Here is a 57,179-nt window from a genome sequence, read left to right as displayed (position 1 = left end):
TCCAAACCACCATTGAGGAGATGGAAAGCAGCCTGGAGGAACTCAAAAGCACCAACGAGGAGCTGCAAAGCACCAACGAGGAAGCCATGACCAACAAGGAGGAAATGCAGAGCCTAAACGAGGAGCTGATGACCCTGAACACCCAGTACCTCAGCAAAACCGAGGAGTTGAGACAGGCCGCCAACGACATGAAAAACCTGCTCGATGCCAACCAGCGCGTGCTGGCTTTCAGCGGGGCGTTTGCCAAGTTTTTCGGTTTTGACCCGGCCCGCATCAAGGGCTCGCCCCTGCACGAGCTCGACGGTGGGGCCTGGCAGCAGCCCGCCCTGGCGCAGCGCCTGGAAGAAGCCCTGCGCCACCCCGACGAGCTGTTCGAAGACTTCCAGTTCACGGCTACTTTCCCAAGTGCCGGAGCCCGCTCGCTGCTGCTTTATGGCCGGGCCATCACCAGCCACGGCACCCAAACCGGCTGGCTATTGCTGGGCATGCAGGAAATTGGGCAGGAGCAGCTGACGAGCGCCGTTGGCTAAGGCCATACTCCTGTAGGCGGCACTTGCCTGCCCGTTGGAGCCTGCTTATCTTCACCGGGTTGTATCCTTCTATCCACGTTCCGCAATGTCTCAGTCCGCTGCCCTGGTCCCAGGCCCCAACAACCCGCACGCGACCCTGCTCGCCCTGCGTGCCCGGGCCGAACAGTATCGGCACCTCGTAACCCAGCACCCGTCTCCCGAGATACCGGTCGATACGCAGCGCCTGGTGCAGGAGCTGCAGGTGCACCAGATAGAGTTGGAAATGCAAAACGAGGAGCTGCTACTGGCCCAGGCCGAAGCGGAGACTGCCCGTGCCCGCTACCTCGACCTCTACGATTTTGCCCCGGTAGGCTACTTCACCCTCTCGCCGGCTGGCCAGATTGAACAGCTTAACCTGCACGCCAGCCAGATGCTGGGCACCGAGCGATTGCGGCTGGTGCAGCGGCGTTTCGCTCTATTTGTAGCCCCAGCCCAGCGCTTAGAATTTGAGCAGTTTCTTGCCCGGGTGCTTCGCACCGATGCCACGCAAAGCTGCGAGCTGCCATTGCTGCGCGACGACGGCACGCCCTTTCACGGGCAGTTGGAAGGCCTGCGCGTAGCCACCCCAGCCGGCCTGCAGTGCCGGCTGGCAGTGCTCGATATCAGCGCCCGGCAGCAGGAGGTGCTGGCCGCCATTCTCACCACCCAGGAAACCGAGCGCAAGCGCATTGCCGAAGCCCTGCACAATGGCCTGGGCCAGCTGCTCTACGCCACCAAGCTCAGCCTGGAAGGCCGCAGTGGCACGCCGGTCTCGGTTCGCGAATCGCTCAAGCTGCTGGAAGAGGCTATCAGGGCCACCCGTACTATTTCCTTCGAGCTCACGCCGGGTATTCTCGAAGATTTTGGCTTGCGCACCGCGCTGGAGGAACTAGCCAAGCGCATTGCTCCGGCCTGTCTGCCCGTGCGCCTGCACCTCACCGGGCTGGAGCAGCGCCTGGCTCCGTCGGTCGAAATTGCGGTGTACCGTGTTGTGCAAGAGTTGCTCAATAACGTGATGAAGCACGCCCGGGCCACTGAAGTGGTGGTGCACCTGGTGCGCGAAAGCCACCGCCTCGAAGTGAGCGTGGAAGACGATGGCTGCGGCTTTGAGCCCGCCGCGCAGGCCCAGCAGCCGCTGGCGGGCATCGGGCTGGCGGGCGTGCGTAACCGCGTGGCCCTGCTCGGGGGCGAGCTGTCGGTGGTGTCGCGCCTGGGCCGGGGCACCATCATTAGTTTCGGGCTTGCCGTGTAGTGGGGTTCAGCGGGTTGCCGGCGTGGGTTTTGCGCCCGGTGGGTCGGTGTTTCTTATCTTTAAAACGCGCTAACTAAGCCAGTGCCTTTCAACCAGGGAGCTATGAAGATGAGAGCTGCTTTTGCCGGTCTGGGCTTCGTGGTGTTGAGCGTGGCTGGTTGCACCCCCGGTGCTGACCCCATTGCCCCCGCTACGGACCCCGAGGGCCCGGTGGTGCCCCCCAAAGCGTATGCATTAGCGCTGCCCACCCTGTTTCCCACCGCGCCGGCCCAGCCCGCCGATAATCCCCTCACCGAGCCGGGCGTGGCCCTGGGCCGGCAGCTGTTCTACGAAACGGCGCTGTCGGGGAACAGCACCATTTCCTGCGCCTCCTGCCACCAGCAGGCACGGGCCTTTACCGATGGCCTGGCCCGGTCTCAGGGCGTGAGCCAGGCCCGCACGCCCCGCAGTTCCATGTCGCTGGCCAATCTGCTCTGGGAGCCGCGCCTGACTTGGGACGGAGCCGCGACCACGCTGGAGAACCAGGCCCGTATTCCCATCGAAAACCCGGTTGAAATGCACCAGTCGCTCGCGGCTGGCGTGGCCCGCCTGCAGCGGGTGGCGGCCTACCCGCCGCTGTTTCGGGCCGCGTTTGGCAGCAGCACCGTCACCGAGGCCAACGTGCTGAAAGCGCTGGCTCAATTTGAGCGCACCCTGATTTCGAGCAACTCGCCCTTCGACCGCTATCGGCGCGGCGACCGCACGGCCCTTTCCAGCTTCGAGCTGCAGGGCTTCATCCTGTTCACCACCCATCCCAATGGCACGCTGCGGGGCGGTAACTGCGGCGACTGCCACTCTGGCGAGCTGCAAACCAACCACACCTTCAGCAACAACGGCCTCGACGCCAACCCCGCCGACCTGGGCCTGGGCCTGCAAACCGGCCGCCCCACCGACAACGGCAAGTTCCGGGTGCCTTCGCTGCGCAACACCGCCCTCACAGCCCCTTACATGCACGATGGCCGCTTTGCCACTCTGGAGCAGGTGGTGGACCACTACAACGAGCACGTTGCCCTGAACAGCCCCAATATCGACCCGCTGCTGCTCAACACCACCAACGACCCGCGCCAGCAAAGCTTCACCCTCGACCTGACGGCCACTGAAAAGGCTCAGATTGTGGCCTTCATGCGCACGCTCACCGACCTCCCGTTTATCAACGACCCGCGCTTCGCGCGGCCTTAACCGGCGGCGAAAGCCCTGCCCGCTGCGCCCGCCACTGCCCGCTACGAGTGCCCCAGGAAGTGCGCCAACAGCCAGAGCGACAAGCCCGGCAACTGCTCAGCCTGTGGCATGAGCCTGGAGAAAAAGTCCTGGCCCCATCCCGAGTACCGGTGTGGACGGGGGCCGCCTGCCTGCCTGCGAAAGTCGTTTGACTACCAAATTCTGCAGCTTTGAGCGGTAATTCTGTGCGCGTGGCCGTGGGCATTGCTGCTAATTTTGTCCGGCCGCGCACTACTACGCGGCGGCTTGGTGGCGAGCGACCCGCTCGGACAATTGCTGCCCCTCAATTCATTTGCCTTATGTCAACGCTCAAATTCAAAACCACCATCAACTGCGCCAATTGCGTGCGGGCCGTAACTCCAACCCTGAATGAGGAAGTAGGGGCCAACAATTGGCAGGTCGATACTGCTTCAGTCGACAAAATATTGACGGTCAGTGCCGAATCGGCCAATGCCGGGCAAATAGTAAAAGTAGTGGAAGCGGCCGGATTCGAGATTCAGCTTCTGGCCGCGTAGTCGGCATCGGTAAAGACAGAAAAGGCCGTTTGGATGCAGCATTGCTGCGCCCAAACGGCCTTTTCTGTCTTTATCGATGCTACTCAATAATGAGCTTGCCGCTGGTGTACTGGTCGCCGATTTGCAGCTTGACCAAGTAAGCGCCGGCGGGCAGGCCGCCTAGTTTCACCTGCTGTGGGCCCGCTTGTGGAGTGGGCGGCAGGGCGTGCACCCGCTGCCCGAGGGCATTGTAGACGGCCAGCGAAACGGCCTGCTTGCCGCCGGGTACCGTGTAGGCCACAGTGGCCGTGGCCTGGGCCGGATTGGGGTAGAGGCCAAAGGCGAAGGCGCTGGGTGTGGCACTGCGCGCCGCCAGCACGCCGGCTCCCATTTCGTAAGCCAGGGCCTGGGTGCCGGTAATAGCGGCAAAGTCGGGGTCGGTGCCGAGGGTGGTGGTGCGGCCCGAGATAGCCGGAATGGTTTCAGAATAGAAGACGCCCGCGCCGTCGGTGTAGGCCGCGAACAAGTCGATTCGGCTGCCCGCCGCAACGCCGGGGCCGAAGGCGGCCAACGGAATCTCAATTTCGAGGCCGGCATTGGTTGTATTGGCGGTGAGATTTGCCGTGTTTAGGTAAGCGTATTTTGTGCCGGGTAGGGGAGTTGTGGCCGCAGCCACCACCGGTGCGCCAGCCTTGCTGCCCTGCCCAATGTAGGCATCGGTACCAGCAGTGATGGCGGTACCAGTCACGTACGATACGTTACTGAAGAATACGTCGGTGGTGGTCCCGGTAGTGGCACCCACCGACACGCGGAAGCCGTAGTCAACTACCATGTCCATCGTGGGCCGGTGCTTAAGGGGCGAGAGGCCGTCGCTGCCCCCGGGCAGGGCAGTGCCGGCGGGTGCGCCGGGGCGGGCCGGCGTGTTCAGGTAGAGAACCAGCGCTCGAAAACCACCCGTCGACGATTCGGCCGAGCCGACCAGCATCAGGTTCAGGGTAGTAGCCGTGCTGCCCACGTACAAGGCCTTGAGGCCACGATCGGCGTCGAGGTGGTTGCCAGTGTAAGCCGCGGCCAACTGATACTTGCCCGGGCCGGTACCAATTTCGGTTGTTCTGGCGACGCCATCCACCACGAATTGCGCGCTGACGGATAGCGACGGGGCCAGTAGGGTAGCCATCGCAGCAAGAGTAAGGAGCGGTTTCATACGTACCTGGGTTAAGTAGTGAAAATTTGTTAAAAAATATGATTGAATAAATATAATAATAATTTCGAAATGTTCTGTGTAGTTCTTGATTAAGATGCCTACTTGCTGTCCGGTTGCAGTCGTGTCCGGAAGTTGTTGCCAGAATAGGTGATACTTTCAAGTAGTAATGGCTGCTGGCTGTCTTTTGCCGGGGTTCTCCTTCTCCTACTTCGCTCATGCCACTTCCCCCTGTCGCCGCCATACTTGCTGATTTCCACCACCGGTTCGGCTACGAGCCGCTGCTGGTGCGGGCCCCGGGCCGCGTCAACCTCATCGGCGAGCACACCGACTACAACGGCGGCTTTGTGTTGCCGGCAGCTATTGATAAGGAAATTGTGTTTGCCGTGGGCCTGAACGGTGCCCGCCACCTGCGGTTGGTAGCCCACGACCTAAGCGAAACCCTGACGCTGCCCGATGCCGCCGACATCAGCCCCAGCGGCACGCACTGGGCCAATTACCTGCTGGGCGTGGCGGCGCAGTTTCAGCAGCGCGGGGTGGCAGTGCCGGGGTTCGACTGCGTGTTTGGGGGCACCGTGCCGGTGGGGGCGGGCATGTCGTCGTCGGCCGCCGTGGAGTGCGGCCTGGCCTTCGCCCTCAACCAGCTGCTCGGCACCGGCCTGGACAAGCTCACGCTGGCCCGTATGGCCCAGCAGGCCGAGCATACCTACGCCGGCGTAAAGTGCGGCATCATGGACCAGTTTGCCAGCCTGTTTGGGCGCGCCGGCCAGGTGGTGCGCCTCGACTGCCGCTCGCTCGACTACGCGTATTTTCCCTTCGATACCCAGGCCTGCCGCATCGTGCTCTGCAACTCGGGCGTGAAGCACAGCCTGGCCAGCACGGCCTACAACACCCGCCGCCAGGAGTGCGAGCAGGGCGTGGCCATGCTCCAGCGGCACAATCCCGCCATCCAAAGCCTGCGCGATGCCACGCTGGCCGACCTGGAGGCCCATCGCGCCGAGCTTAGCCCCACCGTGTACCGCCGGTGCGCCTACGTGGTGCAGGAAAATGCCCGGGTCGAAACCGCCTGCCGCTACCTCGAAACCGGCGACCTAACGGCCTTCGGGCAGGAGATGTACGCCTCGCACGCCGGCCTGCGCGACGATTACGAAGTGAGCTGCGCCGAGCTGGACGCGCTGGTAGCGGCCGCCCGCGGGCTGCCCGGCGTGTTTGGGGCCCGCATGATGGGGGGAGGCTTTGGGGGCTGCACCATCAATCTGGTGGCCCCGGCGCAGGTCGATGCGTTCATTGCCAGCGTGAGCGCGGCATATGAGCAGCAGTTTGGCCGGCGGCCCGAAACGTACCAGACGACCATTGTGGATGGGGTAGGGGTGGCGGCTGTCTGACCGGCGTAGTTTGCCAGGCTACTGCTGGCGGGGTTTGGTACGCCGCATTTCCTCGCGCCGCATGGGCATTTGGTCAACGGTGCCGAATAAGTCGGCTGGCGGGATTGGCTGGCTGCTTTTCTGCTTCACGCCACCATCCTTGCCAATGAGGACGACCGCGAATTGGGGTGGCTGAATGCCGAATTTCCGTGTTAAGAACTGCTTGTCGGCTTCGGTCAGCTGGTTGTAGAGTACGTCCAGTACCAGAAAATCGCGGGCGGCCAGTGCTGGCCCCGCCGCGGCCAGCAGGGTTTTTTGGTGCTTGAAATCAGCTTGTGCGGCAGTGGGGGCGGCCAGGAGCAACACGCGCTTTTGCCAGCGGCTGGCGCGCAGGGTTTGTTCCACGGACCGGACTTTGGGGGTTTGGGCGGTGAGGAACAGCAGGCCGCCGAACAGGGCAAAGGCGAAGAGAAACGGGCGTTTCATGAGATAATCAAGTAGCGTGGAGACCAAAGCGAAACTAGCCGCGAGCCGGCGCGTTGCGCCCTTAAACGTCATTATCGAACAATTGGAGCCAGCTGGTGCAATTTGGTCAGCAACAGAAGGCCACAGCTGCCGCTGATGCAACACGGGTACGCCCGTTTCGGCCGCCCATCCGCTCGCCCGTAAACCCCGTAATTTGCGTGCCCGCGCCACTTCCGCCGGCCATTGCTTCCGATGAACTCCCGCTTGCTTTCCGCTGCTTTCCTGCTTTCTCTTGGCCTGCTGCCTGCCTGCCAGACCACCAAGCCCGCCGCCACGGCCACGGCCGTGGTCCCCGATGTGACGAAGCCCATCTGGCAATCGGAGGCCTACACGCTCTACCCCGACCGCGTGGTGCAGGGCCCGCACGAGGCCCGCGCCCTCTCGGCTACCGAGCTGGTATCCAACTACGTGAGCCCGGTGAACGACCGCCAGAGTCCGCAGGTCGAGTTCAAATTCAGCCTCAACGGCAAGGATAATGAGATGGCAGCGGGCCTTAACCACCTGCTCTTGGTCGTGCCCCGGCCGGGCGGCGGGGCCGTGGAAACGCCGCCCATCGTGTTCGGGCAGCGCTATGTGGATAATACGCCTGCGGCGGCCGATACGTACCTGGCTCCGAACACGCCGGTCCGCATCCGGCTCGATATGCGCCCGGTGCTGGCAGCCTTCAAGAAACAGGGATTCTATACCACCTTCAAGGGTGATAAGCTGTACCAGCAGGATTTCAAGCACGTGTACATTGCCGGGGGCACGGCCCCGTTGAGCTGGGATTTCGATAACCTGACTAACAAGCCCGAGCTGGAAATGACCGATGCCAACGGCGACGGAATCTACGAAGTGCTGCTGACGCTGAACCAGCCGGCCGCCGCCAAAACCACCGCCGCGAGCTGGAAAAAGACTATCAACACCGATGATTTTCCGCAATACCGCTCCGACTACCCGCTGGCCGATGCGCTCTACAATCTGGCCCTGGAGGAAGCCCGCCGCGCCGTGGAGCCCGATAGTACCTTCCGCACCGGTAAGGAGTGGGCCGGCGTCTGGACCCGCGACGTGAGCTACAGCATTATCCTGGCGCAGGCCAGCTTGCAACCCAAAGTGGCCATGAATAGCCTCATGCGCAAGGTGAGTGCCGACGGCCGCATCATTCAGGACACCGGCACGGGCGGGGCCTACCCGTGCTCGACCGACCGCGTTATCTGGGCCGTGGCGGCCTGGGAAATCTACCAGGCCACCGGCGACGAAGCCTGGCTGCGCCGGGTGTACCCCATCATCCGGCAAAGCCTGGCCGACGACCAGCAGAACGCCCACGACCCAGCCACCGGCCTCATGCGCGGCGAGTCGTCGTTTCTGGACTGGCGCGAGCAGACCTACCCGCGCTGGATGCAGCCGGCCGACATCTATCAGAGCGAAAACCTGGGCACCAACGCCGTGCACTACCAAGCCAACATTGTGCTGGCCCAGATGGCCGCCAAACTCGGCGACCCCGGCACGGCGGCCCAGCACCAGCGCCAGGCCGCCACCATCAAGGACGGCCTCAATCAGCACCTGTGGCAGGAGGAGCAGGGCTACTATGGCCAGTACCTCTACGGCCGCACCGCCCTGTCGCTCTCGCCCAAGGCCGAGGCGCTGGGCGAGGCCCTGTGCGTGCTGTTTGGCGTGGCCGAGGGCGCGCGGGCGCAGCAAGTAGTGAGCCGCACGCCCACCACGCCCTACGGCATTTCGTGCATCTACCCGCAGATTCCGGGCATTCCGGCATACCACAACGATGCCGTTTGGCCATTCGTGCAGAGCTTTTGGGCACTGGCGGCCGCGCAGGCCGGTAACGAAGCCTCGCTCACCGAGAGCATGGCCGCCATCTACCGGCCGGCTGCGTTATTTCTCACCAACAAGGAAAACCTTGTAGCCCGCAACGGCGACTTCGCCGGCACCCAAATCAACTCCAGCAGCATGCTCTGGAGCCTGTCGGGCAGCTTGAGCCTGGTTTATAAAGTGCTGTTTGGGATGCAGTACCAAGGCGACCGGCTGGTGTTCCGGCCCTTCGTGCCGCAGGCTTTTCAGGGCCAGCGTAGCCTCAGCGGCTTCATGTACCGTAAGGCGGTGCTCGATGTGGAGATGAGCGGCTTCGGCAACCAAATTGCCAGCATCACGCTGGATGGCCAGCCGCTGGCCGAGGCCGCCATCCCGGCCAGCCTCAGCGGACGGCATAAGGTGAGCATCACGCTCACTAGCACCGTGCCCACTCCGGCTCCCATCAACCGCGTGCCCAATGACTTCGCGCCCGAAACGCCTACTGTCACTTTCGCCGCCCAGCGCCTCATCTGGAGCCCCATTGAAGGCGCTAAAACGTATAAGGTGCTGAAAAACGGCACCTCGCTCATCACCACGGCCACACCGGGCTTCGACGTGCCGGCCGGGCCTTTCGCCGCCTACCAGGTAGTGGCCGTGGACGAGGCCGGCCGGGAGTCTTTCGCTAGCGAGCCCTTCGAAACCAGTGCCGTTACCATGCAGCAGGTGCAGCTTGAAACCCTGGTTCCCAAAGCTACTCAGGCCTACAAAGGCTACTCCGGCAAGGGCTTCATCGAAATCACGCCCACGCTCAACAAGGCGCTCACTATCCCCGTCTGCGTGCCCGAAACCGGCCTCTACGCCGTCGATTTCCGCTACGCCAACGGCAACGGCCCCATCAACACCAACAACAAATGCGCCGTCCGTACCCTGCGGCGCGGCCCCGCGCTGCTGGGCACCGTGGTGCTGCCCCAGCGCGGCGTTGACGAATGGAGCAACTGGGGCTTCTCGAACCCGGTGCTGGTGCGCCTGGAGAAAGGTGCCAACGCCCTCACCCTCGCCTATGAGCCCGCCAACCAGAACATGAACGGCGAGGTGAACCACGCCATGCTGGATTACCTGCGGGTGAAGCGGGTGCAGTAGGGGCGGCGGGAGCTGCTATTTTGGAGCTGTATTCCGAAGTACTAGCGGTTGCGGAGTGAGATTCCGCCCGCTTGGCGGCCATCGTGCAACGATTAGGGACTATTAATCCTCTGCGGAAGCCTCGGAAACCAGAACTTAAGTTGGCTCACCTCAGGCTGTGACGTAGTTTTGAAAGTTCTCGCGGGCAATTACCTGCCACGCGAAACGGCGACTCACTGTCTATGGTCTTTCAACATCTACGCCTCCTTTCTCGGGTCTTGTTCGCAGTGTTTCCCCTGCTGTTGGCCGCTTCGTTTTCTGCTTTGGCACAGCCCGAAGCCTACAATTGGAAATTCGGTAACCGGGCCGGTATTCGTTTTTCAGCCGGTGCAGGGGCAGCAATTACGGTTTCGCCAAGCAGTATGTCGGCCTACGAAGGTTGTGCTACCATTTCCGATGCTAACGGGGTGTTGCAATGCTACACCAATGGCCTGCAGGTGTGGGACCGTACTGGCCTGCCCATGCCCAACGGCCAGCTACAAGGCAGCGACTTGTCGGCGACCCAGGCGGCCTTGCTGCTGCGGGAGCCGGGCCAGAACCGGTACTACCATCTGCTAAACGTAGGGGCCGATGCCACTCCCTCCTTCGGGGGAGTACAGCACTCCATCGTGGATATGAGTCTGCGCGGGGGCTTGGGCGATGTAGGCAGCACCAACTCGGTGGCCGTGACCATCCCCGGTGGAGGGCAGGTTACCGAAAAGCTCACGGCCGTGTTGCACGCCAATGGCCGCGACTATTGGGTGGTGGTGCATGGCTGGAACAACAACGCTTTTTACTGCTACTTGCTCAGCCCCGGCGGCTTGGCGGCCACTCCGGTTGTGTCGACGGTAGGGGCTGTGCATAGTGGCAGTGGGAATGGCGGCAGCAATGCCATTGGCTACCTGCGGGCTTCGCCCAACGGCCGGGTGCTGGCCGTCGCACGGGTGTCTTCGGGGGTTGAGCTGTTCAATTTCGACGCGGCGACTGGGCGGGTAAGTACGCCCCGCTCCGTTCCGCCCGTCACCAACTTTTATTACGGCCTGGAATTCTCCCCTGACAACAGCAAGCTCTACCTCACCAACGGTAACTTTGTCTATCAAGTCGATTTGGCCAATAATTTTGCCCATACTGAGCTACGGGTGCAGAATGGGGGAGCAATGGGCCTACAGCGCGGCCCCGACGACCAGATTTATCTGTCTATTCTGGGGGCCGGGTCGTTGGCTATCATCCAACGACCCAACGTGGCGGGCCTGGCCTGCAACCTGCAAGCCAATGCCTTCGCCTTGAATGGCGGCAGCGGGGAATTAGGTCTGCCCAATTTTCCGAATGCTTTTTCGGTCAATGCTGTACCGATTGTACCCGTCATCGGGCCAGTGGCTGCGAGTTGTGAGGGCGAGCTGCTGAGCGTGAGTTCGTCCACGGTCGCGCCCAACGGGAGCCTGTTCACCTGGAATTTTGGCGACCCCGCGTCGGGGGCGGCCAATACCGCCACCGGGCCAGCGGCCACCCATCGTTATCAAAGTGGCGGTACCTACACCATCACCCTAACCCTGACCACCCCAGCTGGCAGCACTGTCCTCGCCTCGCAGGTCGTGGTCGTTGGTTCGGGGCCCCGCTTCAGCCTGGGCACTCGTCAGCAGTTTCTGTGTCCTGGCACGGCGCTGGTGCTGAGTACTGCAACCCAGCCCGCAGGCACCACCTACCGCTGGCAAGACGGCTCGGGAGCAGCCACCTATACGGTGCGGGCACCCGGCCGGTACGTACTGCGCCTGACCTCGCCCCAGGGCTGCGCGCGCCGCGACTCAGTAGACGTGCTGGCTGCCATCCCGCCCGTGGTGCGCCTGGGCCGCGATACGGCGCTATGCGCCGGGGCCGCGCCCCTGCTGCTACAGCCCAACTTGCAGCCCGCTGGCAGCACCTATCGTTGGGCCGATGGCACCACCGCGCCCACTTACGCGGCGAGCCGCCCCGGCCTTTACTGGTTGGAAGTGCGCAACGCGGCTGGCTGCGTGGCCCGCGACACGTTGCTGGTGCGCGTAGGTAGTAGTGCCACTGGTTGTCAGGTCGTTGTCGTTCCCGATGTTGTCATCCCCAACATTATTACTCCCGATGGCAACTCCCAAAACGAGTTTTTTGTGCTGAAGGGCCTGAACGCTCCCGACTGGAACCTTACCATATACAACCGCTGGGGCCGCTTGGTGCTCCAGCAGGCGCGATACGACAACCACTGGAATGCCGCCGGTTTGGTTGCGGGTGTCTACTACTACTTACTGCGTAACCCCGCCACGGGCCAACAATACCGTGGGTGGGTTGAAGTAATACGCTAATATGTATATTGTTACATCAACTGGCGTGGGTTTGCAATGCGCTGCCTACTGGCTCCGCGTCTATCACGCGTGGGGCGAATGAGTCGCTCCCGGCACTGTTCAACGACCGAGCTGCAGGCTCGCAGCCAGGGGGCAGCGCATCGCAGATTCGCGCCAGCAGCGGTACCATAATTGCCAGCGTTTTGAACTTAGAAGCTCGAAAATATACCACTACGCCTTGGGGTTATACACTTGGTATTCAAAAGGTGGCGCTGGCTACGCCATCGTGTGCTGGCGTAGCCAGCGCCACGCCGTCTTGGGGGAATAAAACAGACGAAAATCGAATTGCGCGTCTATCTGCGATAGCACCTGCGCGTTGCCGTATGACACCGGCCTATCGGCATCGATTACGAAAGCGATGCCGCGCAAGCTTAAGCTCTTGGCCTTAAGTTCTGGAATCCATTCGTAGCCGAGCCAGGCCGCGGCCGCGGCGTCGCCCCAGTCGCCGCCGGTACCGCGGGTATCGTGCACGAGGCCGAGTGGCTGAAACTGCTCATGTAAGCATAAGCCGACTTTGGCTATCCGTATTAACTCTTCTCCAATGATATGGCCGTGCCAGCGTACATACAGAACTCGCTCGATGGAACAATGATAATATTCTGCCGCCACGACCCCGAAGGAGTCGTGAGCAGTATGAACAAGTTCAGTCAGATGGCGCAGCTTGGGGGCAGTTAAGGGCATTGATATCATCAATTTATTTGTCTCGTAAGGATAGGACTTACGCAAATGGCTCGAATCGTAGCCCCAGCGGGGTCGTACCCGGTATGGTCGTGCCGAGGCTCACAATAGTTGCCCATGCGTAAGTCCTGAATAATACAGGTTGAACGCATTAAAATTGAGTCAAGGGCCTCTATTCGCTCATAGGGCATTGTGACTTGCAAAAAAGTATCAGACACGAAATGAAAAGCGCCCTGATAAGCTGGAATTGACCTATAAAATTTATACGCGTTCAATATTCAAATAATATATACCAATGCAAATTACAATATTTTATCTTTATTTGCGAAGTTAATTTCATCGATAATCGATTGCGCTGGCATGAAACCTTGTCTTTTGCGTTTCCTAGCCAATTGCATGATTGAGAGACACCTGATGCTTAGCCCGCTATCAGCGCGCCAACAGGAATGAGGTTCGTTGCGCGTTGGAGAGTTGCAGCAACGTTGAAGTCGGTTTGTCGGCTTAGCAGCAGCATGCGACGAAGCATTGCTATTGGTTTGAGTTGGAAAAAGCACTGATGGTGTCGGAATGCTGCCATTCATTCCAGCGTGATACCGAACAACGAGTAGGGCCAAACGCGCCGATAATGCAACGCAATGGCGTCCGCTTTCACGGTCCATTCCCTCGGCGGAGAAGGAGTGGTTCGATGTTACGCCCGCCAAGCTTTTTGCTGCGCCCGGTTTCAATTTCATGGCCAATGTGTACTGCACAGCGTTGCAGCGTATGCCCTGGAACCTGTCTGCTGCTGAGCGCAGCAAGCTTTTGATGACTTTTGCCAAATCCTTTGGGGAAGTAGTCGCCAAATATCGGAATCTGATACCTTCGGCCGCGCAGTGCATCGCATGTCACTCTTGGCCACTGCAGCGGATATGCGCCACACTTAAAGCCCAACCGGGCTGACAACACAAATCTGCTGCTTATTTGGCTGCCAGCTTGAAGGAAACCATCGGCAACTCGCGCGGGTTGCCGTTCACTACCACCTGAAAATCGCCGGGCTCGGCCACAAAGTTGAGGTCGTTGTTATAAAACTTCAGGTCGTTGGGGCTCAGGCGAGAGGTGAGGGTTTTGCGCTCGCCTTTTTCAGCAGCACCTTTTGAAAGCCTGTGAATTTCCGGCAACCGCGTATCTTGGATGGCTCCGAATACCTGCTTTAGACCAACGCATGGCTTCAAGCTCTCCGCAATTCATTCCCGAGGAAGCCCCTTTCATTGATGAAACCAGCCATTGCGGTAAGTCACTATGTAACGCTTGAAGTTGACGCTGGTTCAGTAAACACCCGGCGCCACCGCCTGAGTGGGGCCGTCATTGCCACGGCCACTAAGCTGCTGCCGCTGGTTGAACTACTCGAATCCATTCAGCCACACGTGGTCAACGAATCAGTGTTTCGGACCCGCCATCGGAAAATCAACGCTCAAATCAGCCTCGCATATGCCCAGTTGAGGGCCGAACAGCCCAAACGGAAGGCGCTGCTACGCGTTTTCAGGACCATAAGCGAGTTGGTCGTCGAAGAAACCCACGATATCAGCAAAGACGAGCTAAAACAGGCGGCGAAGGAAATCGTGCTCGCCACTCTGAAAAACGCTCCGGCTCTGATAAGTGCTGCCCATCAGGCTCGGTTACTGTCCTGATTCGGTGAGCAGGCAATACGATGGTACCCATGAAGAACCGTGTGGTAGTTTCCTTATAATCTGACCGTCTTGGCCTTCTGATGTGCCACAACTGTTATTGCCACTCTGGAAGTAGCAGGCATCGTGGTCGCATGTTCAACTGCGCACAGGACCGACTATTGTTCGTAATCTTCTGTCTTACGAAATAAGACTTTACCATTAATGGCGAACAGACTTGCCAGTATTTATTCGTACTGTTTGCCGCGCAACACCAAAATAAGTCTCGTATAACTACTTGATAGACAAAGAAAAAGCCACCCTTTGGAGGTGGCTTTCTTGTAGTCCGTAGGGGAATCGAACCCCTGTTGGTAGAATGAAAATCTACTGTCCTAACCCCTAGACGAACGGACCGTTTTTTGTTTTGGTGATGCAAAGGTACGGCGTGAGGCTTTCTGTGCAAGGGTAAGGCCAAAAAAAAGTGCTGAACGATTCAAAGTGTGCTGTTTTTCAGTTGGAAAAATATTTTCGGCGACCTGTGAATGGGGTAGGGCAGGGCGTTGAATTGCCATAACCGAACCCGGAACGGCTGAAAAAAAGCGCAAAGCCTGCTTAAAAATATCCTCTTGGCTCCGAGCGATGGCTAACCCGCGCCCACCTGCTATCTTCGCCCCGCGTTTCAACCGGTTGCCAGTGTGGTAGCCAGTCACCTATTTTTCCTGTTTTGCAATGGCAAAAATCAAAGTCGCCATCAATGGCTTCGGCCGCATTGGCCGTCTCACTTTCAAGTCGCTGCTGGGCCGCGACAACGTGGAAATCGTCGCCATCAACGACTTGACCGACAACAAGACGTTGGCCCACTTGCTGAAGTATGACTCCGTACACGGCCGTTTCGATGGTACCGTGAGCTACGATGAGGAAAGCCTGACCGTGAACGGCCAGCGCATTGCCGCCCTCGCCGAGCGCGACCCTAAGCTGCTCCCTTGGGGCAAAATGGGCGTTGATATCGTACTTGAAAGCACCGGCCGCTTCGTGGACGAAGCCGGCGCTGGCCAGCACATCACCGCCGGGTGCAAGAAAGTGGTGATTTCGGCCCCCGCTACCGGTAACATCCCTACCGTGGTGCTGGGGGTGAACGAGGACATCCTCACCGGTTCCGAAACCATCATCAGCAACGCTAGCTGCACCACCAACTGCCTGGCCCCCATGGCTAAAGCCCTGGATGATGCTTTCGGTATTGAGAAAGGCTACATCACCACGGTGCACGCTTACACCTCGGACCAGAACCTGCAGGACGCGCCTCACAAGGACCTGCGTCGGGCTCGCGCCGCCGCCTACAGCATTATCCCCACCAGCACCGGTGCCGCCAAAGCTGTAGGCCTTGTGCTGCCTACGCTGAAAGGCAAGCTCGATGGCCTGGCCATGCGCGTGCCTATTCCAGATGGTTCGATGACCGACCTGACCGTGGTGCTGAAGAAGGAAGTCACCAAGGAGGAAATAAACGCCGTGATGAAGGCGGCTGCCGAAGGCCCCATGAAGGGTATTTTGGAATATTCCATCGACCCGCTGGTGAGCATCGACATCGTGGGCAACCCCCACAGCTGCATCTTCGACTCGGAACTGACTTCGGCCAACGGCACGCTGGCCAAAGTAATTGGCTGGTACGACAACGAAACCGGCTACTCAACCCGCACCGCTGATTTGATTCAGAAGCTGGGCGAGAAGATGAACGGCTAGTTTTCTAATGTGAAAATATGCGGATGTGGAAATATGCTGAATGAGCCTATTTTCGGCAACGCAACGAAAAGGCCTGCCTTATGGCAGGCCTTTTTTGGTGTCAATCAGCTGGTATCTAAAGAAATTATTCCCAGACCTTTCACATTATCCACATTAAAAGCGCGTTTTGCCAAAAACCTGTTTCATACTGAACCCCACCGCCGGCCCCAGCCGCCGCCACGATTTGCCGGCCCTGATTGGCCAGCACTTCGGAACGCACGAAGCTGACTATGAAATTCGGCTGACCGAGTGCGCCGGACACGCCGTGGAGCTGGCCCAGGTGGCGGCCGCTGAGGGCTTTGCCGTAGTGGTGGCCGTGGGCGGCGACGGCACCGTGAACGAAGTGGGCCGGGGCCTGCTGGGCACCGCTGCCGCCCTGGGCATTGTGCCGCAGGGCTCGGGCAACGGCCTGGCCCGCCACCTGAAAGTGCCGTTGGCGCTACCCGCCGCGCTGCAACGGCTGGCCGCGCCCACTTTTAGCCGCATGGATGTGGGGGTGATGAACGGGCACCCGTTTTTCTGCACGGCCGGGCTAGGGTTTGATGCGCACGTGAGCCAGCACTTCGCCCAGGCCGGCTCGCGGGGCCTGAGCACTTACCTGCGCGTGACCCTGCGCGAGTACCGCCGCTACCTGCCAGTGCCAGTGGAGGTAGACCTCAACGGCCAGCGGCGGCAAACCGACTGTTACGTGCTGGCCTTCGCCAATGCCTCGCAGTACGGCAACAACGCCTACATCGCGCCCTTGGCCGACCTGCGCGACGGCCTGCTCGATGTGTGCCTGATTGACAGCCTGCCCGTGGTTCGGGCAATTAAGGTGAGCCTGGGCATGGCCCTTGGCAACCTGCCGCAATCCAAGGCGGCGGAGTATTTTCGGGTATCCCAAAGCCGGGTGGTGGCCCAGGCTCCCCTTGGGTTTCACGTCGATGGCGACTATTTGGGACACGCCACCGAATTTGTGGTCGAACTGATGCCCCTGGCGTTGGCTGTAGCGGTTTAGATTTTTAGTTGTCAGTCAGTCAGTCATTGTCAGTTGCTGAGAATTTAGCGGCTGATGCAACACGGACCAACGACTGACAACGAGCAACTGATAACGAAGCAATATGAAACAGAATCGCACCGGGGTGGTCTATTCCACCAACCCCGATTTCACCTACCAGGACAACGAGCCCGGCGAGGCTGCCACGCTGCCGCCGCAACAGCAGCAGCTGCGTGTGCAACTCGTTAAAAAGCAGCGCGGTGGCAAGCAGGTAACGCTCGTGACCGGTTTTGTGGGTACCGATGCGGATTTGCAGGCTTTGGGCAAGCTGCTCAAAACCAAGTGCGGCGTGGGCGGCAGCGCCAAAGATGGCGAAGTAGTGGTACAGGGCGACTTTCGGGATAAAGTATTGGAAGTGCTGCTGAAGGCGGGCTACAAGGCCAAAAAAGCCGGCGGCTAATCAGCCTTCGGTTTTCCGTATTTCGCCCGCCCAACTGGCTCTTTCCGCGCTTATTTTTTTGCTCGTTATTCCATTTGTATCGGTCCTGCCCGAAGCCGCCTGCGACGTGACTTCCGCGCACGGCCAGGCCGAAAGCAGCGTCATTGAGGGCGTACTGTGGCTGAAGCTGGGCATCGAAACGGTGGGCGCGGTCATCATAGCGCTGGGTATTATCAGCGCGGGCTGGCTGCTGCTGAAGGCGTTGGCCAAGCGCCAAACGGCCGATTTTACGGCCATTCGGCTGACGCTGGCGCGGTACCTGGCCTTGGCGCTGGAGTTCCAGCTCGGGGCCGATATTCTTTCCACGGCCATTGCGCCGAGCTGGGAGCAGATTGGCAAGCTCGGGGCCATTGCCGTGATTCGGACGGCGCTTAACTATTTTCTCTCGCGCGAAATGCGCGAGGAGCGTCACGAAGTCAGCCCCGACCAGGGAATAACGGCCCGGGCCGACCGCTAGCGGGCTAGGCGGGCGCGGGCCCGCTCCACGTCTTCGGGTGTATCGATGCCAAAGGCGTCCAGTTCAGTTTCAGCGCAACGGATTTTGAAGCCGGCCTCCAGCCAGCGCAGCTGCTCCAGGCTTTCGGCTGCTTCGAGCGGCGACACGGGCAGCTGGGTGAGCTGCGCCAGAACTTGCGGCTGGTAGGCGTACAGACCCAGGTGGCGCAGGTAGCGGTGGTGGGCCAGCCACTCGGCCTCGGGGTACTGGCGCTGGTAGGGCAGGGGATGGCGGCTGAAGTAGAGGGCCTCGCCTTGTTGATTCAGTACCACTTTGGGCAGGTGTGGGCTGAATAATTCTTCAGTAGAAACCACCGGCTTCACCAGCGTGGCAATGTCGGGTGCGGTGGCTGGGTCGGCAAATAAATCTACCAGCGCGTTGATTTGCGCGGGGTGAATAAACGGCTCGTCGCCCTGAATATTCATGATGCAATGCACATCGGTCGGGCTGCCCAGCTGCTGGAAGGCTTCCCAGAGGCGGTCGGTACCACTGGGGTGGTCGGGGCGGGTGAGCACGGCCTCGCCCCCAAAATCCTGCACGTGGCGCATAATCCGCTCATCGTCAGTGGCCACTACCACGCGGGCCAGGTTGGCCTGGCGGGCCTGCATCACCACGCGCTGAATCATGCTCTGGCCGCCGAGGTCGACGAGGGGTTTGCCGGGCAGGCGGGTAGAAGCAAATCGGGCGGGAATCAAGCCAAGAACCATGAGCGAAGCGGAAAGTGAGGCGGCGGAAAGCGAAGTCGCCGCCAATAATGTGGCCCAAAGAACGGGCTTGGAGGAGAATGCGCGACACGAAAAACAGGTTGCCGGTGTTGGAATGCAACGCGGCTTTTCGGCCAATGAGCTTGCCGGAATAACAATAATCTGGCTTCGGCAATCACCATCAAACCAAATGCCCGCCGCTTTTTGTGTTATTTTGCCTGTGCTGGCTATTGAGCTGGCTCATTCGGGCGGAATGGTGTAGATTTTGCAAGGTTAAATTTATGACTGTAATTATTTCGCTGCTCACGCTATTGGCTTTGGGCGGACCTGGGCCGGGCAAAGCTGGCCATTCCAAAAGTGCCCCTACCGACTCAATTGGCATGGAAATGCGTGGCGGCCAACGCTTCGTGAAACACCGGGTTACTCCCGGCGAAACCCTGTCGGCCCTCTCGCGCCGCTACCGCGTCAGCCTTGACCAGCTGAACGCGTCCAATCCGCAGATTAAAAACGGCTTGGGTATTGGTCAGATTGTATTTGTGCCCCGACCCGCTGCCGGCAAGGCTACTGCCGCAGTACCCACCAAGGCTCCGGCTGGTGCCGCGGCCGCCGGGGCGGTGCCAGCCCGCTACACCGTGGCCCGCGGCGAAACGCTGTTTGGCATTGCCCGCCGTTTCCAGCTCACGCCCGACGATATTATTAAGCTCAATAAGCTGCCCGCCAGCGGCACCGTGCGCGTGGGCCAGCAGTTGCTGCTCGCGGCCCCCGAGGCCAGTGCTCCGGCTGCCAGCGTAACGCTAACTCCCAAACCTGCTCCTGTGCGCCCGATGGAGGTGGAAAATGTGCCTGCCCCGGCAGTGGCTAAAACGCCACCCGTTCCGGCCGATAAGCCCGCCCAAATTGCTACCGTAACGACGGCCGCGCCGGTTGAAAAAGAGCGGGAAGAACGCGAGGACCGGACCCCCAGCCGCGCCAGCGAAGTGCTGGCCCGCGTGGTGGAAACCGGCCTGGGCGCTTCCATCGATAAAAGCATTACCGACAAGTACCTGGCGCTGCACAAAACGGCTCCGGTGGGTACCATCATGCAGGTGCGCAATGCCATGAACGGCCAGTCGGTGTACGTGCGCGTCATCGGTAAATTGCCCGATACGGGCGAGAACAACAATATTCTGGTGCGCCTCTCGCCACGGGCCGTGCAAAAGTTGGGCACCGCCGATTCCCGCTTCCGCGTCGAGACGAACTACATTCCGTAGCAGGCCGGCTACCTACAAAAAGAAACGTCATGCCGAGCGCAGCCGAGGCATCTCGCGTGCTGCAGTAATTCTTTTTCACGATTGAATACTGCTCCTTGCGAGATGCCTCGGTTGCGCTCGGCATGGCGTTCTTCGTTTGCTGACCTCCTGCCAAAACACTACAACCCGCGTGAACATATCCCAGCTCCGCCGCCAGCTTGATGCCCAGTACGAGCGCTACAACCGCCCGGAATTCATTAAAAACGACCCCATTCAGATTCCGCACCGCTTCACCCGGAAGCAGGACGTGGAAATAGCGGCGCTATTTGCCGCGCTGCTGGCCTGGGGGCAGCGGCCCACTATTATTAACAAGTGCAATGAGCTGCTGCGCCGCATGGACGATGCGCCCCATCAGTTCATCACCCAGCATCAGGACGAGGATTTGAAGCGCCTGCTCGGTTTCTGCCACCGCACTTTCTGCGACACCGATTTGCTGTATTTCGTGCATTTCCTGCGCCATTGGTACGGGCAGCACGACTCGCTGGAAACCGCGTTTCTGGTGGGCCACACGCAGCGCGAGCGGCTGATAAACTTTCACAACCACTTCTTCAGCCTGCCCGATGCGCCGCCGCGCACCCGTAAGCACGTGGCCACGCCGGCCCGCAAATCGGCCTGCAAGCGCGTGAACATGTACCTGCGCTGGTTGGTGCGGCGGGACGATAACGGCGTCGATTTCGGCCTCTGGACTCGGCTTTCCCCCGCCGACCTCATCATGCCCATCGACCTGCACGTGGAGCGCCAGGCCCGCCCGCTGGGCCTACTCACCCGCAAGCTGGTCGACTGGCAGGCCGCCGAGGAGCTCACCGCCAACCTGCGCCTGCTGGACCCCGCCGACCCGGTGAAGTACGATTTCGCGTTGTTTGGAGCGGGCGTAAATAAGTAATTCGTGCGAGATGTCACTTCAGGTAAGACAATTCGCTTTGCAACTCAGCAACCGCTACAAGGTATTGCTGCTTCTGCTGCTCATCGGAGTGCCGGTGGTGGTAGGGTGCATTCAGGCCGGAGAATGGTTAGTTGTGCTGTTGGGAATCAGTAAACTGGGACGAATGGGACTGGGAATGGCTTTGTTTCTTGCAGGGTTAATCACTGTGTTTCTGATAGTGAAACACCTGAGCCGGGTGCCTACGGTGGTAACAGTTGGAACGGACCGGCTTATCATTCTGAACCAGAAAACTAATCAGCAACGGGAACTGCTTTTTACGAACATAATGGCTTATCGCGCTGTCGATTTCAATGGCATGGCTGACTTGCGCCTCAAGTTGACCGATAGCAGTAAGCTCACGCTACATGCCAACAGCTACTTGCACAGCGAGCAGGATTTCGATGGCATGGTGCGAACCTTCGAGCAGGCAGTAAGTAGACATCAGACTCGCAAAACGGCTTGTATACCTGTGGTAATACGCGAAAAAACGATGTTTGAGAAGCCATTGGCCACTTTTTTGCTCGTGCCCTTCATTGCCGTATTAGTCTGGCTGACATGGGACCAGCATGCGCATCACCGGCATACTTCAAGCAGCCTGTTTTCACTTTGGGGCATCTTTAGTGCCTATTTGGTAGCGTGGGTGGCTGGACGCGAGCGGCGTAATGGAAAAGAAGAATAAGGGCCTCCCGCCTGCGGCTGCTGAACGATTCACGGCATACTGTGCTGCTGCTATTGGCCGGATGTCCGTCAAAAAGTCGGTCCGGGGCGGAGGCCCACGCCATCGGTTCCATTACCGATTATACAGCCGTTTACCGCACTACGTACACCGCCACTTCGTCACCAGGGCCTTCTGGCGCTTCCAACACCAGGGCGGCGGCGGGCCCAATGGGCGCGACGGTGTACTCGCCGACGGTTTTGCTTTTGCGCAGGTTGGTGGCCACAAGCTGGCGGTCGACGAGCCGGCCGATGCTGCGGTGCAGGCTGATGGGCGACACCAGCAGGGCATCGAGCATGAGCTGGGGCTGGGCCGCGCCGGTGGTGTTGGCGTAGCCCACGAGGTAGCTGGGGCCGCTCCAAGAGATAATCTGACTGGTGAGGTAAGACTGGGGCTGGCGCGGAAGCTGGGGCAAGAGCTGCAGCGGCCGGGCCGCCAGGCGGGCATCGTAGCCGGACACCACAAACTGGTCGGTAGTCCAGTATTGCAGGGTCAAGTCCTGGGTTTCGGGCGAGTAGCGCACGTTGCTGATGATGCTGTTGCGGGGCCGGGCCGTGAGCTGGCCGGGTCGGAAGCCGGCCAAGGCTGCGTAGGGAGTGGCCACGGCTTGGCGGAAGGTACCATCGGGGGCGTAGCGCTGCACGAAGGTGCCCAGGCTGGGGCCGCCGGGGGCGCGCCCGTCGAATACCGTGGCGCTGTACTGGCCCACAAACTGGCAGTTGCCGGTGGCATCGTCCAGGTAGAAATCGGCATTGCCGCCCGTGGAGGTATCGTACAGGTCGGCGTTGCCGGCTGCTTCTATTGTGTGCGGCGCGTGGGCCTGGCCGTAGTGCGGGTAACTGACGCCGCCCTGCACCACCGTGCCGGCCGGCAGGTGGCGCTGAAGCGCGGTGCGGAAGCTGGCCCGCTCGCGGCCATCGAGGCCCAAACGCTTCACGTCGAACTCCACCGGCGTAGTGCGGGCCTCGGCTTTGGCGCTGCTGCCCTTCACGGCGCGGTAGAAATAGCACTGGCTGCCCTGCACGCCCCCAAATATCCAGTCACGGAAAAACTCGGAGCCGTGCCGCACCACGGGCGGCGCGGGCAGGGGCAGGACCGTGTGCACGAGCTTGCCGGTGCCCAAGTCGCAGCGGTCGAGGAAAAATCGCCCGGCTTGCGTACGCGGGTTTTCCTCTTTCGCCACGGCATACACCACGCCATCGGTAGCGAAGGCCGTGAGCACCGTGCGCGTGGCCGGGGACTTGGGCGCGGGCACGGCAAAGGTTTTGCTCCACAAGTGGCCCGTGGCATCGAGGGCCTGCACCAGCAGTGCGTGGTGGGGCAGGCCGTCGGCGGGTTCGAGAATGGTTTCCAGACTGTAGGCCGTGTTACCGGCGCTGGTGAGCAGCAGCGGCTCGATGGTGATGAGCTTGTGGCTGCCCAGGTCCAGGAAGCTCGTTTTGACCACTTTGGCGACTTGGGCCTTTTGAATGGTGGCTTGCCAGGCCGTTTGGCCGCTGGGCAGCAGTGCCACATTCGTCGCACTTCCTACAAGGCCCGTGCCGGGACTGGCGGCGCAACGATAACGGGCCTTATTGCCCAGCCCAAAAGTTGGGCGCGCCCCCGCGAATCATTCCCGCCCCGGCCGCTGTTTACCTTCGTATCCAATTACGACTACCGTTAAGCTCAATTACTTGCTGTTACCCCAACACTTCGAACAAAAAATTGGCTTCAGCACCCTGCGCGAGCAGCTCGAAGCCAACTGCCTTTCCGCCCTGGGCCGGCAGTACGTGGCCCGTATGGAGTTCCAGACCCGGCACGAGCCGCTGCTGAAACTGCTGCAACAGACCGACGAGTTTGCCTACTTGCTGCGCGCCGGGGCCGATTTCCCTGCCTCCCACTACCACGATACCCAGGCCCACCTTAAGCGCGCCGCCCTACCGGGGGCCTACCTCGATGTGATGGCTTTCTTCGAGTTGAAGATGAGCTTGCGGACCATCCGCCAGGCCTTGGCTTTCTTCTCCGATGCCGACCCTAGTTTGTATCCTTCGCTGCGGCTGCTGGGCATTGGTATCCAGGTCGACCGCAATCTGCTGGCTGCCATGGACAAAGTGGTGGACGACGAAGGCGCCGTGCGCGACGACGCCTCGCCGCTGCTGCGCCAGATTCGGCAGGAGCTGATTGCCCGCCAGGGCCAATTGCGCAAGCAGATTGCCGGCATCCTGCGCCAGGCCAAAGCCGAGGGCTGGATTCCTAGCGATGCCGAGCCCACTATCCGGGGCGGGCGGCTGGTGCTGCCGGTTATCGCCGAGCACAAGCGCAAGGTGAAGGGCCTGATTCACGACGAGTCGGCCTCGGGCCAGACCGTGTACATCGAACCGGAAGCCGTTTTTGAGCTCAATAACGACATCAAAGACCTTGATAATGCTTATCACCGCGAGCTGATTCGCATCCTCACGACCCTCACCGACCACCTGCGGCCCCACATTCCGGACCTGCGTAAGGCCTATGGCTATCTGGGCCTGATTGATTTTATCCGGGCCAAGGCGCGGCTGGCCGTCACGCTCGACTGCCGCCTGCCGCTGCTGCACAACAAGCCCGTGCTGAAGTGGGAAAAAGTGCGCCACCCGCTGCTACAGCTGGCGTTTGCCCAGCACAAGCGCGACAGTGGCGACCCCCGCGAAGTGGTGCCGCTGGACCTGGAATTGAACGCCGAGCAGCGCATCCTCGTCATTTCCGGCCCCAACGCGGGTGGCAAATCGGTGAGCCTGAAAACCGTGGGCCTCGTGCAGTTCATGCTGCAAATGGGCCTGCTGATACCGTGCGCCGACAATTCCGAAGCCGGCCTGTTCGAGGATATTTTTCTGGATATCGGCGACGAGCAGAGCCTGGAAAACGACCTGAGTACCTACTCCTCGCACTTGCTGGCCATGAAGCAGTTCATGCTGCTGGCCGGCAAGAAAAGCCTGGTCCTGATTGACGAATTCGGCACCGGCACCGAGCCCAGCCTGGGCGGGGCCATTGCCGAAGCCGTGCTCGACGAGTTGAACAAGACGCGGGTGTACGGCGTGATTACTACCCACTACACCAACCTGAAGAACTTCGCCGAGCGCACTCCGCACCTTGTGAACGGGGCCATGCGCTACGACCCCGAGAAGCTGCAGCCACTCTATCGGCTGGAAGTAGGCAAGCCGGGCTCGTCGTTCGCCATCGAAATTGCGCGCAAAATCGGCCTGCCCAGAGAGGTAGTGGAGCGCGCCACGCAGCTCGTGGGCAAGGACAAAATTCGCTACGACCAGCTTCTGGAGGGCCTCGAACGCGAGAAAACCGAGCTCGAAACCCGCACCGCCGAAGCGGCCAAGCAGGAGAAGCGCCTCAAGCGCGCCGCCCAGGAATACCAGGACCTCAAGCAACACCTCGAAGATACCCGCCTCGAAACCCTGCGCACCGCCAAGCAGCAAGCCAAGGCCCTGCTGGTGAATACCAACCAGCAAATCGAAGCCACCATCGGCGAAATTCGCCGGGGCAACGCCGAGAAGGAAACCAACAAAGCCGCCCGCGAAAAGCTCGAAACCTTCGTGCGCCAGGAACTCCAGATTGAGCCGCCCAAGCCCAAAGCAAGCCGTGAGCGCGCTGTGGCCGGGGCCCTACTGCCCGGCGATAAAGTGGCCCTCTTCGGTCAGGAAGGCCACGGCGAGCTGGTGAGCGTGAAGGGTAAAACCGCCGAAGTCATGTTTGGCGGCCTGAAAACCTTGGTGAAAATCGACCAGCTCGAAAAGCTGGGCCGGGCCGAAATCCGCGAGCGGGAGCAAGCCGCCAAGTCCAAGAAATCCAGGCTTAGCGGCGGTAGCTCCGGTGGCGGCAACGGCGTGAACATCACCGACCGCATGGCCGGCTTCAGCCCCACGCTCGACCTGCGCGGCGAACGCGCCGAAGACGCCCTCACCAAAACCATGAGCTTCGTGGACGACGCCGTGATGCTGGGCATGCCCGAAGTGAAATTCCTGCACGGCCGCGGCAACGGCGTACTCCGCCAAGTGGTGCGCGATTACCTGCGCCGCCAGCGCACCGTAGCCAGCGTGGCCGATGAGCACGCCGATAGGGGCGGGGACGGCGTGACCATTGCCGTGCTGAAGTAAGAAATGCGTACTGATTCCATTGAGGAAATAGGAATTGATGGGAATGGCCGGTTATTCGTCAAACCGTTGAATCTTCGTTTTCCTATGATTTGGCGTTCGGGTGCAGAAGTCCATTGGGATGCTAAATATTTATTCCTCTATTCGCCCAAGCCGAGAGAATGGTCTTATCTGGATTGGTACAAGCACATAATCGCAGTTGCTATGGAAGGAGATGGTGGATATTGTGAGCTTAGCATAACAGGGACCACATTATGGACTAACGTTCCTGCAGAATTACAACAACAAATTATGGAACTGTCGTGAGTACCGAGCAGAAATAACAGCGATTTGCCAAGTATTGGAAACAAAAGAAGGCGGCTCCCGATTCGGGAGCCGCCTTCTTTTGTAGTAATCCGGGGTGGGTAATTACTGCACCACCACGCGGCTAATCTGGGTCGACTCAGGCGTCGTCACCTGCACCAGGTACAGGCCCGATTTCAGCGCCGTCGCGTCGATGGCGAGGTCGTTGCCGGTTAGGGCCTGGGTTTGGGTCAGCACCACGCGGCCGGTGGCATCGCGCAGCACGATGGTAGCCGTGCGGGCGGTGGTGCTGGCCAGACGTACCTGGAAGCTGCCATGCGTCGGGTTGGGATACACCTGAAGCGTGCTGGCCTGAACGGTGCCGTTGCGGGTAGTCAGCACGAGGCGGCATGGCGTTACCCCCTGGTTCTGGCTGGCAATGCGGGCCGCATATTCCTGGTAATACTGGTTCGTGATGCGGGTATCGTGAATAACGAGGGTGTTTTCGTCGTTCTCGGTATCGGCCGAAGCCGTCCAGTTGTGCGAGCCCACGAACACCGTGGGGTCCGACTGCGCAGCGCCGGCGTCCACAATCAGGGTTTTGTGGTGCATGATGCCCGTCTTGTTGTCGAGCAGGTAGCGGGTGCCCATGCCCGCCCGGATGGTGCGGAACACGAAGCCGGCCACGCCGCTGGTGTCGTTGGTGAGGCCATCGGAGCAGGTGCCAATGCCGCGCTGCGTCACTTGGTCGGCAACGGCGCGGCCGATGTCGGCGCGGGTCACGAGCATCGAGAGCACGTGCAGGTCGAAGTCGGCGGTACGAATGGTTTCGATGAGGCGGCTATTCACGTTGTCGGTCGGCGAGAACCACGACTCCACCCGCTTACCACCAATGACGAGGTAATGCGGCGTGTTGTCGGTTTTGCGCGAGCCAAACAGGGAAGTGCCGGGCGTGATGGTGCTGCTGCCCCACATTTCCTCAAATTCCATGGTGTAAACGCGGGCCAGGCTTTGGTCCTGTACGGTCACCACGTTGTTGCGGTCGGTGCTGAGCTGCGCGCCCGTCCAGTTGGTCGAGCCCGTCCACACCATCGGCAGGTCGGGGTTCGTGCTGTTGGCATCAATCACCACAAATTTGTTGTGCATGATGCTGGTGGTATTGGTGGTGCCGCCGGCCGGGCGGAACACGCGTGGAATGGAAGCCGACAGGCTCGCGATGCTCACGTTGTTGTTGTCGTCCTCGTAAATCACGCGCACCTGCACGCCCCGGGCCTTCGCGGCGTTCACGGCGTTGAGGATGGTGGGGCTGTTCCAGTTGTAAATGGTGATGTCCAGCGTTTGCTGGGCCCGGCCAATGTAACGCGCCAGGGTATCGGCGATGCTGCCGGTTATGGCCTGCACGGCGTTGTTGCCGGGCAGGGCCAGGGTATTGTCCACCGTTTGGGTGAAGTAACTTCTCATCCGGCCCGACGAGAGCGACGCCGTAATCATCGGCACCACGCGCGACTCGGAGCGACCGGTAGCGTTGGTCGATACTGCCTGCACGTAGTACACCGTGGTGGGCTGCAGGCCCGTAATGGCCAAGCTGTGTTGGGTGCTCAGTGCCGCGCTGGTAAGGGTGGTGGTGCTGGCAGCGGGCAGGGTGGGCGAGGTCGAGTACAGAACCTGGGTATTGCCCGCGTTCTGGGTATTGAAGCTCACCGTGAAGCCCGTGGTGCTGATGTTGGCGGGCACGGGACTGTTGGTCAGGTTGGGCGTGCTGCCCTGAATAAAGTCGGCGTACTTGCGGTTGAGCAGCTGGAAGCCGCCCGTGGTGCCGGCCGTCGAGGAAGTGTACTGGCTCATGATGCCCACGGCGTCGAACGTGCCGGTGGGGCTGGGCTTGCCAATCAGGCCGTCGACTCCGTTGGAGTTGGTGGGCACGTAGGTAGCCAGCGTGGCGTTGTTGTTCAGCTTGTAGGTGGTGTTTGCTGAAAACGAAGCGACCGTGCCGCCGCCAACCGTGTTCACCGACGTGAGGCCGTTCATGCGCACCAGCTGGCTTTCGTACTGCTCGGCATAGGCCGCCGCCGCGTTTGCCGACGCGAAAACCACAGGGGCCGGCAGGGGCCGGTTGCCGGCCAGCACCGTGAGCGAGGTGATGGGGTCGATTTCCAGCAGGCCCCGGAATATTTTCAGCCCGCCCGTTACCAGGATGCTGTCGCCGGGAGCTAGTGCGCTCACTAGTGGCCCGTTAGTGCCGCCCGTGGTGTACACCGCGATGCCGGCCGTGCCGTCCTGAATGTAGCGTACGATGCTCACCGACGAACCCAGCTCGTTACCGTTCGTGACGATGCCACGCACCGTGACGGTGGGGCCGGCTGTGGAGTTGGTGGCAGGGGCCTGGGCCCGTGCCGCGGCAATGGTAATAGAAGTTTGGGCCTGCACAGCTTGCCACGAGGTAGCACACGCCAGCAAGCCCAGAAGAGTAAACTTCTTCATAAAATCAAAGGAGATAAAAAGAATACAAGAGTAAGTTAGGGGACCTGTTTCAACTCCGAAGATGCTGAATTTTAGCCGAACGCATCGAGGCGCTGCCAGCTGGCGACCTAATTACCGATGCTAGTTTTTAGTGCCCTTCCGTTGGCGTTTGCTGCTGCTGGTGATGAACGGCACGGCCGGAGCGGTTTCGGTGCCGGCCGCGTTGCGCGAGCTCACTTCCACGTAGTAAGTGGTGCCGGGAATCAGGTTGCTCAGCGTGATACTGTGCTTGGTAGTGAGGGCGGCATCGGTGCGGGTTTCTTTCAGCTCTTTGGAATTGAGGCCGTAGCGGACGCGGGTATCACCGGGGTTGAGGGTGGAGTAGAGCACGGTGAAGCCGGTACTGCTCACGTTCACGGGCACGGCTTCTTCGGTGAGGCGGGGCAGGCCGCTGCCCAGCACCAGGTCGGACGCCAGGCGGGGCAGCAGCTGGTAGCCACCCGTGCCGCTGGGTGCATACTGGCTCATGATGCCGCGCACATCAAAAGGTTCGGCAGTAGGAGGCGCCACATCGACCAGGCCCTCAGGGCCGGTGCTGGCCGCCACGATGCGCACCAGGGTGCCCGGCATGCCGTCGAGCAGGTAGTTGGCGTTGCCGGCCAGCGTAGCAGCGCGCGCGCCCGCCGGCGTCTGCAGGCGTTTCACGCCCGTTATTTCCAGCAAACGGCTTTCATTGGCCTCGACGAAAGCGGACGTGGCCTGTGCCACGGGCACCTGGACGGCCCGCATCCGCACGCCACTGGCCAGCTTGTGGAACGATGCCACGGGGTCCATTTCCAGCAGGCCGTTGTAGGTCTTGAGCTGGCCCGTTACCTGAATGCTGTCGCCGGCCCGCAGCTCGCTAAACCCGGCCAGCCTGGCGGCCTGAGCATAGAGGGCCAGGCCCGCGTCGGCATCCTGCACGTAGCGGATGTTGCCCATCTCGGCCCCGTTGAGTACCACGGCCCGAATTGTAACCGTGCTGCCGGGACCCAGGGCCCGGGCCGCTTTCACGGTGAGTACCGGCGGCACGGCTGGCCCGGTGGGGGGAGTAGCTTGGGCAGCTAGGGCAAAACCAGCAAACAGGCAGGCAATAAGAAGTGACTTAGTTATCATCGCGAATTGTAGAATAAGCAGACCGACAGTAAAATACTTTTGCAAAGTTCAGGACAAAAATGGGATTATCTGATACGCACGGTTCCTGGGAATGAATTATTGCCGAATCCTAACAATTCACAAAATGTTAACTTCCGGGTGAAGCTCGACGGCAAACTGTTGGCGAACGGCGGCAATTATTTCTTCGGCCAGGGCGCGCAACTCACTGCCGGTGGCCCCGCCGTGGTTGACGAGCACGAGGGCCTGGCGGTCGTGCACGCCGTGGGTGCCCGCGCCGGGGCCGCGGCGCAGGCCTTTCCAGCCGGCCTGCTCGATGAGCCAGCCGGCGGGCACCTTCACGCCGCCGGGCACGGGGTAGCCGGGCAGGTCGGGGTACTGGCTTTTGAGGTGGTCGAATCGGGCCTGGGAGATTTCGGGGTTTTTGAAAAAGGAGCCGGCGTTGCCAATCTGGGCCGGGTCGGGCAGCTTGGAGCGGCGGATGTGCACCACGGCGCGGCTCACGTCCTGCGCCGTGGGCTCGCCCATAATGCCCAGCTCGGCCAGCGTGTCGGTGATGGCTCCGTAGCGCACGTTGGGTCGGGCCTGGCGGTGCAGGCGCAGCACCACGGCCGTGACCACGAACTGGTTTTTGAGCGCGTTTTTGAACACGCTTTCGCGGTAGCCGAAGCCGCACGCATCGGCGGCGAACACGCGCAATGCGCCGGTGCTGATTTCGATGGCTTCCAAATGGTCGAAGGTGTCGCGCAGCTCGGCCCCGTAAGCGCCAATGTTCTGGAGCGGGGCCGCGCCCACCGTGCCGGGAATGAGCGAGAGGTTTTCGATACCGCTCAGGTCCTGGTCGAGGGCGTACTCCACCATGCCGTGCCAGCTTTCGCCGGCCCCGGCCCGCACCAGGGCGGTATTGGTGTCGCCGTCTTCCGACAGGATTTCCAGCCCGCAAATCTCATTCTTGAGCACCACGCCGCCGAAATTCTGGGTGAAGAGCAAGTTGGAGCCGCCGCCGAGAATGAGCTTGTCGGCGGCCTGCACCTGCGGCAGCTTCAGCAACTCCCGTAGCGCATCGGCCGAGGCGAAGCGGGCGAAGTAGCGGGCCTGCACATCGAGGCCAAAGGTGTTGTAGGGGCGGAGGGAGACGTTTTCTTCGAGTACCATGCCGCAAAGGTACTGGCGGCAGCACGGGCTGGGAAGGTGGTGCGGAGCCGGCGGCAAGTGGTAATCTACCGCACGCGGTAGCCGCTCAGCGCATAAAACAGCAAGTACACGTAGCACAGCGCCGGCACTACAAACGCCACCCGCAGCCCGCCGCCATTGGTAGCCAGCCAGCCCATGAGCGGCGGAATGAGCGCCCCGCCCACGATGGCCATAATCAGGTACGACGAGCCCTGCTTGGTGAACGGTCCCAGTCCGGTGATGGCCAGCGGGAAAATCACGGGCCACATGATGGAGTTCATCAAGCCGCAGAGCACGATGAGCCACAGCGCCGTTTCGCCGGTGCTCAGGATGCTGGCCCCCACCAGCGCCGCGCCGGCCGCGCACACCGCCACCAGCAGGGCGCGGTTGTGGAATTTGAGCAGCAGCGGAATGCCCACCACCCGGCCAATGAGCGAGCCGAACCAGTACGACGACACCAGCACCGCGCCCACCGCCTTGGTGAAGCCGGCCGTGGTATCAATGGCCGATGGCTCCTTGCCGAACAGCACCAGGGCGTAGTTGGTGGCCACGTTCAGCCCCTGCACCAGGCTTTGGGTGAAGGCCGAAAGCTGCCGAACCCCTTGCGACTCGCCGTAGCGAATGAGGAACGAGCCGAGCCCGACTTCCACGCCCACATACACGAAGATGGCCCCAATGCCCAGCACCAGATGCGGAAACGCCAGCGCCGACGTGCGCCCCGCTGCCATGGGACGGGCTTCCTCGGCGGCTTCTTCGGCAATACCTTCGATGTCGGGCAGCTTTACCAGGAAGAAAAACAGCGCCGCCAGCAGCATTAGAAACACCGCTAAGCCCACGTAGGGGCCTTTTACCAGCTGCGATTCTTCGGCCAGGCGTTCGGCCAGGGGCAGCGCGGCCAAGCGCGCCTTCAGCGCCACCGAGCCGCCGAACAGCACCAGCCCGCCCACCAGTGGCGAGAGCGCTCCGCCGAAATTGTTGGCCACGCCCACCACGCTCACCCGCGCCGCCGCGCCCCGCGCCGGCCCCAGAATGCTCACGTAAGGGTTGGCCGCCACTTGCAGCAGCGTAATGCCCGCGCCCAGTACGCTCAGCGCCAGCAGAAATAGCCCGAAGGCCCGCGAATCGGCCGCCGGGATGAAGAGCAGCGCCCCGCCCGCCATAATCAGCAGGCCCACTACGATACCGTGCTGGTAGCCCAGCTTTTTCAGCACCCAGCCGGCGGGCAGCGACATCAGAAAATACGCCCCAAAGAAGGCCGACTGTACCGCCGACGACTGCAAATCCGTGAGCTGACACACGTCTTTCAAATACGGCATGAGCACGTCGTTGAAGTTTGTGACCGCGCCGAAGAGGAAAAATAGGGTCGTCATCAGCACCATGGGGCCGGCGTAGGAGCGGGCCGGGGCAGTGCTGGTGGTCAGAGTTGCTAAGGGAGCAGTAGCCATACGGGGAGTTTTTGTGGCTTTAAAGGTACACAACTGTCATCCTGAGTACCGCCAGGGACCTTGCTATGCCGGAACGTTTGCAGGAATTCAATCAGCGAAAACGTGGTAAGGTCCTGCGCGGTGCTCAGGATGACAGCTTTTTTAGCCCGACCTTTGCCCTAATATGCACCTCACCGCCACCACCCAGTTCGGCCTGGAAGAACTGCTCGCCGACGAGTTATACCACCTTGGAGCCGACATCACGCACATCGGTTCGCGGGCCGTCGAATTCATCGGCGACCAGCGCCTGCTCTACGAAGTAGCCCTGTGGAGCCGCTTGTCCATGCGCCTGCTGCGGCCCTTCGCCGTGTTCCACGCCGCCGATGAAAAGGCTCTGTACCGCGAGGTGGGCCGCATCGATTGGCAGGATTTCATCGGGGCCGACCAAACTTTCGCCATCACTTCGGTGGTGAACCGCTCCACGTTCGAGCACTCGCTGTTCGTGTCGCAGCTCACCAAGGATGCCATTGTGGACCAGTTCCGGGCCCGCACCGGCGAGCGGCCCAGCGTGGATACCCGCACGCCGGATATCCGCCTGCACCTGCGCATGTCGGAGAACGAAGTCATCCTCAGCCTCGACGCGGCCGGCGACTCGCTGCACCGCCGCGGCTACCGCCAGCACACCAACGAAGCGCCCCTGAACGAGGTGCTGGCTGCGGGCCTAGTGCTGCTCTCCGGTTGGGATGCCAAAAAGCCGCTCATCGACCCGATGTGCGGTTCGGCCACCATCCTCACCGAGGCCGGCCTGATTAGCCAGCGCATCGCGCCCGGTTTGTTCCACCAAGGCAAGTTCGGCTTTGAAAACTGGTACGACTTCGACCCCGCGCTCTGGAACCAGGTGCGCGAAGAAGCCAAGGCCCAGCGCCTCGAAGAGCCGCAAGCCTACCTCGCCGGCTCCGACCTCGACCCCAAAACCATCGACATGGCCGCCGCCAACATCACCGCCGCCGGCCTGGAAGATTTTATTCGTCTGTCGGTGCGCGATGTGAAGGACGCCACGGCTCCGGCCAAAGAGGAGCCGGGCATTGTCATTACCAACCCGCCCTACGGCGAGCGAATAGGGGAGGAGACCGAAATGGCCGCCTTGTATAAGACGATTGGGGATGCGCTGAAGGCGAATTTCCAGGGGTATGACGCCTTTGTGTTGACTGGGAATCTGGAAGCAGCCAAGAGCATTGGGCTGAAGGCGGCTAGAAGGATGCCGCTTTTTAACGGGCCAATCGACTGCCGGCTGCTGAAGTATGAGCTGTACCGGGGGAGCCGGCGGGCACCGGGACCTCACCCCCCGGCCCCCTCTCCCGCGGAGAGGGGGAGCCACGGCGGCACGGAAGACAAAAGCGAAGATGGACAATAAAAGTAACCGTTAAGCTCCCCCTCTCCGCGGGAGAGGGGGCCGGGGGGTGAGGTGAATCAGCCGCGCCACCTACCTTGCCTGCATGGAAGCCCCGCACTCAGTTCCATCTGGCCCCGAGGACGTTGCCAACTTCGTGTTTACGACCGAAGTTCGTCCTTGGCGCAAGCACCTCAAAGAATACGCCCGCCAAAACCGCCGTCAGCCCACTGAAGCTGAACACCTACTCTGGCAAGCTTTGCGCAATACCAAGCAAGGTGCTAAGTTCCGCCGTCAGCACGCCATTGGCTCTTTTATCGTCGACTTCATCTGCGTTGCCGCTAAGCTAATTATCGAAGTCGACGGCGAAATTCACTGCTCTCCCGAGCAGGCCGAATACGACACTGGCCGTACCTTCACGCTAACGGAATTAGGCTACCGCGAACTGCGTTTCAGCAACCAGCAAGTGCTAACCAGCTTGGACAACGTCCTCGCTGAAATAGCCCAAAACCTGACAGAAAACCACCCAGAATCATCGTCTGGCACCCCCTCTCCACGGGAGAGGGGGCCGGGGGGTGAGGTTCCCCCGAACGATATGCCCGAACTAGCCACTGCCCCGCCTATCATGCAAGCCGCCCGCCAGGCCCTGAAACGGTATTACGGCTACGACAACTTTCGCCCCATGCAGGGCGACATCATTCAGCACATCCTCGCCGGCAACGACACCGTGGTGCTCATGCCCACGGGTGGCGGCAAGTCGGTCTGCTTCCAGATTCCGGCCGTGGTTTCGGAAGGCACCTGTATCGTGGTGTCGCCCCTCATCGCCCTGATGAAGGACCAGGTGGAAGCCCTCAAAGCCAACGGCATCGCCGCCGCTTACATCAACAGCAGCGTGGGCCAGAGCGAGGCCAACGACATTGCCCGCGCCGCCGTGGGCGGCTACCTTAAGCTGCTCTACGTGTCGCCGGAGAAGCTGCTGTCGGAGGGGTTTCTGCAGTTTCTGACGCGGGTCAACATCAGCCTGTTCGCCATTGATGAGGCGCACTGCATTTCGAGTTGGGGCCATGATTTCCGGCCCGAATACACCCAACTCGGCCAGCTGCGGACGCATTTTCCCAATACGCCCATTATCGCCCTCACGGCCACGGCCGACCGCCTCACGCAGCGCGACATCAAAACCCAGCTCAACCTGCACGAGCCCCGGGTGTTTTTGTCCAGCTTCGACCGGCCCAATATCAACCTGATTGTGCGGCCGGGCCAGGACCGGGTCGGGTCGGTCATCGAGTACATCATCCGCAATCCCGAAGACCCCGGCATCATCTACTGCCTCTCGCGCAAAACCTGCGAAACCATTTCCGGCAAGCTCATCGCCAAGGGCATCAAGGCGGCGCACTACCACGCCGGCCTCACGCCCTTGCAGCGCAGCAAGGCCCAGGAAGCCTTTTTGCAGGATGATATTCAGGTGATTGTGGCCACCATTGCCTTCGGTATGGGCATCGACAAGAGCAACGTGCGCTGGGTGATGCACTACAACCTGCCCAAAAATATCGAGGGCTACTACCAGGAAATTGGCCGCGCCGGGCGCGATGGCTCGCCGGCTACCGCCATTCTGTTCTACAGCTTCGCCGATGTGATGCAGATGCGCGAAATGGTGACCAAGGACGTGCCCGCCCGCCAGGCCCAGCTCAACACCGCCAAGTTGGAGCGCATGCAGCAGTTTGCGGAAGCCGCCAGCTGCCGCCGCAAAATTCTGCTCAACTACTTCTCCGAAAACCTGCCGCAGGACTGCGGCAACTGCGACATCTGCCGCAACCCGCCCACCACGTTCGACGGGACGCTAATTGCCCAGAAAGCCCTCTCGGCTGTGTTCCGCAGCCGCGAGCGGGTGGCCATCAACCTGCTGATTGATATCCTGCGCGGTATGCGCAACCAGGCCGTGCTGCAAGGCGGCTACGACCAGATAAAAACCTACGGCGCGGGCAACGACCTGCCTTACCTGGACTGGTACAGCTACATTCACCAGATGCTGAACGACGGCCTGTTCTACATCGCCTACGAGGAGGGCTACGCCCTGAAAATCACCGAGCGCGGCCACCAGGTCTTGAAAGGCCTGCTCAACCTGCCGCTCAAAAAATTCCAGCCCAGCGAGAAAGCCGAAAAGCCCACCCGCGCCGGCAAAAAAGCGACCATCGCCGCCACGATTGGCACGCCCGAAGCCCAGCTGTTCGACAAGCTCCGCAAGCTCCGCAAGCAGATTGCCGACGAGCAGGGCGTGCCGCCCTATGTAGTGTTTTCCGATGCCACGCTGCAGGAAATGGCGGCCGAGCGGCCCGTGAGCCGCGTGGGCATGCTGGGCATTTCGGGCGTGGGCATGAAGAAGTTTGAGACCTACGGCGAGGCCTTCATCCGCCTGATTCTGGAGCACGGCGGTGGCCAGTACGTGCCTTCCGACTCGGATAGCATGTTCAACGAGCCGCGCCCGCGCCTGACGGCGGCCGAGAAAGCCGACAAGCCCGTGAGTGACTCCGAAGATGCCACCATCCAGTTTCATCAGATGGGCCTCACCCCCGAGGATATTTCCGAGCGCCGCGGCCTGGCCCTGAGCACCGTGAAAACGCACCTCTACAACGCCTACGCCAAGGGCCGCGAGCTGCGCATCCACGACTTCGCGAGCGACGTGGAGTTGGCCGAAATCTTCACCGCCCGCGCCCAGCTCGGCGGCGAACCTACGCTGCGCGACCTGTTCGACCACCTACGGGAGAAGTACGACTACTTCCAGCTGCGCATGGCCGCGCTCTACCACAAGCGCTTGCGCGGGCAGTAAAAAATAATGCCTCTGAAACCACCGTATTCCGTGGGGTGAATTTCCGGCGGCGGTCCAGGTTCGGCTTGGTGTTGTTTCATTGACGTTGGTGGTCCGGCGGCGGCGACTTTTGTCTTTGTACACCGGTTCGGCCCAGTGTTGCACCGCCAATGTTGCGCCGGGCAACAACTTGCTCGTCGCTAAAGTGATGGGCAGAAAAATATTAGCTAAGTGAATTAGTAACTTCGCGCCTGCGTTGCTAACTTCACCAGCCGAATCTGTGTTGAAGCTAACGCTATTCCTGGCTGCTGTCTCCCCCGATGATTAATACGAACCTGAAATTTTGCCGGCGCGAGCTAGCCCTCACGCAGGCCCAGATGGCCGACAAGCTCGGTATCAAACGCTCCTTGGTGGGGGCCTACGAAGAAGGCCGCGCCGAACCCCGCCTCGCTACGCTCGTCAACATGGCCCGTCTGTTCGGCATCACGCTCGACCAGTTGGTAACCACTGACTTTAGCAAAAAGAAGAACACCAAAATCATTGGTTCGCTGCCCGCGCCCGACCCTAACGCGCCCGATACCGACGACAACCCCGAGCCGCCCACGCCCGCTGGCGGCAAGCTCCGCGTCCTGGCCTTCACTGTAGATAAAGACCAGAACGAGAACATTGAGCTGGTGCCCCAGAAAGCGGCAGCTGGCTACCTCAACGGCTACGCCGACCGCGAGTATCTGGAAGTATTGCCCAAGTTCCGGCTGCCCATGCTCTCGCAAACGGGCACCTACCGCGCCTTCGAAATTGCCGGCGATTCCATGCTGCCCATTGCCAGCGGCACGGTCATCGTGGGCCGCTACGTAGAGGAATGGACCAGTATCAAGGATGGCACGCCCTGCGTGGTGGTGAGCAGCCGCGACGGCATTGTGTTTAAGCGCGTATTCAACAAGCTGCGTTCGAACGCCATGTTGGTGTTGCACTCTGACAACCCCAACTTCTCGCCCTACGACGTGAAGGCCGACGACGTGCTGGAAATTTGGGAAGCCAAGAGCTACATCAGCAGCACGTTCCCCATTGCCGAACTCTCGTTGGAGCGCGTGGCCAGCCTCGTGCTCGATTTGCAGCAGCAGGTGGCCCTCCTGCGCAAAGCCTAGAGCAGTTCTCCGGTTGGTGTACGCGGTGGCGACGTAACATTTTGCGTCGCCACATCGCCCAACAACTCTACACCAAATTGAGCATTGCGCTAAGTGCCGTAAGGTGCTGGCTTTGCTCTGAATGGCGCGGTGCCGCTCGCGCAGTTGGTTTCTGCCTTCGGATTGTTGCGTGCAGCAGTTGACCAAAAAAGACCAGCCCGATTTACGGGCTGGTCTTTTTTGTCAGTGGTTGAACTGGTGTGTCAGGGGTGAGGGCCTGCTAAGGCAGCATTATTTTAATTGCCCGGCTGGGCGCCTGCTGCAGCCACTCCAACCGGACTACGTAGAGGCCCGGGGCCAGCGGCGGCAGCGGCAGTCGCTCGTCGCCCCTCAGGTCAGCTTGAAAGCGCAAGGCACCCCGTAGGTCGTAAAGCAGCAGTCGTTTGGCCCCGCAGCCGGGCCCCAACACCAATGCACGCCCGGCGGCATCGACCTGCACGGCGCAGGCCGATGCCGGTTCCGGCTGCGCCACGCCAGTGGGCAGGGCGCGGCAAGGTTGCCAGCCGTAGTACATGCGCAGGTACGTGCCCAGGGCCACCGCCAACGTGTCGGCAAAACGGCGGCGGTTGGTGGCGGAGTTGCGCAAGCCGGGCGCATGGGTTTCGGCCTGAATGGCATCGACGGGGCCAGCGTTGCGGTACGAGCCGTGCCGGAATGTGCTGTAGCCGCCGTTGAAATAAGGGTCGGCACTTTGCGGGGCCGGGTCTTGCTGGCTGGGCACGGCCGGGTACCCACGCGCAGCCAGTAGGGTGCCCAGCGCGCTGGGACCCCGCACCAAGCCGGGCAGAGCAGCTCGGCCGCTGGGCTGCGCGGTCACCAGTCCCCAAATGCTGGTGCTATCGGCCAAGGCCAATACCTGGGCATCGGGCCGGCGCAGTTCCGAAGCCGTAAGCAAATAGCCCAACTCAATACGGGCAATGGCGTGGCCGTGCCCGTGCAGTTCCAAAAAAAGTCCACGCCGGCCAACCACAGCGCCCACCTGTGCGGCAGCATCGTCCAGAAAACCGTGGTATTCGCGCCAGGCTTGGGTGGCCAAGGCGTTGCCGCAGCTGGCTTCGGGCAAAGGCCGGTTGGGGTCGAGCTTGACACGCGCCAAGTGACTGACAACCAAATGGGCCTGGCAAGCATAGCGTCGCGTAAAGGCGCTGTCCAGGGCGCGCACCAGGGCCTGGGTATTGGCGTCGGTTACGGAGGTGGCGTCCGGGCAGGTTCGGTCGGGCAGGGCGGCCGGGCGGAGGGCGCCGTCGTGGGGCGCGGCCAGCAGCAGCGGCGCGTTGCCCGCGCGGTATTCCACGTAATTATTTTGGCCAAAATAAGTCCGGCCCGCTACGTACTGGGCACGAGCCGCGGTGCTGGCTACTCCCAGCAGCGCGGCCATTCCCAGCGCGCAGCGCTGCAAAAGCCGAAGGGAAGGCAGCTGTGGAAACATGGAGAAGAAGCTGAGCCGCTAATAACGCGGACATTCAGGTGTTCAAATATAAGCCCATAGGCCTCCATCCGTTGCGCCGCCCAACTTACCCAAACCCCGGTGCGTATGCGGGGCACCTATTTACACCTTTGCTCCATGCTCAAGTATCTCTCCGCCGCCGACCGCCACCACGCTGCCCCCGCTGCGTGGCTAAGCAGCTATTTCTTGTTTTCATTCGCGGACTATTTCGACCGCGACAACATGCATTTCGGCCCGTTGCGCGTATTCAACGACGACAACGTAGCGGCGCAATCGGGCTTCCCGCAACACCCGCACTCCGAAATGGAAATTGTGACGCTGGTGCTGGAGGGTGAAATCACGCACCAGGACACGATGGGCAACAACACCACCATCAAAGCCGGCGAGGTGCAGCGCATGACTGCCGGGACTGGCCTGGCTCATTCCGAATTCAACCGTCAGGACAAGCCACTGCACCTGTATCAGTTGTGGTTTATCCCCAGCCAGCGCGGCCTGGCCCCCAGCTACGAGCAGAAGGATTTGGATTTCACGACTACTAATAAGAATGAGTTGGTGCCGCTCGTCACCGGCCAGAAAGTGCTGGAAGACGTGGTGTATATGAATTCCAACAGCACTGTGTACTGGTCTAACCTTGAGGAGGGCGAGGATATCGAATTCAAGACCTTCCCCATTCGCCTCACCTTCATCTACGTGAAAGAAGGCGTCATCTTCGTAAACGGTACCGAGCTGGGCCCCAATGACCAAGCCCGCATGACCGACGAGGACGTGGTGCAAATTCGGGCCGCAAAGGATTCGCAATTCATCCTGATTGACTTGCCCGCTACCGAAGCCAACTACTGATAAAACGACAGGCAATTACCTAAAGAAAGCCGGGAGATACTCCCGGCTTTCTTTAGGTAATTGCCTGTCGTTCAAGAGTACTATAGTTGTCCTAAAAATTGTAGGTTACACCGGCCGAAAAGCCCGTCGCCTTACCAATATTACGGCCGGCGACGTAGGTGCTGGCTCCCAGCGTAAGCCCGAAGCCATTGGCAATGGGACGGTAGGCGCTGGCCCCGATACGAATGAAATTGACGCGGGTAGAAGGGAAAAAACCATTGAAGCCAGCCTCCGAAATGTCGGTGCCGCCGTTTGATTCTTGAAATGAAGCGGAGCCTTCGAGGTAGGTTTTGGGACCGGCATAGCCCAATTTGGCTTCACCAACCAGGGCGTTCGGCACCAAGCCGGTGCGCAGGCTATAGCCCACCTGAGCGGTGGCAAATATCCCCGTGCTGGTCTTGAGATGCGCTACGCCCGCGGCCGAATACTTGGTAGCGCGGTTGCCGATGGCAATAATGTAGCCGTAGCCGGTATTGGTTTGGTAGTCGCTCAGGGGCGTGCTAACGCTCACAACGCCCAGCAAATCGAGGACGCTACTGCCAAGCTCTACCGAATAGCTTTTGAACTTGAGCAGCGCCGTGATGTCTTGCAGTCCCTGCCGGATATTAGCGTAGCCCTGGGTCGAGTACAGCGCGTTCAGGTCGTTGATGACGGTGCCCGGGGCCTTGCCTTTCGACTGAATGTAGGGCAGGCTTACGATGGCATCAATCTTATCGGAGAGGCCGTACGTAGCGTACAGGTTGAGGGAATTAACGCGAACTTCCTGAAAAATTGGGACGCCGTCAATTTTATCGGGGGCCAGGTACACGCTCTCGTAGCGCTCGGTAGTACCCGAAACCACTACTGACCCGTGTCCTTTGCCCGCCATGAACCCGCTGACCAGGGATTGGGCCCGCAGGGAATTCACGCTTCCAGCAAACAAGAGGGCACCTAAAAATAATGCAGTAAATTTTGGCATTGCGCGTGAATAGCTAAGGGATTGAATAGGGTGAAAAAACTGCGAAATGCGCGTTGAAAAGGGCCACATACAGTTTAATATTGTTGCAATCTACGCGAGACTTCCGAGTATTGGATTTACCTTAGTGCAATCCAGCGGCATTCAAAGTCCGTTTATAGTCAGGGGTTTGGAGTGAAAGCATTATTTACCTCGACCAATACAACCTTTTACACGATGAAAAAATATTGTCTCTTTAAAACCGGTGCATTGGCACTTAGCTTGTTGACGCTGGGCAGTTGCGCTAAGAATAAAGATGTCGACCCATCGATTACAAATATTGCGGTAACCAACCCCGATTTTCAGACGCTGGAGGACGCTGCAATCCGCGGCGATGTGGCGGTTACGCTGGGTAATAAAAATCCTAACGACCCGCAGGGCAACTACACCGTATTTGCGCCCACCAATTCGGCCTTTGCCCGCCTGGGGCTGAACTCAGCCCAGGACCTGACCGCGCTGCAACTGCCATTTTTGCGCAACACCCTTTTTTACCACGTGTTCAGCGGTACGCTGCCGGGTAGCGCGCTCACCATTGGTAGCGCTTCTGCAGGTGCGTTCAGGACGCCGGCCATCGCAGCCACTCCCACAACGCCGGCAGTACCATCGGTGACCCCTACGCGCCGCATCATCCGCCGGGCCGATGGCAGCCTATATGTGAATGGCTCCAAAATTCTGAGCACGGATGTGAAAGCCGCTAATGGCCTGATACATCCCATTGATAAAGTGCTGCTTGCTACCGGGGCCGATGTGCTCAATTCGGCGTTGGCGCTGCAAAGCGGCAGCGTGTTTGTGAAGCCAGAACTGACCTTCCTGGTTGAGGCCGTGGTGTACTGCAACCTGCAGGGAGCACTCACGGGCACGCCCGGCAGCCCAAGTCTCACCGTTTTTGCGCCCACCGACCAGGCATTTAAAAATCTGGGCACCATCTTGGGGGTGTCGCTCAATCAGCCCGCTGATATCCGGAAATTGCCCGTGGCCACGGTTACGGCCGTATTGCTCAACCACGTGGTACTGGGTGGGGCACAGGGCGGAAAGTTCACCTCGGAGCTGCCCGAAAATACGACCATCGCAGCCGCTGGTGGCCCGGTCATTATCGGGGCTTTCAACAACGGCGTACTGACGGTGAAAGGTACTAGTAATGCTGCTCCCGCCAACATGGTAATTCCCGATGTGCAATGCACGAACGGAGTGGTACACGTTATCGACCGGGTACTGCTCCCGTAGCTTGTACCAGTAATTCGGCAAAGTGCAGCAAGCTGGCCGATGCCGAAACGATTTTATACAACAGGTTATTGGCTGGCAGCTGGTTTCCAACGATACATGATAGCAGGTAGTCAAAAGATGTTGACAAGAATAATCCGCGCAGCCGGACTGTGGGCATGCCTGCTTCCAGGGTGGGCCCTGGGCCAAACTACGATGCCCGCCGCGGAGGGTGCGAAACCCACTGTAGCCGCTAGTGCTTCGCCCTCGTTGGTGGGGCGCTGGCAGGGTCCATTGCCAATTCCAGGTGGTAGCGTACCGGTTGAAATCAGTATTATCCAGCCGGGGGCCAACAAGCTTGTTGCGACCTTGGACCTGCCCGCCAAGCGCCTGAGCCGCGTGCCGGCGTCGCTAACGTTCCGGGGCGACACCCTGATATTCTATGCCGTGACGGTGGAATGCCGGTTCGTGTGCGTGCAAAGCCCCGATGGGCGGGAACTGCGCGGAACCTGGACGCAACCGGGGCTGCGGGTGCCGCTCACGCTGGCCCGGTTCGTGCCCGGCGCGTTGTTGGCTACGAGCGGCAGCAAGGCCATGGCAGTGAAGACCACTACCTACCACACCGAAGAAGTGACCCTGACCAGCCAGCTCGGCAAAACCAAACTGGCCGGAACCTTGAGCATTCCGGATGGTCCCGGGCCATTTCCCGCCGCTGTGCTCTTATCGGATATGGGCAGCCACGACCGCGACGCCCGCCAGGGCGACTACCGCTTGTTTGCCACGATGGCAGCGGCCCTGGCCCGCCAGGGCATCGCCGTGCTGCGGCTCGACGACCGGGGCGTGGGGCAGTCAGAAGGCGTAGGCAGCCAGACTACTACGGCCGAACTGGTGCGCGATGCGCGGGCGGGGCTCGAATATTTGCGCCTGCGTCCCAGCATCGATGCGGCGCAGACGGGCCTGATTGGGCACGGCGAGGGAGGCAATGTAGCCCTGTTGGCCGCCGCCCAGCCCGAGCCCCCCGGCTTTGTAGTGACCTTGGCCGCCTCCGGATTAGTGGGGCTCGACCTATTGGCCAGCCAGCCCGAACCCGTGGCCAACCCCGCCGATACTGCCTCAGCTGGCGTGGCGCGGCGCCAGCTGTGGGCTGAGGTACTCAACAAAGCCCAAAAGCTTCGCACCAGCGGCTCCAATGCCGCCCAGGTAGAAACCTTCGTAGCTCAGCAGCGCCTCAAAGCCAAGAACGAGGAACGGAAACGGGTAGAAGTCATGCTTAAGTTTCGGCGCACCATGTTTGAGATTGTGCGTCAAACGGCCAGCGACGACCAGGCGCAGGCCATTGTGGTGAACATGCTACGCCAACGCTACCCCAACCAGGACCCCGCCCTGGCCCGCGCGCGCGCCGCCCAGCTCATCATGCCCTGGTACCGATATTACCTAAAGTTTGACCCGAAGCTTAGCTTGGGCGAAGTGCAGTGCCCAGTGCTGCTGCTCAATGGCACCAACGATGCCGAAGTGAATGCCTCTGACAACCTGACGGCACTCGAAAAAGGCCTGAAAAGTAATAAACGCGTGACCGTGCGTCGATTGCCTGGGGTCAACCACTTGTTTCAGACTCCCATAAGTGAGCAGCTGGTTGGGTCTGGTGGCACCCCCGATTTGCTGGTGTCGACTTCGATGCTGGATACCGTGCGAGACTGGATACTGCAGCAGGACAGTAAACCGGCTGGCCGTTAAGTACTCGTGTAGAAATGAATGCATTTAATTGACCGTCATGCTGATTGACCGATAAGCTCAGCTTGACCGCCTTTTATTGTGCGCTTACTTAATTTGTGACTACCTGATTCTGGCTGACGGGGCGCGCTGCACAATCCTAATTACCTGAGTACTTAAGATTCATTAGACTTGTTCCTCAATAAGAAATCGGTGGTTTTCCAAGTCGTATTTGGCGCCAGAAACGGGGGCTGCTCAAAGAATCCAAGGATACACGCTTGGCCAAACCAAAAAGACCATTCAGGCATCATAATCGGCTAAAATATTTGACCATTTCTTATTCAGGAACAAGTCTATTACCTAATCTGACAGCTGTAAATCAGATTGCGTCGTCTAAGTGACGCATAAGTAACCGGATAAAGAAGAACGTCATTCCGAGCTTGCCGAGGAATCTCGCTCGCGCCAGTGGGCGGCGCGGATGACTCCGGCAAGATTCCTCGGCAAGCTCGGAATGATGTTCTTTTTGGTTGACTACGGTTACTTGTGCGCGACTGCTTAAATAGGAGCGTACCGGTCAGGCAGCTTGGGTCAGGTCCAGGTGGCAGTCCTTGTATTTTTTGCCACTGCCGCAGGGGCAGACGTCATTGCGGCCAAATGTGCGGCGGCTGTGCAGGGTTTTTAACCACTCACGCGGGTCCACCGCAAAGCGCAGGAATTGCTTTTGCGGGTTTTGGTGGTAAGCGCGGGTGAGTAGGTCATAGAGTTCGGGGTGCTGTTCCTGCAGCTTCTCGGGCTTCTCGAAGAAATACTCCGTGACGACCGCGAAGAATTCGGCCTCGTTGGTGCCGGCGTAGGGGTTGATTTCCGACCGACCCTCCCGAATGGCAGCTATTTCGCGCTGCATCACGGCGGCCCAGGGCTGAAGCAATTCGGGCGGCAGGGCGGCTTTGGGCAGGCCGTCAATCGCACCGTCGGCCTCGTCGAGCAAGTGCGCAAATTCGTGGATGCCCACGTTCTGGCGGTCCATTGCATCCTGAAAGCCCTGTTCAAGCGAGGTTTTGGACAGGCGCATGTAGTGCTGGTTCTGGAAACCCTGCACCGAGCCGAGTAAGGTGCCTTGCAGGGGCTTCACTTCCCGGCTGGGGTCGTCGGGGAGCATCCAGGCATCGGGCACGATGAGTACCTCCGCCAGATTGCGGTACTCCCAGGCAGGAAATCCAAATACCGGAATCAGTGCCGAGGCGGCTACCAGTAGGCGCGTGGCATCGTCCACCTCCGTCTGTACCCCGGTGATGCGCGTGCTGGCCAGAAAAACCTTCACCTGTTGCTCAAAACGAACTTTCTCAGGTTCGGTCAAGGTCAGATAAAAGGCCACTCGCTCGTTTAGTAGTTGCTGCCAAGCCGCTGGAAATTTCTGGGCCAGCGCGACGGTGCGGCGGCGCGAATCGGCCGTAACGTAGCGGTAAAAAGCATAAAGTATGGCCGCTAGTACAGCCAGGGAAATCAGATAGACCATGAGCCGGTTAAACGGTCCTCAATAGTAGAAGTTGGCTCAGGGCTTGGCTGGGGCGCTCAACTTTGCAACGTCCGGGTTGCGGCCCAAGCGGTAGCTGGCGGTAAGGCGCATACTCCACGCCGAGCCCATCATGCTGTTCCTGGCAGGGTCGGGTAAATCGTGGATGTCGTAACACCGTTGTCCGTCCAAGGTTAGCGTCAGGTACCGGGCACGCCACCCAACGGTGAGGGCAGGTAGCAAAGTTTGTGGAGCAAACCACAAGTCATTCGCTGTAAAACCGGCTGGGGCCGGCAGAATAACGGTAGGGCTGCTGTTGCTGCCAGTGGTAACGGTAGAGAACTGCGGACGGAATACTTTGCCTAACTCGTAGCTCAGGCCCAAGACCAATTGCTGGTTGTGGCGTAGCGGGGCGTACTTGCGAACGCCAATGCGCGCCGCACCCAGCCAAGCCGCGTAGTCTGTGTAGGTAAAACTGTAGGAAATATATGCTGACCCCGGACCGCTGTACATGGCGATGCTGTATAGCATTTGACGACCCTGAAAGCGGCTGGCAGTCAGTTCACCGTATATCGAAGTAGTGCGACCGGGTAGGAATATTTCGGCGAACAAACCACCCATCGGGTGCAGTTGGCTATCGAGAAATTCGTACTCGTCCAAATTAAGTGTTGACGCTACGTGGTTGTAGCGCCCGCCCGCCACGAGGCCGCCTTGTACCGATAGCCGGCGGCGCGGTGCCGCCTGAACGAGCCACGAACGACCTGGCTGTTTGGCAGCGCTACAACCTTGGTTATACACTTGTACCACTCGCGTAAGGCCTGCCAGCGTAAACGGCAGGGTTTTGGCTGCCTCAGCAGCGGCCGGACAGTCGCCGAAATAAACGCTTAGTTGTCCTAAGTAGTTGTTGGCATCAAATACAATCATGGCCCCGTTAGCGGACTCGTGCAGATACTGACGGGCGCTCAGGTCGAGCCAGTCGCGCGAGCTACGTCGCAGCAGGTAATGCACGGTGCCCGGGGTAGCGACCCGCAATAGCGAGGCTTCCCCACTCACGATAACCTCGGCCAAGACCGAGTCAGGGCGTACGGCTGGGACATACCCGCGCGACAAGTAATCGAACCGAGTTTCCGCCGCGTAATCGATGAGTAGGGCCTCATAGCGGAAATACCGTCCCCCGATGAAGCTCACCGCCCGCAGCTGGCGGGGCTGGAACAGCTGACTGGGACTGTCGGGCGTACTCCGGTAGCGAATAAACGCGGGTGGCTCCGTCCAGAAGACCTTTTTCAATTTCGCCGCGCAGCGTGTCGCCATTGCTGCGCACCAGCAGGCCAGGCTCGAAAGTCTGGGCGCGGGTTTGTAAAGAACCAAACAGCGAAGCTGTGAGTAGAAGCAGTAACGGTTTTAGCATAAGGGTAGCATAATGCGACTACGAAAGTAGTGGCAAATGCTCCTTCAGCTTCAGTTGCAGCAGGGCAATCAATGTGCTGTCGCCAAACGGGTACTTATCCGGAATGCGCAAGATGACCATCGACTTATCGTGCAGCTCCTCCGCGAATTTTTCGCGAAGGCGGTCGGCGTGGCGGCGCTCCATCACAAATATGATTTCGGCCCAGCCCAAGTGCCCGGCCGTGACGCGCACCCGCGCGCCCGGCTCCGTACCAGCCGAGCGCGCTTCGTAATGCGGATGGTCGTCGAAAAGCCGCTCAGCGGTGAGACTGCGCCACTTATTCTGGCTGCAGACAAAAAGGATTCTCAAGTAGTCGGGAATGAATAAAAGAACGTCATGCTCATCTGGCGTCCGCGCAGTCGAAGCATGATGTTTACTCTTGCCCGTTTTTCTAACGAATCAGGGCCACCTTCACCTTTTTGCCTTTCACCTTGGCACCCTGCATGCGCGCTAGTATTTCTTCGGCCTGGGCCTCGGGCACGGCCACGAAGCTGTGGTGGTCGAATACCTCAATGCGGCCCACGGCCTCGCGCTCCATGCCGCCTACACTCACGAAAGCCCCGGCGAGGTCGCCACGGCTGATTTTCTCGCTCTTGCCAGCCGATACGTGCAGTGTGACAGTGCTGGGGCGCGGGGGCTTAGGCAGGGCATCGGGCAACGATGGTGGACGCAGGCCGGCCCATTGCACGGTGCTGGCGGCGGGCCAGTTCTTCAGTTTCTCCTGCTCGTAGGGCGTCACGATGAGGTGGGCGGTGCCCACGGCGCCGGCACGGGCCGTGCGGCCGGCGCGGTGCTGGAAGGTATCGGTTTCGTGGGGCGGGTCGAATTGTACCACGGTGTCGAGCTCATTCACGTCGAGGCCGCGCGCGGCTACGTCGGTAGCAACCAGCACGGTGGCTGAGCCGTTGCGCAGCTTCATCATGCTCTTATCGCGTTCAGGCTGCAGCATTTTGCCGTGCAGGGCCTCGGCGGCCAGGCCCCGGCCGCGCAGGAAGCGCGTGAGCTCTTCCACCCGGTCGCGGGTGTTGGCGAATACCAGCGAGCGGCCGGCGGTGGGCTGGGTGATGAGGTGAAACAGCGCGGCGGGTTTCTGGTCGGCGGCGCTCACTACGTGGCCGCGCAGCACCAGGCTCTCGGGCAGCGTGGTGGCGTTGGAACCGCCCACGTTCATCACGCGGGGCCGGGTGAGGTACTCACGCACCAGGTTCAGCACCTTGTCCGGCATGGTAGCCGAGAACAGCAGCGTCTGGCGGCGTAGCGGCAGGCGGCTGATGATGGTGGCCATTTCTTCCTGAAAACCCAGCTCCAGTAGTTTATCAGCTTCATCAAGAACCAGCACTTTCAGGCGGTTCGGCACAATGGTGCGGCGCTCCAGGTGGTCGAGCATACGGCCGGGAGTAGCCACTACTACGTGGGGCATCTGCTGCATGCCTTTCACTTCTTCGCGCATGGCGTGGCCGCCGTAGTAGCCGGCTATGCGCAGGTTGGGCATGTGCTTGCCGAGGCTGCGCAGGGCGTCGCGCACCTGCATCACCAGCTCGCGGGCAGGCACCAGCACCAAGGCCTGCATGGTGGCCGAAGTGGGGTCGACCTGCTGAAGTAAGGCCAGGCCGTAGGCAGCGGTTTTGCCCGAACCGGTGGGGGCCTGCCCGGCCACGTCCTGTCCTTCGAGGGCGGGGGCCAGCACCAACTGCTGCACGGGCGTGGGCTGGGTGAACTTCAGTTCGGCCACGCCCGCCAGCAGGGCAGGGGAAAGGGCGAAATCAGCGAATTGCAGGTCGGGCTTGGGAGCGGGGGCGGCTTGCGGCGTGGTGCCGGCAGCGGAAGTATCAGGAGTTTGCACGGTGCAAAGGTACGTTGAGTGGGGAACGTCTGTCATCCTGAGCGCAGCGAAGGACCTAATCAGGCTTGCTTTGTCTGGATTATTGCAAATTATTCGACCCCACTAAGGTCCTTCGCTGCGCTCAGGATGACGGATACTCACTATTGTTGTACCGATTCTTCTTCCTCCACGTTCACCAACCGATACCGCACCGCCATTTTCTTGGGTCGGATGTCCAGCCCGATTCGGTGGGCATACGCCTTGGTGAACGCCGCGCCGAAGTAGAATATCATGGCGCAATAGAATACGAACAACAGCACCAGCACCAAACTGGAGGCCGGGCCATACACCGGCCCCAGGTTGCGAGCTACCAGTAACTGGCCCAGCACCACTTCACCCAGGCTGATGAGCAGGGCCGTGAGCGCCGCGCCGCGCGTGACGGCCCGCCACGGTACTTTGGCCAGGCTCAGGGTGCGAAACGTGACGCCGAACCAAGCCGCCAGAATCAGCCAGGCCACGATGGCATTCAGGCCGCGCACCACGAAGTAGCCGAATGTGGAGTCGAAGTCCCGGATGCTTTCGGCAAATAGGTTCAGCGCCGCATCGGCACCAAAGGCCAGCAGCGACAGGCCAGCCGTTGCCAACAGGATGCCGACCGAGCGGGTGCGCTCGCGCACGGCCTGCGAGAACTGCCCCGTGCCGCGCTTCGGCCGAATCTGCCACAATTGATTCAGCGAGTGCTGAATGATGGTGAACAGCGTGGTGGCCACGAACACCAGAAAGGCGAAACCGGCCCACGTCACCAGCCGGCTGCGCATGGGGTCGGCCACGTTCATCACAATCTGCGATACCAGCCCCGCCGCGGAGGCCCCCACCAGGTTGCTGATTTTGCCCAGCAGCATCACCCGCACTATCGACGACGGGTAGAGCGAGCTGAGCAGCTGAATGAGAATGATGAGAATGGGCGGCAGCGCAAACGAAGTAAAGAACGCCGTGGCCGCGCCCAGGCGGAGCGGGTCGTTGGCTCCCAGCTCACGGGCGGCGCGGTGCAGCAAAATCGGCAGTTCGCGCCACCAAGGGCCGGGCAGCTCGACGGGCGGGGTTACTTTTGTCATCGAAAACGGAACGGGCAGCGGCTGAATCGGCCAATGTTCGGCCAACGTGGTACCCGGCGAAGATACGGGCCATGTTTGGGGTCCGGGTTTTTACCGCTCCAATCGCTCATGCCGCAACCATCTGATTTTTCTGCCGTGCCGCCGCCACCCGAGGGCTGGTTTCGCCGCCGGGTGATGGCACCCCTGACGGGGCTGCTGCGCCAGGGGCTGTCGCCCGAGCAGCTGGCCCTCACCGTGGCGGTGGGGGCCGGGGTGGGCCTGGTGCCGCTGCTGGGAGCCATTACCACGCTGGCCACGCTGGCGGCCCTGCGCCTGCGCCTGAACGTGGCCGCCATGCAGCTGGTGAGCCACATGATGACTCCTTTTCAGCTGCTGCTCATAGTACCGCTGCTGCGCCAGGGAGCGCGCCTGCTGGGCAATGCCCAGGAAAAAGAGCTGACCCTGACCCAGATGCGCCAGCTCTTTGCCCACGACTGGCGTGCCGCCCTGCACCTGCTCTGGCGGGCCGAGCTGGGGGCCCTGGCCCTGTGGCTTTTGGGTGGCACTCCACTGGTGGTAGTGCTTTATTTCGTGCTCAAGCCGTTGTTTCGGCACATGGCCGCCCGCAGGGCCCGGCGCAGTGGCGTGGTGTAGCGCGAACTCCGCGAGTCCGCGCATGAAGCGGGCAATCGCTAAAAAGCGAGCAGCGCAGTGGCCTGTTCGCGTAGCAGCTGCCGGGAAAGGTCGTGGTTCAACGAGTCTTCGGGGTTCAAATCCTGCCCGATGAAGGGCAGGCGCACGCGCTGGGGCAGCACGGCCGTACCCAGGTACATCAGGATATCGGAAAGGTGCGTCATGGCTAGTAAGCCGCCCTGCCCGCCGTTGCTGATGCCCACCAGCGCCGCTTTTTTGCCCCAGATACCACCGGGGTAAGGCAGGCCATCGATAAACGCTTTCAGCACGCCGGGGAACGAGCCATTGTACTCGGAGGCGATAATTACCAGTTTATTGCCCAGGTCCAGCATGGCGGCCAGGCGGTTGAACTCCGCGTTCGTACCCACTTGGGCATACAGGGCGGTGCTGGTAAAATCGGCGGGTAGTTCGGCCAAGTCCAGTATCTGGTGCGCGGCTCCTAATTCTGTTAGAACGGTGCTGTAATAGTTGGCAATGCGGCGGGCGCGGGAGTTGGGGCGGTTGGTACCGGCAAGTATGGTTATCAAAACAGAATGGTCTATCAACGTAAAACTGATGCTCTAACCTGCCAGCCGGGCCATTGGTTACGACACCGTAGTAAGGTTACCGTTTGTGCCGGTGCGCCAGCCAGTTTTGGGCAGGGAAATCAGGGGTATTATGGCTGCGCTACCTCAAGTGGATTGCAAGCCCTGCGCGGGCTCCCGGCGGGCCGCCAGCCCGGCCACCGCCGCCAGGCATAAGGCAAACCACGCCCACGGCAGCCGCAAATCGAGCACCGACAGCCCGCCGAATACCAGCGTGGTAGCCACGCTGGCCAGGGATTGAAACGCCTGATTCAAGCCGAAAATCTCGCCCCGGTCGGCCTCGGTGGTGTGGCGGGCCAGCCGCCCTTCCAGCAAGCCCTGGATGAGCGAGAATGTGCAGCAGTCGAGCGTAACCAGCACGTAGAGCGCGACTTTTGAGGTACCCATCAGGCCGTAGCTGGCCAGCACGGGCGCACCCAGCGCCGCCAGCCACACAATGGCCCGCCGTTGGTTGATGCGGTCGGCAAAGTAGGTGTAGAACACGTAGTTCAGGCCGATGCTCAGCGTGCCGAAGTACATGAAAAAGTAAGAAATGCCGCGTGCATCCAGGTGCAGCGGCCCCAAGCTGGCAAACGGCACAAAGTAGAAATAATAGCCCGTACTGAGCGTGAGGGCCACCTGCGTGAGCACAATACGCCGGATGCCGGGGTTGCTGGCGTTTTTGGTGCGCAGCCGGGCCCATAGCGTGAGTGGGTTAATGCTGCGGGCCAGCTCGGCACGCAGCTCGGCCCCGCGCACGCCATTGTGCTGGGCCAGGGTTTCGGGCAGCCAGGCACTCAGCAGCACATTCAGGGCAGCTAGCGCCACGGCGAGCCGCACCACATAAGTCGCCTGCTGGGCAGGTGGCACTTGCAGCACCGTGAGCAGCACTCCCGCCGCCATTGGTCCCAGCACGAAGCCCAGCGAGATAATAGCGCCCTCAATACCCTGGTTGCGAAAAAGCCGCTCGGGCGGCGAAATATCGGTAATGGCCGAGCGCACCGTGGCGTACATGCCATTGGTTAATCCATCGGACACCCGGTTCACAAAATAGAGCCCGGTCCGCACCGGTAGCAGCAGCAGGTTGGCCAGCAGCGTGCCCACCGCCGACAGGATGAAAATGGGCCGCCGCCCGTAGCCGTCACTCAGCCGCCCCAGCAGCGGGGCCGAAAACAGCTGTACCCCCAGAAACAGCCCCGTGCCCACCGAAAGCCACAATTGCGGCTGCCGCAGCCCTCGCACAAACTCCGGCAGCACCGGCCCCACGGCCGCGCCGGCCACCACATCAACCAGGATAATGGCGTAAAGCAGCGTCAGGCGACGGTCGGGGGGAAGGGGAAGCACACGGCAAAGTAACGGCGGTGCAGCAAGTAGCCCGGCCTTAATCAAACAATTCTCCTCACGAGCCGTCCTGTAGAACTCCCGCGCCACCAGCGAGCGAGCCACGCTTCATTTTAAGTAGTAGACTTGTTCCTCAATAAGGAACCAAGGGTTTTCCAAGCAGTATTTTGCGCCGGAAACGATGGCTGCCCAAAGAGCTCAAGAGTACTGGCTTGGCCAAATAACAAAAACCGTTCAGTTGTCGAAATCTGCTAAAACTTTCAACCATTTCGTATCCGGGAACAAGTCCCGCACTCTATCCACAAATAAACAGAGAGCCCCGGCAGTAGCTACTGCCGGGGCTCTCTTTGTCGTCAGTTTCGATTGACCTACGCCAGGTTGTTCGATGTAGCCTTAGCGGCCAGGAACTCGCGGTTCAGGATGGCAATGTTCTCCAGCGAAATGCCCACCGGGCACTCTGCCGCGCACGAACCGATGTTGGTGCAGGCACCAAAACCTTCCTTGTCCATCTGGGCCACCATATTTTCGACGCGGGTTTTACGCTCCACATTGCCTTGGGGCAATAGCGCGAGCTGCGAAACCTTAGCCGATACAAATAGCATAGCCGACGCATTCTTACAAGCCGCCACGCAGGCACCGCAGCCAATGCAAGTAGCCGCCTCAAAAGCGCGGTCCGAAATTTCCTTGGGAATCGGAATCTCGTTGCCATCGGGTGCGCCGCCGGTGTTCACGCTCACGTAGCCACCGGCCTGGATGATGCGGTCAAACGCCGAGCGGTCCACGCTCAGGTCCTTGTTCACGGGGAACGAAGACGCGCGCCAGGGCTCGATGGTGATGGTGTCGCCATCCGAGAACTTGCGCATGTGCAGCTGGCAAGTGGTAGTGCCCTTCTCGGGGCCGTGGCTGCGGCCGTTGATGAATAGAGCGCACGAGCCACAGATGCCTTCACGGCAGTCGTGGTCAAACGCCACCGGGTCCTGATTGGTGTGCAGCAGGTCTTCGTTCAGCACGTCGAGCATTTCCAGGAACGACATATCGGGCGAAATATCCTTCACATGGTACTCCACAATTTTCCCTTTTGCCTGGCGGTTGGGCTGCCGCCATACGTTCAGGGTCAGGTTCATTGGTTTAGCGTTGGGGTTGGAGCCGGCCATATTTTTTAAATTAATAATTAAAAATTGAGAATTAAAAATTGAGCGTATCAGCAAATGGTACTACCCATTCTTAATTTTTAATTCTCAATTTTTAATTCACTTCTATTTGTAGCTGCGTTGGGTCAGCTTCACGTTTTCAAACGTAAGTTCTTCTTTGTTGAGTTTCTCAGGTTGGTTTTCACCCTGGTACTCCCAGGCTGCCACGTAGGCGTAATTCTCGTCGTCGCGCAAGGCCTCGCCCTCGGGGGTCTGGTACTCTTCGCGGAAGTGACCGCCGCAGCTTTCGTTGCGGTTCAAGGCGTCGTCTACCATCAGTTCGCCCAATTCGATGAAGTCGGCCACGCGGCCGGCTTTTTCCAGCGCCTGGTTCATCTCCTCACCGGTACCCACCACCTTCACGTCGCTCCAGAAGGCCTTCTTGATTTTCTGAATCTCGGCTTTGGCGTAGAGCAAGCCTTTTTCGGTGCGGGCCATGCCGCAGTACTCCCACATGATGAGGCCCAGGGCCTTGTGGAATTCATCGGGCGTGCGGTTGCCCTTGATGGCCAGCAGGGTTTCGGTACGTGCCTGCACGCCGGCTTTGGCTTCGGCAAAAGCCGGGTGGTCAACGCTCACGGGCGTGGGCGGCGTCTGAGCCAGGTAATCGCCGATGGTGTAGGGGATTACGAAGTAGCCATCAGCCAAGCCCTGCATCAGGGCCGAAGCACCGAGGCGGTTGGCCCCGTGGTCCGAGAAGTTGCATTCGCCGGTGGCGTAGAGGCCGGGCACGCTGGTTTGCAGGTTGTAGTCAACCCACAGGCCGCCCATGGTGTAGTGCACCGCCGGGTAAATGCGCATCGGCAGCTTGTACGGGTTTTCGTCGGTGATTTTCTCGTACATGGCAAACAGGTTGCCGTATTTCTGGCTCACCGCCTCAGCACCCGTGCGCTTGATGATGTCGGCGAAATCGAGGTACACGGCCAGGCCGGTGCTGCCCACGCCGCGTCCTTCGTCGCACATCAGCTTGGCGTTGCGCGAGGCCACGTCACGTGGCACCAGGTTACCAAATGCCGGGTACTTGCGCTCCAGGAAATAGTCGCGGTCGTCTTCTTGGATATCAGTAGCCGTGATTTCGCCCTTGCGCAGGCGCTCGGCTATTTCCTTGGTGGCAGGCACCCATACGCGGCCGTCATTGCGGAGCGACTCCGACATCAGTGTCAGCTTCGACTGGTAGTCGCCGCTCACCGGGATGCAAGTGGGGTGAATCTGGGTGAAGCAAGGGTTGGCGAAATAAGCACCCTTTTTGTGAGCGCGCCAGGCGGCAGTCACGTTGCAGTACATGGCGTTGGTGCTCAGATAGAACACGTTGCCGTAGCCACCAGTGGCCAGCACTACCGCGTGGGCGGCGTGGTTCTCAATCTCACCGGTGATGATGTTGCGCGTCACAATGCCGCGGGCTTTGCCGTCAACCACCACCACGTCGAGCATTTCTGAGCGGGTGTACATCTTCACTTTGCCGTAGGCAATCTGACGACTCAGGGCCGAGTAGGCCCCCAGTAGCAGCTGCTGCCCGGTCTGACCGCGAGCGTAGAACGTGCGGCTTACCTGCGCACCCCCGAAGGAGCGGTTGGCCAGCAGCCCACCGTATTCACGGGCAAAAGGCACGCCCTGGGCCACGCACTGGTCAATGATGTTGACCGATACCTGGGCCAAGCGGTACACGTTGGCTTCGCGGGCCCGATAGTCACCACCCTTGATGGTGTCATAGAACAGGCGGAACACGGAGTCACCGTCATTCTGGTAGTTCTTGGCCGCGTTGATGCCACCTTGCGCGGCGATGGAATGCGCGCGGCGGGGTGAGTCGTGGTAAGTGAAAGCCTTTACGTTGTAGCCCAACTCGGCCAGCGAAGCAGCAGCCGAGGCCCCGGCCAGGCCCGTGCCGACCACAATCACGTCGTACTTCCGCTTGTTGGCGGGGTTCACGAGCTTAACGTTAAACTTGTGCTTGTCCCACTTTTCGGCGAGGGGGCCTTCGGGTAATTTGGAATCCAACAGCATAAAGTGACGGAGTGATGGAATGATTGAACGATGGGGTAACAACCAAACGCAACAGGTGTTAGCGCAATTCGGCGGTTTTATCGCTCCAAATTAATTTAAAATGCCGATGCCACGGCGTGCATGATGGGTGCGGCAATGGCAGCTTTGAGGTCGCCTTGCTCGTTGGTGAACAAGTAAAAATACAGCGGCATGGATGCGAATGCAGCCGAAACGACCACTGCGAATGCATAACCCACGTACTTGATGAGGGGCGTGTACTTGCGGTGGTTCAGGCCCAGGGTCTGGAAACCCGAGCGGAAACCGTGCCACAGGTGGTAGCCAAGGCTGATTTGGGCCGCTACGTAGAGCAGCACGTACCACCAAACGTGGAAGGAGTCGACCACTGCCAAGTACAAATTATCCAGGTCGCGGGATTCGAGGTCGTTGCCGCCCACTTTGGGCAAGCCGCCGAAGCGGGCACGCCAGAAGAAATTGTAGAGGTGTACAATCAGAAAAATCAGGATGATGCTGCCCAGAATGCCCATGTTGCGGGATGTCCACTCGCTATTTTGCTCCGAATGGTTCGAAACATAGCCCTGTGTGCCACGCGCCGCCCGATTGCGGCGGGAAAGGGCAAAGGCCTCGTAAATATGGAAGCCAAAACCCAATACCAAACCCCACTCAATGGTGCGGATGATGGGGTTGGTACCCATGAAATGCGAATAGGTATTGAAGGCTAACCCTTCGTCATGCTTGAACAGCTGCAGGTTGCCGACAAGATGTACCACCAGAAACGTGCACAGAAACAAGCCCGTAAGGGACATGATAATCTTCCGGCCGATGCTGCTGGTTAAAGTTTTTGTTATCCAACTCATAAAGTAGCCAAACTTAGGAAGTGAAGAGGTATGTTTAAGTGCTCAAAGATAGGCCTCACCCGCTAACCGAACAACGAATGGGTCCGATTCTTGCGCGTAGAGTGATGCGCTAAAAAACATTGCACAACGTGGTGAATCTATCCGCGGCCGACACCATTTACACGCACTGGCGTATCAGTTGTGTAAACCCGACTTCGCCATCAAATGTTAAGTTAGCACCGCTGGCTTTCATTTGCTTTTGGCAACCAAGTAGCTTCTTCTTTTCGTTGTTTACCACGTCTGAATATGATACAAATCTTTCCACTTCGGGTTAGGGCCCTGGCGCGGGTTGCGCTGCTGGCTACGGTGCTACTGGCGGCTATCGGCTTGCGGCCTGATGCGGCTTGGGCCACGCACATCCGCGCCGGCGACATCCAGGCCAAGGCAGATACTACGTTGCCAATTGCCAATCGTAACCCACGCCGGGTGTTCTTCAAAATGGTGCTCTACACCGACAATAGTTCGACGGTAGATGAGGCCAAAGTGGCCATTTTTTTCGGTGATGGCAGTTCCAGCTGCGCCCTTGGCATTGCCCGCACCACCAAGCGCAATATTCCGGGCAACACCGATACCAGTGTTAATATCTATTATTTTGAACACCTTTACCCTTCCACGGGTAGTTTCCTGGTTAGCTATATCGGCGAGAACCGCAATGCGGGCGTGCTGAATATGAGTAACTCGGCGGGCCAAACGTTTTACATGAACTGTGTTAAAAATTAAGGGGTGAGGGTGAGTTTTGAGCTAAAATCAGCTTGATAGGG

The 57,179-nt window shown here is 60.2% G+C and carries 50 protein-coding genes and 1 tRNA gene; 27 read left to right on the top strand and 24 right to left on the bottom strand.

Annotation, left to right across the window (positions count from 1 at the left end):
* Positions 1-20 precede the first annotated feature (20 nt).
* The 5 genes from IEW17_RS13220 (at position 21) to IEW17_RS13205 (ending at position 3,572) form a co-directional block, all read left to right on the top strand.
* Positions 21-530, top strand: coding sequence for a PAS domain-containing protein (locus IEW17_RS13220; RefSeq protein WP_188562523.1), 510 nt, complete (start codon positions 21-23; stop codon positions 528-530).
* Positions 531-615: 85 nt separating this feature from the next.
* Positions 616-1,800 (top strand): PAS domain-containing sensor histidine kinase, encoded by a 1,185-nt coding sequence (locus tag IEW17_RS13215; RefSeq protein ID WP_188562522.1) that lies wholly within the window; start codon positions 616-618, stop codon positions 1,798-1,800.
* Positions 1,801-1,908: 108 nt separating this feature from the next.
* The gene (locus tag IEW17_RS13210; RefSeq protein WP_188562521.1) at positions 1,909-3,018 is read left to right on the top strand and encodes a cytochrome-c peroxidase; all 1,110 of its coding nucleotides are present in this window, start codon (positions 1,909-1,911) and stop codon (positions 3,016-3,018) included.
* A gap of 15 nt (positions 3,019-3,033) precedes the next feature.
* Complete coding sequence (locus IEW17_RS21495; RefSeq protein WP_373286165.1) at positions 3,034-3,231, top strand: heavy metal-binding domain-containing protein; 198 nt, start codon at positions 3,034-3,036, stop codon at positions 3,229-3,231.
* Positions 3,232-3,356: 125 nt separating this feature from the next.
* Positions 3,357-3,572 carry a heavy-metal-associated domain-containing protein gene (locus tag IEW17_RS13205; protein WP_188562520.1) on the top strand — a complete coding sequence of 72 codons (216 nt, stop codon included), beginning with the start codon at positions 3,357-3,359 and terminating at the stop codon, positions 3,570-3,572.
* A 79-nt stretch (positions 3,573-3,651) separates the two neighbouring features.
* Here IEW17_RS13205 and IEW17_RS13200 read toward each other — a convergent pair whose 3' ends face one another.
* A complete protein-coding gene (locus IEW17_RS13200; protein ID WP_188562519.1) occupies positions 3,652-4,728 on the bottom strand; it encodes a T9SS type A sorting domain-containing protein in 1,077 nt (358 codons plus the stop codon).
* A 242-nt stretch (positions 4,729-4,970) separates the two neighbouring features.
* Here IEW17_RS13200 and galK point away from each other — a divergent pair, with 242 nt between their 5' ends.
* Complete coding sequence (gene galK, locus IEW17_RS13195; RefSeq protein WP_188562518.1) at positions 4,971-6,137, top strand: galactokinase; 1,167 nt, start codon at positions 4,971-4,973, stop codon at positions 6,135-6,137.
* 18 nt (positions 6,138-6,155) lie between these two features.
* Here galK and IEW17_RS13190 read toward each other — a convergent pair whose 3' ends face one another.
* Entirely contained in the window at positions 6,156-6,602 is a 447-nt protein-coding gene (locus IEW17_RS13190) for a DUF4174 domain-containing protein (RefSeq protein WP_188562517.1), read from the bottom strand.
* A gap of 231 nt (positions 6,603-6,833) precedes the next feature.
* Between IEW17_RS13190 and IEW17_RS13185 the strand changes: the two genes are divergently transcribed.
* Together IEW17_RS13185 and IEW17_RS13180 are read left to right on the top strand one after the other, a co-directional pair.
* Positions 6,834-9,566: an MGH1-like glycoside hydrolase domain-containing protein gene (locus IEW17_RS13185; RefSeq protein ID WP_188562516.1), complete on the top strand. Its 2,733-nt coding sequence runs from the start codon at positions 6,834-6,836 to the stop codon at positions 9,564-9,566.
* Positions 9,567-9,967: 401 nt separating this feature from the next.
* Entirely contained in the window at positions 9,968-11,911 is a 1,944-nt protein-coding gene (locus tag IEW17_RS13180; RefSeq protein ID WP_188562515.1) for a T9SS type B sorting domain-containing protein, read from the top strand.
* A 255-nt stretch (positions 11,912-12,166) separates the two neighbouring features.
* Here IEW17_RS13180 and IEW17_RS13175 read toward each other — a convergent pair whose 3' ends face one another.
* The 3 genes from IEW17_RS13175 to IEW17_RS13165 all read right to left on the bottom strand — a co-directional run bounded on the left by IEW17_RS13175 (position 12,167) and on the right by IEW17_RS13165 (position 13,785).
* Complete coding sequence (locus tag IEW17_RS13175; protein WP_188562514.1) at positions 12,167-12,631, bottom strand: hypothetical protein; 465 nt, start codon at positions 12,629-12,631, stop codon at positions 12,167-12,169.
* Between the two features lie 299 nt (positions 12,632-12,930).
* Positions 12,931-13,446, bottom strand: a complete 516-nt coding sequence (locus IEW17_RS13170) for a hypothetical protein (RefSeq protein WP_188562513.1) — start codon at positions 13,444-13,446, stop codon at positions 12,931-12,933.
* A gap of 138 nt (positions 13,447-13,584) precedes the next feature.
* Complete coding sequence (locus IEW17_RS13165; protein ID WP_188562512.1) at positions 13,585-13,785, bottom strand: fibronectin type III-like domain-contianing protein; 201 nt, start codon at positions 13,783-13,785, stop codon at positions 13,585-13,587.
* A 93-nt stretch (positions 13,786-13,878) separates the two neighbouring features.
* On the opposite strand from IEW17_RS13165, the gene IEW17_RS13160 reads away from it, so the two are divergent.
* Positions 13,879-14,295 (top strand): hypothetical protein, encoded by a 417-nt coding sequence (locus tag IEW17_RS13160; protein WP_188562511.1) that lies wholly within the window; start codon positions 13,879-13,881, stop codon positions 14,293-14,295.
* A 318-nt stretch (positions 14,296-14,613) separates the two neighbouring features.
* Here IEW17_RS13160 and IEW17_RS13155 read toward each other — a convergent pair.
* Positions 14,614-14,685: transfer RNA gene (locus IEW17_RS13155), tRNA-Glu, on the bottom strand.
* A 315-nt stretch (positions 14,686-15,000) separates the two neighbouring features.
* Here IEW17_RS13155 and gap point away from each other — a divergent pair.
* The 4 genes from gap (at position 15,001) to IEW17_RS13135 (ending at position 17,979) form a co-directional block, all read left to right on the top strand.
* Complete coding sequence (gap, locus tag IEW17_RS13150; RefSeq protein ID WP_188562510.1) at positions 15,001-16,008, top strand: type I glyceraldehyde-3-phosphate dehydrogenase; 1,008 nt, start codon at positions 15,001-15,003, stop codon at positions 16,006-16,008.
* Positions 16,009-16,174: 166 nt separating this feature from the next.
* Positions 16,175-17,044, top strand: coding sequence for a diacylglycerol/lipid kinase family protein (locus IEW17_RS13145; protein ID WP_188562509.1), 870 nt, complete (start codon positions 16,175-16,177; stop codon positions 17,042-17,044).
* A 103-nt stretch (positions 17,045-17,147) separates the two neighbouring features.
* Positions 17,148-17,483 carry a translation initiation factor gene (locus IEW17_RS13140; protein WP_188562508.1) on the top strand — a complete coding sequence of 112 codons (336 nt, stop codon included), beginning with the start codon at positions 17,148-17,150 and terminating at the stop codon, positions 17,481-17,483.
* A 58-nt stretch (positions 17,484-17,541) separates the two neighbouring features.
* Positions 17,542-17,979, top strand: a complete 438-nt coding sequence (locus IEW17_RS13135; RefSeq protein WP_229748990.1) for a DUF1622 domain-containing protein — start codon at positions 17,542-17,544, stop codon at positions 17,977-17,979.
* Here IEW17_RS13135 and kdsB read toward each other — a convergent pair.
* Entirely contained in the window at positions 17,976-18,725 is a 750-nt protein-coding gene (kdsB, locus tag IEW17_RS13130) for a 3-deoxy-manno-octulosonate cytidylyltransferase (RefSeq protein WP_188562507.1), read from the bottom strand. The genes IEW17_RS13135 and kdsB overlap by 4 nt on opposite strands.
* Between kdsB and IEW17_RS13125 the strand changes: the two genes are divergently transcribed.
* From IEW17_RS13125 to IEW17_RS13110, 4 genes are all read left to right on the top strand, one after another.
* Complete coding sequence (locus IEW17_RS13125; protein ID WP_188562506.1) at positions 18,724-18,984, top strand: hypothetical protein; 261 nt, start codon at positions 18,724-18,726, stop codon at positions 18,982-18,984. The genes kdsB and IEW17_RS13125 overlap by 2 nt on opposite strands.
* Positions 18,985-19,003: 19 nt before the next feature.
* Positions 19,004-19,972, top strand: coding sequence for a DPBB and LysM peptidoglycan-binding domain-containing protein (locus tag IEW17_RS13120; protein ID WP_188562505.1), 969 nt, complete (start codon positions 19,004-19,006; stop codon positions 19,970-19,972).
* A 175-nt stretch (positions 19,973-20,147) separates the two neighbouring features.
* Positions 20,148-20,894 (top strand): TIGR02757 family protein, encoded by a 747-nt coding sequence (locus IEW17_RS13115; RefSeq protein WP_373286164.1) that lies wholly within the window; start codon positions 20,148-20,150, stop codon positions 20,892-20,894.
* Positions 20,895-20,904: 10 nt separating this feature from the next.
* Positions 20,905-21,612, top strand: a complete 708-nt coding sequence (locus tag IEW17_RS13110) for a hypothetical protein (RefSeq protein WP_188562503.1) — start codon at positions 20,905-20,907, stop codon at positions 21,610-21,612.
* Between the two features lie 130 nt (positions 21,613-21,742).
* On the opposite strand, the gene IEW17_RS13105 is transcribed toward IEW17_RS13110, so the two are convergent.
* Positions 21,743-23,161, bottom strand: coding sequence for a hypothetical protein (locus IEW17_RS13105; protein WP_188562502.1), 1,419 nt, complete (start codon positions 23,159-23,161; stop codon positions 21,743-21,745).
* Between the two features lie 160 nt (positions 23,162-23,321).
* Here IEW17_RS13105 and IEW17_RS13100 point away from each other — a divergent pair, with 160 nt between their 5' ends.
* Together IEW17_RS13100 and IEW17_RS13095 are read left to right on the top strand one after the other, a co-directional pair.
* On the top strand, positions 23,322-25,766 hold the full coding sequence (locus tag IEW17_RS13100; RefSeq protein ID WP_188562501.1) for an endonuclease MutS2: 2,445 nt from the start codon (positions 23,322-23,324) through the stop codon (positions 25,764-25,766).
* 3 nt (positions 25,767-25,769) lie between these two features.
* The gene (locus IEW17_RS13095; RefSeq protein ID WP_188562500.1) at positions 25,770-26,069 is read left to right on the top strand and encodes a hypothetical protein; all 300 of its coding nucleotides are present in this window, start codon (positions 25,770-25,772) and stop codon (positions 26,067-26,069) included.
* 102 nt (positions 26,070-26,171) lie between these two features.
* Here IEW17_RS13095 and IEW17_RS13090 read toward each other — a convergent pair whose 3' ends face one another.
* The 4 genes from IEW17_RS13090 to IEW17_RS13075 all read right to left on the bottom strand — a co-directional run bounded on the left by IEW17_RS13090 (position 26,172) and on the right by IEW17_RS13075 (position 32,275).
* Positions 26,172-28,526 carry a phospholipase D-like domain-containing protein gene (locus IEW17_RS13090; RefSeq protein WP_188562499.1) on the bottom strand — a complete coding sequence of 785 codons (2,355 nt, stop codon included), beginning with the start codon at positions 28,524-28,526 and terminating at the stop codon, positions 26,172-26,174.
* A 120-nt stretch (positions 28,527-28,646) separates the two neighbouring features.
* Complete coding sequence (locus tag IEW17_RS13085; protein ID WP_188562498.1) at positions 28,647-29,660, bottom strand: fibronectin type III domain-containing protein; 1,014 nt, start codon at positions 29,658-29,660, stop codon at positions 28,647-28,649.
* Between the two features lie 117 nt (positions 29,661-29,777).
* On the bottom strand, positions 29,778-30,812 hold the full coding sequence (murB, locus tag IEW17_RS13080) for a UDP-N-acetylmuramate dehydrogenase (protein WP_188562497.1): 1,035 nt from the start codon (positions 30,810-30,812) through the stop codon (positions 29,778-29,780).
* Between the two features lie 65 nt (positions 30,813-30,877).
* Positions 30,878-32,275, bottom strand: a complete 1,398-nt coding sequence (locus tag IEW17_RS13075) for a sugar MFS transporter (RefSeq protein ID WP_188562496.1) — start codon at positions 32,273-32,275, stop codon at positions 30,878-30,880.
* 163 nt (positions 32,276-32,438) lie between these two features.
* Here IEW17_RS13075 and IEW17_RS13070 point away from each other — a divergent pair, with 163 nt between their 5' ends.
* The 3 genes from IEW17_RS13070 to IEW17_RS13060 all read left to right on the top strand — a co-directional run bounded on the left by IEW17_RS13070 (position 32,439) and on the right by IEW17_RS13060 (position 37,592).
* The gene (locus IEW17_RS13070) at positions 32,439-33,668 is read left to right on the top strand and encodes a THUMP domain-containing class I SAM-dependent RNA methyltransferase (RefSeq protein WP_188562495.1); all 1,230 of its coding nucleotides are present in this window, start codon (positions 32,439-32,441) and stop codon (positions 33,666-33,668) included.
* Positions 33,669-33,750: 82 nt separating this feature from the next.
* Positions 33,751-36,468, top strand: coding sequence for a DNA helicase RecQ (gene recQ, locus IEW17_RS13065; RefSeq protein ID WP_188562494.1), 2,718 nt, complete (start codon positions 33,751-33,753; stop codon positions 36,466-36,468).
* Between the two features lie 299 nt (positions 36,469-36,767).
* Positions 36,768-37,592 carry a LexA family transcriptional regulator gene (locus IEW17_RS13060; protein ID WP_188562493.1) on the top strand — a complete coding sequence of 275 codons (825 nt, stop codon included), beginning with the start codon at positions 36,768-36,770 and terminating at the stop codon, positions 37,590-37,592.
* A 259-nt stretch (positions 37,593-37,851) separates the two neighbouring features.
* On the opposite strand, the gene IEW17_RS13055 is transcribed toward IEW17_RS13060, so the two are convergent.
* Entirely contained in the window at positions 37,852-39,060 is a 1,209-nt protein-coding gene (locus tag IEW17_RS13055) for a hypothetical protein (RefSeq protein WP_188562492.1), read from the bottom strand.
* Positions 39,061-39,195: 135 nt separating this feature from the next.
* Here IEW17_RS13055 and IEW17_RS13050 point away from each other — a divergent pair, with 135 nt between their 5' ends.
* The gene (locus tag IEW17_RS13050; RefSeq protein ID WP_188562491.1) at positions 39,196-39,918 is read left to right on the top strand and encodes a pirin family protein; all 723 of its coding nucleotides are present in this window, start codon (positions 39,196-39,198) and stop codon (positions 39,916-39,918) included.
* Positions 39,919-40,009: 91 nt separating this feature from the next.
* Here the strand turns inward: IEW17_RS13050 and IEW17_RS13045 are convergent, their stop codons facing one another.
* The gene (locus tag IEW17_RS13045; RefSeq protein WP_188562490.1) at positions 40,010-40,864 is read right to left on the bottom strand and encodes a hypothetical protein; all 855 of its coding nucleotides are present in this window, start codon (positions 40,862-40,864) and stop codon (positions 40,010-40,012) included.
* 264 nt (positions 40,865-41,128) lie between these two features.
* On the opposite strand from IEW17_RS13045, the gene IEW17_RS13040 reads away from it, so the two are divergent.
* On the top strand, positions 41,129-42,175 hold the full coding sequence (locus tag IEW17_RS13040; protein WP_188562489.1) for a fasciclin domain-containing protein: 1,047 nt from the start codon (positions 41,129-41,131) through the stop codon (positions 42,173-42,175).
* Positions 42,176-42,367: 192 nt separating this feature from the next.
* Positions 42,368-43,885: an alpha/beta hydrolase family protein gene (locus IEW17_RS13035; RefSeq protein WP_229748989.1), complete on the top strand. Its 1,518-nt coding sequence runs from the start codon at positions 42,368-42,370 to the stop codon at positions 43,883-43,885.
* Positions 43,886-44,435: 550 nt separating this feature from the next.
* Here IEW17_RS13035 and IEW17_RS13030 read toward each other — a convergent pair.
* The 5 genes from IEW17_RS13030 to IEW17_RS13010 all read right to left on the bottom strand — a co-directional run bounded on the left by IEW17_RS13030 (position 44,436) and on the right by IEW17_RS13010 (position 49,758).
* Entirely contained in the window at positions 44,436-45,377 is a 942-nt protein-coding gene (locus tag IEW17_RS13030; RefSeq protein WP_188562487.1) for a zinc-dependent peptidase, read from the bottom strand.
* A gap of 36 nt (positions 45,378-45,413) precedes the next feature.
* Positions 45,414-46,661 (bottom strand): hypothetical protein, encoded by a 1,248-nt coding sequence (locus IEW17_RS13025; RefSeq protein WP_188562486.1) that lies wholly within the window; start codon positions 46,659-46,661, stop codon positions 45,414-45,416.
* 139 nt (positions 46,662-46,800) lie between these two features.
* Entirely contained in the window at positions 46,801-47,130 is a 330-nt protein-coding gene (locus IEW17_RS13020; protein WP_188562485.1) for a low molecular weight protein tyrosine phosphatase family protein, read from the bottom strand.
* Between the two features lie 82 nt (positions 47,131-47,212).
* Positions 47,213-48,664: a DEAD/DEAH box helicase gene (locus tag IEW17_RS13015; protein ID WP_188562484.1), complete on the bottom strand. Its 1,452-nt coding sequence runs from the start codon at positions 48,662-48,664 to the stop codon at positions 47,213-47,215.
* 140 nt (positions 48,665-48,804) lie between these two features.
* Positions 48,805-49,758, bottom strand: a complete 954-nt coding sequence (locus tag IEW17_RS13010; protein ID WP_188562483.1) for a YihY/virulence factor BrkB family protein — start codon at positions 49,756-49,758, stop codon at positions 48,805-48,807.
* Positions 49,759-49,866: 108 nt separating this feature from the next.
* Between IEW17_RS13010 and IEW17_RS13005 the strand changes: the two genes are divergently transcribed.
* Positions 49,867-50,391 carry a DUF2062 domain-containing protein gene (locus tag IEW17_RS13005; RefSeq protein ID WP_188562482.1) on the top strand — a complete coding sequence of 175 codons (525 nt, stop codon included), beginning with the start codon at positions 49,867-49,869 and terminating at the stop codon, positions 50,389-50,391.
* A 38-nt stretch (positions 50,392-50,429) separates the two neighbouring features.
* On the opposite strand, the gene IEW17_RS13000 is transcribed toward IEW17_RS13005, so the two are convergent.
* The 5 genes from IEW17_RS13000 to IEW17_RS12980 form a co-directional block, all read right to left on the bottom strand.
* Positions 50,430-50,957, bottom strand: coding sequence for an NADPH-dependent FMN reductase (locus IEW17_RS13000; RefSeq protein ID WP_188562481.1), 528 nt, complete (start codon positions 50,955-50,957; stop codon positions 50,430-50,432).
* A gap of 144 nt (positions 50,958-51,101) precedes the next feature.
* Entirely contained in the window at positions 51,102-52,337 is a 1,236-nt protein-coding gene (locus tag IEW17_RS12995) for an MFS transporter (RefSeq protein ID WP_188562480.1), read from the bottom strand.
* A gap of 365 nt (positions 52,338-52,702) precedes the next feature.
* A complete protein-coding gene (locus tag IEW17_RS12990) occupies positions 52,703-53,458 on the bottom strand; it encodes a succinate dehydrogenase/fumarate reductase iron-sulfur subunit (RefSeq protein WP_188562536.1) in 756 nt (251 codons plus the stop codon).
* Positions 53,459-53,590: 132 nt separating this feature from the next.
* Positions 53,591-55,525 carry a fumarate reductase/succinate dehydrogenase flavoprotein subunit gene (locus IEW17_RS12985; protein ID WP_188562479.1) on the bottom strand — a complete coding sequence of 645 codons (1,935 nt, stop codon included), beginning with the start codon at positions 55,523-55,525 and terminating at the stop codon, positions 53,591-53,593.
* 95 nt (positions 55,526-55,620) lie between these two features.
* Positions 55,621-56,379, bottom strand: a complete 759-nt coding sequence (locus tag IEW17_RS12980) for a succinate dehydrogenase cytochrome b subunit (RefSeq protein WP_188562478.1) — start codon at positions 56,377-56,379, stop codon at positions 55,621-55,623.
* A 285-nt stretch (positions 56,380-56,664) separates the two neighbouring features.
* Between IEW17_RS12980 and IEW17_RS12975 the strand changes: the two genes are divergently transcribed.
* Entirely contained in the window at positions 56,665-57,138 is a 474-nt protein-coding gene (locus tag IEW17_RS12975) for a hypothetical protein (RefSeq protein ID WP_188562477.1), read from the top strand.
* Positions 57,139-57,179 lie beyond the last annotated feature (41 nt).

It is taken from the genome of Hymenobacter frigidus (assembly GCF_014640435.1).
Lineage (GTDB): Bacteria > Bacteroidota > Bacteroidia > Cytophagales > Hymenobacteraceae > Hymenobacter > Hymenobacter frigidus.
The sequence above is the reverse complement of the archived record's forward strand: the minus strand, read 5'-3'. Positions and strand labels throughout refer to the sequence as shown.

What these genes read in the sequence shown, in the direction of transcription:
- IEW17_RS13220 (WP_188562523.1), top strand. Translation starts at nt 21, where the DNA reads ATGGAAAGCAGCCTGGAGGAACTCAAAAGCACCAACGAGGAGCTGCAA.
- IEW17_RS13215 (WP_188562522.1), top strand. Translation starts at nt 616, where the DNA reads ATGTCTCAGTCCGCTGCCCTGGTCCCAGGCCCCAACAACCCGCACGCG.
- IEW17_RS13210 (WP_188562521.1), top strand. Translation starts at nt 1,909, where the DNA reads ATGAGAGCTGCTTTTGCCGGTCTGGGCTTCGTGGTGTTGAGCGTGGCT.
- IEW17_RS13205 (WP_188562520.1), top strand. Translation starts at nt 3,357, where the DNA reads ATGTCAACGCTCAAATTCAAAACCACCATCAACTGCGCCAATTGCGTG.
- IEW17_RS13200 (WP_188562519.1), bottom strand. Translation starts at nt 4,728, where the DNA reads ATGGCTACCCTACTGGCCCCGTCGCTATCCGTCAGCGCGCAATTCGTG.
- galK (WP_188562518.1), top strand. Translation starts at nt 4,971, where the DNA reads ATGCCACTTCCCCCTGTCGCCGCCATACTTGCTGATTTCCACCACCGG.
- IEW17_RS13190 (WP_188562517.1), bottom strand. Translation starts at nt 6,602, where the DNA reads ATGAAACGCCCGTTTCTCTTCGCCTTTGCCCTGTTCGGCGGCCTGCTG.
- IEW17_RS13185 (WP_188562516.1), top strand. Translation starts at nt 6,834, where the DNA reads ATGAACTCCCGCTTGCTTTCCGCTGCTTTCCTGCTTTCTCTTGGCCTG.
- IEW17_RS13180 (WP_188562515.1), top strand. Translation starts at nt 9,968, where the DNA reads ATGTCGGCCTACGAAGGTTGTGCTACCATTTCCGATGCTAACGGGGTG.
- IEW17_RS13175 (WP_188562514.1), bottom strand. Translation starts at nt 12,631, where the DNA reads ATGCCCTTAACTGCCCCCAAGCTGCGCCATCTGACTGAACTTGTTCAT.
- IEW17_RS13160 (WP_188562511.1), top strand. Translation starts at nt 13,879, where the DNA reads ATGAAACCAGCCATTGCGGTAAGTCACTATGTAACGCTTGAAGTTGAC.
- gap (WP_188562510.1), top strand. Translation starts at nt 15,001, where the DNA reads ATGGCAAAAATCAAAGTCGCCATCAATGGCTTCGGCCGCATTGGCCGT.
- IEW17_RS13140 (WP_188562508.1), top strand. Translation starts at nt 17,148, where the DNA reads ATGAAACAGAATCGCACCGGGGTGGTCTATTCCACCAACCCCGATTTC.
- IEW17_RS13125 (WP_188562506.1), top strand. Translation starts at nt 18,724, where the DNA reads ATGAGCGAAGCGGAAAGTGAGGCGGCGGAAAGCGAAGTCGCCGCCAAT.
- kdsB (WP_188562507.1), bottom strand. Translation starts at nt 18,725, where the DNA reads ATGGTTCTTGGCTTGATTCCCGCCCGATTTGCTTCTACCCGCCTGCCC.
- IEW17_RS13120 (WP_188562505.1), top strand. Translation starts at nt 19,004, where the DNA reads ATGACTGTAATTATTTCGCTGCTCACGCTATTGGCTTTGGGCGGACCT.
- IEW17_RS13110 (WP_188562503.1), top strand. Translation starts at nt 20,905, where the DNA reads ATGTCACTTCAGGTAAGACAATTCGCTTTGCAACTCAGCAACCGCTAC.
- IEW17_RS13095 (WP_188562500.1), top strand. Translation starts at nt 25,770, where the DNA reads ATGCGTACTGATTCCATTGAGGAAATAGGAATTGATGGGAATGGCCGG.
- IEW17_RS13090 (WP_188562499.1), bottom strand. Translation starts at nt 28,526, where the DNA reads ATGAAGAAGTTTACTCTTCTGGGCTTGCTGGCGTGTGCTACCTCGTGG.
- IEW17_RS13085 (WP_188562498.1), bottom strand. Translation starts at nt 29,660, where the DNA reads ATGATAACTAAGTCACTTCTTATTGCCTGCCTGTTTGCTGGTTTTGCC.
- murB (WP_188562497.1), bottom strand. Translation starts at nt 30,812, where the DNA reads ATGGTACTCGAAGAAAACGTCTCCCTCCGCCCCTACAACACCTTTGGC.
- IEW17_RS13075 (WP_188562496.1), bottom strand. Translation starts at nt 32,275, where the DNA reads ATGGCTACTGCTCCCTTAGCAACTCTGACCACCAGCACTGCCCCGGCC.
- IEW17_RS13070 (WP_188562495.1), top strand. Translation starts at nt 32,439, where the DNA reads ATGCACCTCACCGCCACCACCCAGTTCGGCCTGGAAGAACTGCTCGCC.
- recQ (WP_188562494.1), top strand. Translation starts at nt 33,751, where the DNA reads ATGGAAGCCCCGCACTCAGTTCCATCTGGCCCCGAGGACGTTGCCAAC.
- IEW17_RS13060 (WP_188562493.1), top strand. Translation starts at nt 36,768, where the DNA reads ATGATTAATACGAACCTGAAATTTTGCCGGCGCGAGCTAGCCCTCACG.
- IEW17_RS13055 (WP_188562492.1), bottom strand. Translation starts at nt 39,060, where the DNA reads ATGTTTCCACAGCTGCCTTCCCTTCGGCTTTTGCAGCGCTGCGCGCTG.
- IEW17_RS13050 (WP_188562491.1), top strand. Translation starts at nt 39,196, where the DNA reads ATGCTCAAGTATCTCTCCGCCGCCGACCGCCACCACGCTGCCCCCGCT.
- IEW17_RS13040 (WP_188562489.1), top strand. Translation starts at nt 41,129, where the DNA reads ATGAAAAAATATTGTCTCTTTAAAACCGGTGCATTGGCACTTAGCTTG.
- IEW17_RS13035 (WP_229748989.1), top strand. Translation starts at nt 42,368, where the DNA reads ATGCCCGCCGCGGAGGGTGCGAAACCCACTGTAGCCGCTAGTGCTTCG.
- IEW17_RS13030 (WP_188562487.1), bottom strand. Translation starts at nt 45,377, where the DNA reads ATGGTCTATCTGATTTCCCTGGCTGTACTAGCGGCCATACTTTATGCT.
- IEW17_RS13010 (WP_188562483.1), bottom strand. Translation starts at nt 49,758, where the DNA reads ATGACAAAAGTAACCCCGCCCGTCGAGCTGCCCGGCCCTTGGTGGCGC.
- IEW17_RS13005 (WP_188562482.1), top strand. Translation starts at nt 49,867, where the DNA reads ATGCCGCAACCATCTGATTTTTCTGCCGTGCCGCCGCCACCCGAGGGC.
- IEW17_RS12990 (WP_188562536.1), bottom strand. Translation starts at nt 53,458, where the DNA reads ATGAACCTGACCCTGAACGTATGGCGGCAGCCCAACCGCCAGGCAAAA.
- IEW17_RS12985 (WP_188562479.1), bottom strand. Translation starts at nt 55,525, where the DNA reads ATGCTGTTGGATTCCAAATTACCCGAAGGCCCCCTCGCCGAAAAGTGG.
- IEW17_RS12980 (WP_188562478.1), bottom strand. Translation starts at nt 56,379, where the DNA reads ATGAGTTGGATAACAAAAACTTTAACCAGCAGCATCGGCCGGAAGATT.
- IEW17_RS12975 (WP_188562477.1), top strand. Translation starts at nt 56,665, where the DNA reads ATGATACAAATCTTTCCACTTCGGGTTAGGGCCCTGGCGCGGGTTGCG.